The 57,671-nt window shown below is 68.6% G+C and carries 48 protein-coding genes and 1 tRNA gene (1 of these 49 only partly in view); 20 read left to right on the top strand and 29 right to left on the bottom strand.

Going from position 1 to position 57,671, the window contains the following annotated elements:
* The 5 genes from JMJ55_RS21060 to JMJ55_RS21040 all read right to left on the bottom strand — a co-directional run.
* Nucleotides 1–1,621 carry the 5' portion of a hypothetical protein gene (locus tag JMJ55_RS21060; protein WP_202827570.1) on the bottom strand. Its footprint begins 149 nt before the window's first position, so only the first 1,621 of its 1,770 coding nucleotides appear in the window; it begins with the start codon at nt 1,619–1,621; its stop codon lies off the left edge, out of view.
* A complete protein-coding gene (locus JMJ55_RS21055; protein WP_202827569.1) occupies nt 1,618–2,379 on the bottom strand; it encodes a glycosyltransferase family protein in 762 nt (253 codons plus the stop codon). Before JMJ55_RS21055 ends, JMJ55_RS21060 begins: the two co-directional genes overlap by 4 nt.
* Nucleotides 2,380–2,900: 521 nt before the next feature.
* Nucleotides 2,901–4,019 (bottom strand): SPASM domain-containing protein, encoded by a 1,119-nt coding sequence (locus JMJ55_RS21050; RefSeq protein ID WP_202827568.1) that lies wholly within the window; start codon nt 4,017–4,019, stop codon nt 2,901–2,903.
* Nucleotides 4,020–4,124: 105 nt separating this feature from the next.
* Nucleotides 4,125–8,378 (bottom strand): methyltransferase domain-containing protein, encoded by a 4,254-nt coding sequence (locus JMJ55_RS21045; protein WP_202827567.1) that lies wholly within the window; start codon nt 8,376–8,378, stop codon nt 4,125–4,127.
* 819 nt (nt 8,379–9,197) lie between these two features.
* Nucleotides 9,198–9,285, bottom strand: a tRNA-Ser gene (locus tag JMJ55_RS21040).
* Nucleotides 9,286–9,340: 55 nt separating this feature from the next.
* Here JMJ55_RS21040 and JMJ55_RS21035 point away from each other — a divergent pair.
* On the top strand, nt 9,341–10,333 hold the full coding sequence (locus JMJ55_RS21035) for a lipid A deacylase LpxR family protein (RefSeq protein ID WP_202827566.1): 993 nt from the start codon (nt 9,341–9,343) through the stop codon (nt 10,331–10,333).
* A 3-nt stretch (nt 10,334–10,336) separates the two neighbouring features.
* On the opposite strand, the gene JMJ55_RS21030 is transcribed toward JMJ55_RS21035, so the two are convergent.
* From JMJ55_RS21030 to JMJ55_RS21020, 3 genes are read right to left on the bottom strand one after another with little or no spacing between them, the layout of a single operon-like run.
* On the bottom strand, nt 10,337–11,374 hold the full coding sequence (locus JMJ55_RS21030; RefSeq protein ID WP_202827565.1) for a sensor histidine kinase: 1,038 nt from the start codon (nt 11,372–11,374) through the stop codon (nt 10,337–10,339).
* 17 nt (nt 11,375–11,391) lie between these two features.
* A complete protein-coding gene (locus JMJ55_RS21025) occupies nt 11,392–11,826 on the bottom strand; it encodes a response regulator (protein WP_202827564.1) in 435 nt (144 codons plus the stop codon).
* Nucleotides 11,823–13,325 (bottom strand): sensor histidine kinase, encoded by a 1,503-nt coding sequence (locus JMJ55_RS21020; protein ID WP_202827563.1) that lies wholly within the window; start codon nt 13,323–13,325, stop codon nt 11,823–11,825. Before JMJ55_RS21020 ends, JMJ55_RS21025 begins: the two co-directional genes overlap by 4 nt.
* Nucleotides 13,326–13,464: 139 nt before the next feature.
* Here JMJ55_RS21020 and JMJ55_RS21015 point away from each other — a divergent pair, with 139 nt between their 5' ends.
* Nucleotides 13,465–15,861 (top strand): 1-deoxy-D-xylulose-5-phosphate synthase N-terminal domain-containing protein, encoded by a 2,397-nt coding sequence (locus JMJ55_RS21015; protein ID WP_456237082.1) that lies wholly within the window; start codon nt 13,465–13,467, stop codon nt 15,859–15,861.
* Nucleotides 15,862–15,866: 5 nt separating this feature from the next.
* On the opposite strand, the gene JMJ55_RS21010 is transcribed toward JMJ55_RS21015, so the two are convergent.
* Nucleotides 15,867–16,826 (bottom strand): TIGR03557 family F420-dependent LLM class oxidoreductase, encoded by a 960-nt coding sequence (locus JMJ55_RS21010; RefSeq protein WP_202827562.1) that lies wholly within the window; start codon nt 16,824–16,826, stop codon nt 15,867–15,869.
* A gap of 107 nt (nt 16,827–16,933) precedes the next feature.
* On the opposite strand from JMJ55_RS21010, the gene JMJ55_RS21005 reads away from it, so the two are divergent.
* Both JMJ55_RS21005 and JMJ55_RS21000 read left to right on the top strand, forming a co-directional pair.
* Complete coding sequence (locus tag JMJ55_RS21005; protein ID WP_202827561.1) at nt 16,934–18,187, top strand: cation:proton antiporter; 1,254 nt, start codon at nt 16,934–16,936, stop codon at nt 18,185–18,187.
* A 110-nt stretch (nt 18,188–18,297) separates the two neighbouring features.
* Complete coding sequence (locus JMJ55_RS21000) at nt 18,298–19,653, top strand: glycerophosphodiester phosphodiesterase family protein (RefSeq protein WP_202827560.1); 1,356 nt, start codon at nt 18,298–18,300, stop codon at nt 19,651–19,653.
* Nucleotides 19,654–19,695: 42 nt separating this feature from the next.
* On the opposite strand, the gene JMJ55_RS20995 is transcribed toward JMJ55_RS21000, so the two are convergent.
* The 4 genes from JMJ55_RS20995 to JMJ55_RS20980 form a co-directional block, all read right to left on the bottom strand.
* Nucleotides 19,696–21,216, bottom strand: coding sequence for an aldehyde dehydrogenase family protein (locus JMJ55_RS20995; RefSeq protein ID WP_202827559.1), 1,521 nt, complete (start codon nt 21,214–21,216; stop codon nt 19,696–19,698).
* A gap of 78 nt (nt 21,217–21,294) precedes the next feature.
* Nucleotides 21,295–21,537, bottom strand: a complete 243-nt coding sequence (locus tag JMJ55_RS20990) for an acyl carrier protein (protein WP_202827558.1) — start codon at nt 21,535–21,537, stop codon at nt 21,295–21,297.
* A complete protein-coding gene (locus JMJ55_RS20985; protein WP_202827557.1) occupies nt 21,521–23,143 on the bottom strand; it encodes an AMP-binding protein in 1,623 nt (540 codons plus the stop codon). The genes JMJ55_RS20990 and JMJ55_RS20985 overlap by 17 nt, the downstream gene beginning before the upstream one ends.
* Complete coding sequence (locus JMJ55_RS20980) at nt 23,140–24,195, bottom strand: hypothetical protein (protein WP_202827556.1); 1,056 nt, start codon at nt 24,193–24,195, stop codon at nt 23,140–23,142. Before JMJ55_RS20980 ends, JMJ55_RS20985 begins: the two co-directional genes overlap by 4 nt.
* Before the next feature lie 125 nt (nt 24,196–24,320).
* On the opposite strand from JMJ55_RS20980, the gene JMJ55_RS20975 reads away from it, so the two are divergent.
* Both JMJ55_RS20975 and JMJ55_RS20970 read left to right on the top strand, forming a co-directional pair.
* Nucleotides 24,321–25,544 carry a CaiB/BaiF CoA transferase family protein gene (locus JMJ55_RS20975; RefSeq protein WP_202827555.1) on the top strand — a complete coding sequence of 408 codons (1,224 nt, stop codon included), beginning with the start codon at nt 24,321–24,323 and terminating at the stop codon, nt 25,542–25,544.
* 44 nt (nt 25,545–25,588) lie between these two features.
* Nucleotides 25,589–26,578, top strand: coding sequence for a YheT family hydrolase (locus JMJ55_RS20970; protein WP_202827554.1), 990 nt, complete (start codon nt 25,589–25,591; stop codon nt 26,576–26,578).
* Here the strand turns inward: JMJ55_RS20970 and JMJ55_RS20965 are convergent.
* Genes JMJ55_RS20965 through JMJ55_RS20955 form a run of 3 tightly spaced genes read right to left on the bottom strand, consistent with a single transcriptional unit; the run spans nt 26,547 to nt 29,646 of the window.
* The gene (locus JMJ55_RS20965) at nt 26,547–27,338 is read right to left on the bottom strand and encodes an SDR family NAD(P)-dependent oxidoreductase (protein WP_202827553.1); all 792 of its coding nucleotides are present in this window, start codon (nt 27,336–27,338) and stop codon (nt 26,547–26,549) included. The genes JMJ55_RS20970 and JMJ55_RS20965 overlap by 32 nt on opposite strands.
* Nucleotides 27,335–28,357, bottom strand: a complete 1,023-nt coding sequence (hemB, locus tag JMJ55_RS20960) for a porphobilinogen synthase (RefSeq protein ID WP_202827552.1) — start codon at nt 28,355–28,357, stop codon at nt 27,335–27,337. Before hemB ends, JMJ55_RS20965 begins: the two co-directional genes overlap by 4 nt.
* Nucleotides 28,354–29,646, bottom strand: a complete 1,293-nt coding sequence (locus tag JMJ55_RS20955) for an O-acetylhomoserine aminocarboxypropyltransferase/cysteine synthase family protein (RefSeq protein ID WP_202827551.1) — start codon at nt 29,644–29,646, stop codon at nt 28,354–28,356. Before JMJ55_RS20955 ends, hemB begins: the two co-directional genes overlap by 4 nt.
* Before the next feature lie 261 nt (nt 29,647–29,907).
* Between JMJ55_RS20955 and rpiB the strand changes: the two genes are divergently transcribed.
* From rpiB to nrdR, 3 genes are read left to right on the top strand one after another with little or no spacing between them, the layout of a single operon-like run.
* Entirely contained in the window at nt 29,908–30,357 is a 450-nt protein-coding gene (gene rpiB / locus JMJ55_RS20950) for a ribose 5-phosphate isomerase B (protein ID WP_202827550.1), read from the top strand.
* A 4-nt stretch (nt 30,358–30,361) separates the two neighbouring features.
* Nucleotides 30,362–31,663, top strand: coding sequence for a serine hydroxymethyltransferase (gene glyA / locus JMJ55_RS20945; protein WP_202827549.1), 1,302 nt, complete (start codon nt 30,362–30,364; stop codon nt 31,661–31,663).
* Complete coding sequence (gene nrdR / locus JMJ55_RS20940) at nt 31,660–32,112, top strand: transcriptional regulator NrdR (protein WP_202827548.1); 453 nt, start codon at nt 31,660–31,662, stop codon at nt 32,110–32,112. Before glyA ends, nrdR begins: the two co-directional genes overlap by 4 nt.
* Before the next feature lie 45 nt (nt 32,113–32,157).
* On the opposite strand, the gene JMJ55_RS20935 is transcribed toward nrdR, so the two are convergent.
* Nucleotides 32,158–33,558, bottom strand: coding sequence for an MmgE/PrpD family protein (locus tag JMJ55_RS20935; RefSeq protein ID WP_202827547.1), 1,401 nt, complete (start codon nt 33,556–33,558; stop codon nt 32,158–32,160).
* An 87-nt stretch (nt 33,559–33,645) separates the two neighbouring features.
* On the opposite strand from JMJ55_RS20935, the gene JMJ55_RS20930 reads away from it, so the two are divergent.
* From JMJ55_RS20930 to mazG, 9 genes are all read left to right on the top strand, one after another.
* A complete protein-coding gene (locus JMJ55_RS20930; RefSeq protein ID WP_236033885.1) occupies nt 33,646–34,623 on the top strand; it encodes a lytic murein transglycosylase in 978 nt (325 codons plus the stop codon).
* Nucleotides 34,620–35,522, top strand: coding sequence for a septal ring lytic transglycosylase RlpA family protein (locus JMJ55_RS20925; RefSeq protein WP_328702721.1), 903 nt, complete (start codon nt 34,620–34,622; stop codon nt 35,520–35,522). The genes JMJ55_RS20930 and JMJ55_RS20925 overlap by 4 nt, the downstream gene beginning before the upstream one ends.
* 128 nt (nt 35,523–35,650) lie before the next feature.
* Complete coding sequence (locus JMJ55_RS20920; RefSeq protein ID WP_202827546.1) at nt 35,651–36,913, top strand: D-alanyl-D-alanine carboxypeptidase family protein; 1,263 nt, start codon at nt 35,651–35,653, stop codon at nt 36,911–36,913.
* Nucleotides 36,913–37,545 carry a dTMP kinase gene (gene tmk / locus JMJ55_RS20915; RefSeq protein ID WP_202827545.1) on the top strand — a complete coding sequence of 211 codons (633 nt, stop codon included), beginning with the start codon at nt 36,913–36,915 and terminating at the stop codon, nt 37,543–37,545. Before JMJ55_RS20920 ends, tmk begins: the two co-directional genes overlap by 1 nt.
* The gene (locus tag JMJ55_RS20910) at nt 37,542–38,558 is read left to right on the top strand and encodes a DNA polymerase III subunit delta' (RefSeq protein ID WP_202827544.1); all 1,017 of its coding nucleotides are present in this window, start codon (nt 37,542–37,544) and stop codon (nt 38,556–38,558) included. The genes tmk and JMJ55_RS20910 overlap by 4 nt, the downstream gene beginning before the upstream one ends.
* Before the next feature lie 11 nt (nt 38,559–38,569).
* Nucleotides 38,570–40,090 carry a methionine--tRNA ligase gene (metG, locus tag JMJ55_RS20905; RefSeq protein WP_202827543.1) on the top strand — a complete coding sequence of 507 codons (1,521 nt, stop codon included), beginning with the start codon at nt 38,570–38,572 and terminating at the stop codon, nt 40,088–40,090.
* Between the two features lie 3 nt (nt 40,091–40,093).
* On the top strand, nt 40,094–40,870 hold the full coding sequence (locus tag JMJ55_RS20900) for a TatD family hydrolase (protein WP_202827542.1): 777 nt from the start codon (nt 40,094–40,096) through the stop codon (nt 40,868–40,870).
* 7 nt (nt 40,871–40,877) lie between these two features.
* A complete protein-coding gene (locus JMJ55_RS20895) occupies nt 40,878–41,672 on the top strand; it encodes an MBL fold metallo-hydrolase (protein ID WP_202827625.1) in 795 nt (264 codons plus the stop codon).
* A gap of 231 nt (nt 41,673–41,903) precedes the next feature.
* Nucleotides 41,904–42,713, top strand: a complete 810-nt coding sequence (mazG, locus tag JMJ55_RS20890; RefSeq protein WP_202827541.1) for a nucleoside triphosphate pyrophosphohydrolase — start codon at nt 41,904–41,906, stop codon at nt 42,711–42,713.
* Between the two features lie 183 nt (nt 42,714–42,896).
* On the opposite strand, the gene JMJ55_RS20885 is transcribed toward mazG, so the two are convergent.
* From JMJ55_RS20885 to dusB, 11 genes are all read right to left on the bottom strand, one after another.
* A complete protein-coding gene (locus tag JMJ55_RS20885) occupies nt 42,897–43,793 on the bottom strand; it encodes a pirin family protein (RefSeq protein ID WP_202827540.1) in 897 nt (298 codons plus the stop codon).
* 91 nt (nt 43,794–43,884) lie between these two features.
* A complete protein-coding gene (locus tag JMJ55_RS20880) occupies nt 43,885–44,718 on the bottom strand; it encodes an inositol monophosphatase family protein (protein ID WP_407927551.1) in 834 nt (277 codons plus the stop codon).
* Nucleotides 44,715–46,052 carry a GTPase HflX gene (hflX, locus tag JMJ55_RS20875; RefSeq protein ID WP_202827623.1) on the bottom strand — a complete coding sequence of 446 codons (1,338 nt, stop codon included), beginning with the start codon at nt 46,050–46,052 and terminating at the stop codon, nt 44,715–44,717. Before hflX ends, JMJ55_RS20880 begins: the two co-directional genes overlap by 4 nt.
* A 7-nt stretch (nt 46,053–46,059) precedes the next feature.
* The gene (gene hfq / locus JMJ55_RS20870; RefSeq protein WP_202827539.1) at nt 46,060–46,377 is read right to left on the bottom strand and encodes an RNA chaperone Hfq; all 318 of its coding nucleotides are present in this window, start codon (nt 46,375–46,377) and stop codon (nt 46,060–46,062) included.
* Between the two features lie 159 nt (nt 46,378–46,536).
* Nucleotides 46,537–47,202, bottom strand: coding sequence for an HAD family hydrolase (locus tag JMJ55_RS20865; protein ID WP_328702720.1), 666 nt, complete (start codon nt 47,200–47,202; stop codon nt 46,537–46,539).
* A complete protein-coding gene (locus JMJ55_RS20860) occupies nt 47,199–48,071 on the bottom strand; it encodes a D-amino-acid transaminase (RefSeq protein ID WP_202827538.1) in 873 nt (290 codons plus the stop codon). The genes JMJ55_RS20865 and JMJ55_RS20860 overlap by 4 nt, the downstream gene beginning before the upstream one ends.
* Nucleotides 48,072–48,104: 33 nt before the next feature.
* Complete coding sequence (gene ntrX / locus JMJ55_RS20855) at nt 48,105–49,514, bottom strand: nitrogen assimilation response regulator NtrX (RefSeq protein WP_202827537.1); 1,410 nt, start codon at nt 49,512–49,514, stop codon at nt 48,105–48,107.
* Nucleotides 49,504–51,858, bottom strand: coding sequence for a sensor histidine kinase NtrY-like (locus JMJ55_RS20850; RefSeq protein WP_202827536.1), 2,355 nt, complete (start codon nt 51,856–51,858; stop codon nt 49,504–49,506). Before JMJ55_RS20850 ends, ntrX begins: the two co-directional genes overlap by 11 nt.
* A complete protein-coding gene (gene ntrC / locus JMJ55_RS20845; protein WP_202827535.1) occupies nt 51,858–53,297 on the bottom strand; it encodes a nitrogen regulation protein NR(I) in 1,440 nt (479 codons plus the stop codon). Before ntrC ends, JMJ55_RS20850 begins: the two co-directional genes overlap by 1 nt.
* Nucleotides 53,294–54,454, bottom strand: coding sequence for a two-component system sensor histidine kinase NtrB (locus JMJ55_RS20840; protein ID WP_202827534.1), 1,161 nt, complete (start codon nt 54,452–54,454; stop codon nt 53,294–53,296). Before JMJ55_RS20840 ends, ntrC begins: the two co-directional genes overlap by 4 nt.
* Complete coding sequence (gene dusB, locus JMJ55_RS20835; protein WP_202827533.1) at nt 54,451–55,542, bottom strand: tRNA dihydrouridine synthase DusB; 1,092 nt, start codon at nt 55,540–55,542, stop codon at nt 54,451–54,453. Before dusB ends, JMJ55_RS20840 begins: the two co-directional genes overlap by 4 nt.
* A 132-nt stretch (nt 55,543–55,674) precedes the next feature.
* On the opposite strand from dusB, the gene ispF reads away from it, so the two are divergent.
* Nucleotides 55,675–56,178: a 2-C-methyl-D-erythritol 2,4-cyclodiphosphate synthase gene (ispF, locus tag JMJ55_RS20830; protein WP_236033884.1), complete on the top strand. Its 504-nt coding sequence runs from the start codon at nt 55,675–55,677 to the stop codon at nt 56,176–56,178.
* A 55-nt stretch (nt 56,179–56,233) separates the two neighbouring features.
* The gene (locus JMJ55_RS20825; protein WP_202827532.1) at nt 56,234–57,211 is read left to right on the top strand and encodes a Bug family tripartite tricarboxylate transporter substrate binding protein; all 978 of its coding nucleotides are present in this window, start codon (nt 56,234–56,236) and stop codon (nt 57,209–57,211) included.
* On the opposite strand, the gene JMJ55_RS20820 is transcribed toward JMJ55_RS20825, so the two are convergent.
* Entirely contained in the window at nt 57,198–57,644 is a 447-nt protein-coding gene (locus JMJ55_RS20820; RefSeq protein ID WP_202827531.1) for a hypothetical protein, read from the bottom strand. The genes JMJ55_RS20825 and JMJ55_RS20820 overlap by 14 nt on opposite strands.
* Nucleotides 57,645–57,671: the final 27 nt, after the last annotated feature.

The following is a 57,671-nucleotide window of genomic DNA, read 5'->3' as shown; positions in this document are numbered from 1 at the left end:
CTCGACAGCATAGCAGAATCAATCGTTCGCCACGATTGAGATACGCCAGTGGCTCGATCCCCGCTGAAGGCGCCTCATGAGGCGCGGAGATTGGCGGCCGATGCCTCGGCGCTGGAATCGTCATCAAAGCGCCTGCTGGAGCGTGGCATGTGATCGAAGCCACGAGGTTGCTCATGGAGACGTCCCATTTCGTCCTGTCAATCTCGTTTACCGACTGTCCCGAATCGCGCATGGAGATTCCTGCGTAAAGACGGTCCACCACAATTGGCAAAGCGCCGGGACTAAGCAAGGCATGGAGCAGAACTGAGAAGTCTTCATAATATACCACCCAATCATAAGTAGACTCGGGAATGGATTTCAGGACAGCTCGGCTTACAATCATACCGCAGAAGGGGATGTGGTTTACACCACCAAGCGACTTGCCGAAGTCACCGGCAGGAAAATAACGGGCTTCCCTACCGTGGTAAATGGTGCCAATAGCAGATTGTTTCTCTGACACCCACTCATTGAAGTGTTGGGTATCGAGCAGAATGGTCGCGTGTAATGGGACAACGTTCAGGATGAGGCCCAGTCGCTCGGCTTCGTTCGGAAAAACCCAATCATCGTCGTCAACGAACCAAAACCAGTCGGCATCAATGGCGTAAGCTGCATGCCGAACGAGCTTGTTGCGGCTGTCGATGCCGCCGCTCTCGGTTATTGCGACCAACTCGGCGTAGTCCTCAATGAAGTCAGGCCTGTCCTCTGCTTTGTCGGTCAAAACCCGGATCACGAAACGCGTGGGACTGCCCGCCGAGATGACGAAGGCGCTAATCGTCTCTAGCGTCCGGCGCAGCAGGAGTGGCCGCTTGAACTGTGTCCGGACGCAGATTGCTACGGTACGAGCTCCACGCTGCACTACCGAGTTGCGCAAGCTATCCAGATCGAGGTCTATGCGTCCGCTCCCACCGATGTTTCTGTCGGTCAATGCGGCGCCCACTTCTCCATTCACTGTTCCAATGAACCTGTTAACAAGGTTATCAGATAGGTAGCTACGAAATTTATCCGAACTGGCAGCGCTATCAAAAGCTTCCTGTGAGCCGGCACTACCGTGCCAGCATGCCAACTCAGGGGCGACGAGCACGGCGAGACCTGCGCGCGCCGTCTCAATGCAAAGCATGATGTCGTAAAGCTGAAAGCCGTTCCAATCAGGCATAACTACGCCGCTTCGGCGTAAGGAACAAAGATTTAGCAACATAACGTTGCCATCTATGCTCTGCGCAGGCAGGACGTGACCCTGCATATTTGGGCCCCGATGGGGATCAGCTACGTAGCGAAGAACCTCAGTAGGATCCAAGCCAAACCTGAACGACAAAAATCCGGCATTGCCAACCACTCCCCAACTCGGCCAATCTTTGTCTAATTGAGCGACTAGGCCTTTGAGTCTCGGGAGAAAGTCATGCCCTAGTGTCACGTCGTCATGGACTAGGCAGGCGTAAGGTTCATGTTCCTCAGAAATAATCCTGTTGATAACGCGAAAAAAAGAGGTTTGACCGAGCTCAAAGCGCAAACAACCTGTAAGCTGTTGATGACGCTGGCTGAAAGAGGCTGCATATTGGGAAGATCTGGCGACCACGAATATCATTTGGATCTCATCTCGTGAAACTGGTTACAACCTACAATTTTTACCTTCCTGTGAGTTTTGTCGATGTAACGCCCGTCAATCATAAGAGGGTCGATTAGATCGTACTGACGCATCGCCACCGTTATTAGTTGGCGATCGTGCATCTTCCGCAGCATTGACCGCGCCCGCGCCTCACCTTCCTTGCCAAAAAATTTTCGGGAAATGATTAAAAAATTACGAAGAGAATAAAACGATTCGTTTGAAACTAGATCGCGTCGATAAAAGCGGCCACCTGTGAAATGGATCACTGCGGCCGAGGGTTCATAAAGCACTTGGTAGCCGGAAAGCCAAGCCTGCCACGATAAATCGACATCCTCGAGATACAAAAAATATAGTTCGTCCATTCCGCCAATCGATTTATAGAACTCAGATTTAATCAAACAAAAGGCCCCGCTTGCCCACGGCGTTTGTAACGTTAAACTGTCGTATTCTTTGGGGTGTTCGAAGGGCCACTGACGGCCTTCCACCAACGCAATTGTGGCATCGGTAGCGTACCGCGCCAGAAGTGCATCGATGGAACCGGCTTGAGGAATGCAGTCCGGGTTGAGCAGGACGAAACAGTCATGAGGCTCGGTATGCCGGAAGATACGGTTGTGTCCTTCGGCAAAACCAACACCGTGTCCCTCAGAATTAGGGATGCAACGGACAACGACGCCATGCTGTGTTCCATCAGGCAGCAAAGCATCCGAATTGCCGTCATAGTTGAGTAGCGAGAACACGATCGGGCGTCTTGTCGACCGAACCAAAGCAGGAAGGAGGACATGTGTAATATGCTGAAGGTGCTGCGCTCCGTATACGCACTGCACGTGGACTGGATCGCCAGCGGGATTTTTATCAATTTCCATCACGACTTCTTTTTAGAGCGGCAACATGCCCATCGGCGCGGCTAGATTTGGTTCCGAAGCGTAAGCGGAGGATGTCACGATCAGTATTTCTACCCGGTAGGGGGCCAGCCATTCGCTGGGAAAAGCCGAAAGAAGCTTCGGACCTAGGTTAGCCGGTTTTTTTGCGACACGCTGTCGTTGTCCTGCCAGTCTCAATGTAGGAGAAGCCCTGATAGGAGCGACGGCGGAGACGAATATGGCCTGGGGTCGCCGCTGCGCGCCGGACGTCACCAACGAGTTGCGGGCAGTCGACAAGGTGCGCGTCTATCCAACCTTCAACCTCCAATGGGTCAACTTCTCAACCTCTATTATCTAAATTTCTTGTTCCCTCTGGCATTGTATTTCGGGTATCGGCCTCAAAGAGCGGAGGCCACGGTGCGGGATATTTCGCCGGTCTTGAAATCGATGTGTAACTCAGGCGGCTGCTCGGACCGCATGATTGCCTCGACATTCCCGAGCTTCACGATTGGCCGACGGAAGACGTCGTTAGCGAGAATTTTGCGAAAGTCTGCATTGTCAGGATGCTCGCTATCCCAGATTTTTGCGTGCTTATACTCGTCAGCTCCCATTGCTCGTCCCCAATGGTCGATTAGCATAAACTGCACGCTATCCGCGCCGACAGCCTCACCGAGTTCGACGAACTCAGCCATTTCGCGAAAATTGCAAGCTTGCACAACAAACAGCAGATCAAAGGTTGTGAACCCCGTCGAGCTACGCCTCTTACCTGATAGGAAGTGCAGATTACGTTTCAGTCGGTCGAAATCGCCTCCCCGGCGAACGTAGTTATAGGTTTCCTTGCGTGCAGCATCGACCGAGACCTGCACACTCACGACGCGTCCTTCAAGGTGACAGTCGTCCCATGCGCGCTGATCAAGCAGAACAGCGTTCGTACAAAGGCCGATCTTCAGATCCGGGAGTTTCTCATAGGTTAATCGCAGGATGTCGCGGTAATGATTACTAGCGAACGGATCGCCATCGCTGCTCATCACAAGAATTCGGGCATGTTCGAGGAATGGCAGGATGAACTTGTCCCGGATTTGGTTTAACCGCTCCTGTTCCTGCTTCTTGGCGACCATTAGTTCGGTGCGGCACGATGGACAGATCAAATTGCAGGACGCATCGTAGCCAATCTTGACCACCGATGGGCCATGCGCCGCGACGGCTCGCCGATTGTCGATGGCATCCGACAGGATAGACCCTAACCATGTTTGCCGGACCTCAGCCACGGTCGGGAGGCTGCGCGCGATCAAGCTGGGGCATTTCTCGTGGTCGCAGGCGCAGAAACTTCCATCCAAGATTCCGCGGCGGAACTGCTGAGCCTGATAGCTGTTCCAGATCTGCTTTGGAGTTCCAGTATAAATATTGCCGACCGGGATATTACGGTTCCACGCCGGACAGCAGATATATACGCCCCCTCCGGCGTATATTTCGCAATATGTCCATGGATTTTCGCAAAATCGCTGGTCTTCGTCCACGTCGATGCACCTTTTCATGACTAGACCAAGATATTGGCGCAATGCCGGGCCGCTGGCACAACACACCAATAAATCTTGTCTCCGTGCCCGCCTTGTGCCGCAAGGTTACTGCGTTGCGGCTTGCGCTTCTGCTACCGCATCCTGCCGCTCTGCGGGAGTGGTCGTGCGGGACGGCAATGGTCGCGCGTCTCGGGCAGGTTTGACCGCCTCGAAGACGCGGACGACGCAGTCATTGCGCCCGCCGAATACTGGTATGTCATGCTCGTGCAGCACGAGCCCCGCGCCGTCCAACATCGCCGGGAGATCGAGGCCAAAATCGGTGAAGACCAGTGCCCCTTCGGACCGGACCGGATCGCCATGATACTCGGGTGGCAGGAGGTATTCGATGCCGTAGGGGTCAAGCCGAGCCCGCATGACGCTTGTCTGCAGGTCCCGATTCTGTGGGATGGTGAAGATGTGGGACCCGCCAGGGCGAAGGACACGCGCTGTCTCGGCAAAGGCCGCAGCAGGATCCGGTACGTGCTCCATAACGTCCTGGCTGATGACCAGGTCAAAGCTGCCGTCGGCGAAAGTCAGCCGAGTGAGATCCTCGCAGCGTATGCCGCCAGGCCCGATGCTGCCCGTGGCGACCTCGTCAAAATACTCCGAGACCGAGTACCAGGGCTGGCCGCGCAGGGTGTCGGCAATGCCGCCGACAAAGCCGAACTCGTGCACCCGCGCGTCGGGACGGCGGCGGGCCAACTCGGCAAGCGACCCCTCGCCATCGGCCCCGAGGCGGGACAGCAGAAGATGAGCAACCGCCTCCGCCCGCCCGAGCGAGAAGCAGGCGCGACATACGAAGGCCTCGCGGAAGGTGCCGTCGGCAGGCGGCGCCAGTAGTCCGGAGGATCCGCAGACGCTGCAGTGAGGTGTCTGGAACACGGTGCCAATGGCCTTGCGAGCGGCACCACGCGAAAAGCACCGGCGAATCAATGCAGCGCCCGCAGCGGAGAGTGCGGAACAACGGTCGGCGTCCCGGAATAGCTCCACCACGCGTTCCGCGAGCCCCGCTGAATCGTCGCTCACGAGAGCGTCGCTGCCCGGGACTATGCCAATGCCCTCGGCGCCCACCGTTGTCGTCACGACGGGAACACCGCTGCGCAGCGCGTCCACGACCTTGCCTTTGACACCAGCCCCGAACCGCAAGGCAGCAAGCACCAGCCGTGCCCGTTCGAAGAACGGCTCCACTGCCGGGACCTGGCCCGTAACCACGATGCGCGGGCCCGCCAGCGCAAGGACCTCCGGCGGAGGAGCGTAACCGACCAGGACAAGCCGAGCGTCGGGCTGTTCCTTCCATACAAGCGGCATGATGTCGTTGGCGATGAACAGCGCCGCGTCGACATTGGGGATGTGCGGAAAGCCGCCGACGAAGACGATGTCGGATAGATCACGGAAATGATCCGAATCGTAGTGAGTGACTTCCGTCGTCTCGTAGAAATACGGCGGCAGCACGATCACTGGCTTTCCCGGCGCGATACGCCGGATGACCTTCGCTTCGTCCTCGCTGGGCGCCGTGATGCAGTCAACCGCACGCAGGACGGATTGCTCCTGATCCCGAACCCGCGCGATTTCCGCGTTCAAGGCAGCACCCGGACGCAGTTCCGCCTCGCGTTGCAGGCGCAGGTGGTGCAGGTCGTGCGGATAGTAAGCGATCCTTGCCTCCGTCAGCCTCCGGACGGGCCCGATCAGCGCCTCCGCGATCTCGGGCCGGGCGAGCCAGACCTCATCGACATGCGACCCATGTTCCGTCAGCCAGCCCTCGATCGTCTGCGGCGCGCGGATCAATTCGATCCCCTGGCACTCCAGCGTATCCGCAGCAGGACCGGAGGCATTGCCGTCCATCGGGCCGAATATGACACGCCAGCCACCGGTTGCGAGAAGCGACAGGTAACGGCTCATTGTGACATCGCCGGCGTGGCGATCAGGCTGCGGAATGCCGTGATCCACGACGAGCAGGACCGGACCAGCATTCGGCCCGTGGCGCAGCACGAACTCGTTCGAGATGTCCCAAGGTTGCTTCCTCAGGCGATCGGCAAAACGCTCGACGAATATCGCGTGGTGGGCACCAGACAACGCGTCCCGGCGATCGGCGCCGTAGGAGGCACTGCCGAGATGGATCACGCGGCTCTTCGGCTCATAGATCACTTTCAGCCCGCGAGCCTGCGCCCGGAAGGCGAGGTCGAACTCCTCGTAAAAGGCCGGCGCATAGAGCGGATCGAGGCCGCCAAGATCCTCGAAGACACGCTTCGGCACGGCGAAGCATGCACCGGTGACGCAATCGACCGCCCGCCGGTAGGTATAGGATCCGCTGAGCGGATTGCCGCCACGGCCGATGGGATGGCCCCAGCCATTTCCAAGGATGCGCCAGCCGGCATCCTGGACCGTGCCATTGACATTCAGCAACATACTGCCGGCGAGGCCCGCATCGGCTTCGCTCTCGAACACCTCGACAAGGCTGCGAAGCCAGCCCGGCAACACGATCGTGTCGCTATTCAGGAAGCAGAGGATTCGGCCGCGCGCCAGGGCTGCCCCCCGGTTGCAGGTCAGGAGGAAGCCCAGGTTCTCTGCGTTCGAGACCTTGATGAGCCCGCCACTGTTCGGGAGAGCCCAGAGCACCCCCTCTTCCGGACAGTCATCGACCAGGATGACCTCGAAGCTCGGCTCAGTCGCCCGAGTCACGGCGAGCGAGCGCAAGCAGTTCTCGAGGTCGGCTAATCCCTTGTAGACGGGGATGATGACCGAGACTTCGGGGGCGGTGACCGGGGGAAAGCTGATCGCCGCACCGGCATTCAGGGCGCAAAACGCCTCGCGGAGATCACGACCGGAACGCGGGGCTAGTTCGTATGCGACGACAGGATCCACCGCCGGCGGGGAAACACCTTCCGGCGCCGCTAGGGCTGGCGTGACTGTTTCGGCCGACGGCGCACTGGGTAGAGCTCCAACTTCAGCCGCCTGCATGGCACGCCGGCGCAGGAGGTATCGATGGCCGATCTGCAGCGTAGCCGTCCACCAGACGAGCTTTGCGGACCGACGCAGCCAACGTGCCGCGCGCGGATGCCGGTTTCCGAGCGACCGCATCGGAGCCAACGCGCGCCAGCCGGTGCTGTAAATGACTGCATGGTATTGATCTCGGTGCCCCGCTGCTTCATGCAGGGCAGCTGCCCGGGCCTCCTCGACGGCCCGCAGCTGGCTCTGCGCCGATGCCAAGGCCTCCGTCGCCGAGAAGGCCTTCTGCTGTGCGGCGTTGCGCTCCTCGATCAGTTTCGTGACTTCCGCCGCAAGCGGCGTATGACTGGAAGACGTCGTGGCGAAGACAGCCTGCTTGGCCTGCTTAAGTTCTGACGCCACCGCATCCCGTTCGCGCACCGCACCGGCAAGCTTCTCCTCGGCCTCGCTCAGCCGTGCCTGCAACGCCGAAGCTTCTTCCAGTCGTACAGCAGCCTCTGCCCGCGCCGCATCGCGCTCACGGACAAACCCGGCTGCCTGTTGCTCCGTCTCCGGCAGGCGCAGCGTGTTCTGGACAACATCATGCACCCGCCTTCGGTCGAGATAGACGGATGATGCGATCGGCGGCAGCGGGCCGTTGCTGGCAATGGCCACCAAGTAATGCGCCCGCGCAAGTCCGTTGGTGGCTTCGATGACGTCTGGCCCGCGACGCTCATAGCTCCGCCAGTTCGACGCCGAGTTCCCTACCATAACCGATCCTAGCACAGGGCGCTGTGCGAGCACGGTGACGTTGGCAAAATGGGCGGTCAGGAAGGTCCGGAACTCAGGATCCGTCAACTCCAGGACGTGGTAGGGGTTTGGGTCAGAACCAGGTGCGGAGTAGACGCTGCGGTCAGGCGTACTGACGGCGAAAATTCCATTTGGTCGCAGAACACGCGATACTTCGGATACAAATCGCTTGTGGTCTGCCAGATGTTCAAGTGTCTCGAAGGAAACAACGATATCCACGCAAGAATCAGGAAGCGGAAGGGCTAGGGCGTCGCCCGAGAGGAAGCGTAGATTCGTAGCTTGGTAGTTCGCCTGGGCATGAGCGACCGACCCGGCATCGATTTCGACGCCGACCACGCTTTTTGCAACCCCGGCGAGTATTGCCGAGCCATACCCTTCACCGGATGCGACGTCGAGGACGTCGAGGCCGACGCATATGTCGCGCGTGAAGCTATACCGATGATAATGCTCGAACTCGATTTGCCCTTCTGCAGCGCTGGTCATGCGCTCGCCAGTGAATTCGAGCTGCGTGTGCGGTTGAGGTATACGGAAGTTGCCGTCTGACCGCGCAGCAATGCGCAGCGATTGGGGCGAGGAGTGTTCCAAGGGATCTGATCCGTCTACCACGATTGCTGTTGATATCCGAGCGGGACGTACCAGAGAAGGTCAAAAAACCTGCCCGAGTAATCTGCGGGCTGTGCTATGGAACAAGCCGCGTCTATGGCCCGCGTTGCCCCCGGCTGTGACGAATGATCATCGGTCCGGCTTGGACGATTTCGGAAACTCGTAGATTTAGCCAAGGCCAAGTACATGCGGCAAGCTGCCGGTAGCGGCGCTGACCGACCGACTGGAAAAGCTGATAAGGCAGCGACGTTTAGGGGCACGATGCGCGAAATAGGGGTGTGGATTTATGGCCTTGCCGGTTTCCGGCAGCCCTCCGTAATTGCTTACCAAACGCTTCCAACGGCTCATCGAAGCGAAGGTCTCCTGTGCCACTGACCGGCAGGCAGATCGTCGCTGGTTAGGTTATCGTGCGCGTCGGTTCGTATATGTACCGCCAAGCGGCTTTTCCAGCTTCGGTCAGCGCCCAACCGACGACCATGACCAAGGCGTCTTTCCATGTGACTGGTCTGTCCACGTAGGCCGCGACTGTCACGCACAGCAGCGCCCAAACGCCATTCATGTTCTCTCTCCATCCCTGAGTAGGTTGTGGCAACTTGCGGGAAGCGCGGCGAGTACCGCAAGCTAGGAAGTGCGAGCCTTAGCCCTTCGTCACCACTTACGGTGCCCGCACCCGGCGAGAGGCTTCCATCCTAGACTCGGCGCAGTTCGAGGGTGGACATTAATGCCAGCGCGACAGCTTGTGGTCTGATTTGTGGACTGAAAGGGCGCATTCGAGCAAAAGACGCAGAAACCTTCGCGGAATGGCGGATGGGGTGGGATTCGAACCCACGAGCCCTTGCGGGCTGGCGGTTTTCAAGACCGCTGCCATAGACCACTCGGCCACCCATCCTTGCGCATGGTCCGTGAACCGCTAACTTAGCCTGCCTCCTGAGATGGGACAAACGATGCGATCGGTCGCCGCCGCGCTGCCCGCGCTCCTCTTGCTTGCCGGCGCCGCTGCGGCGCAACCCCTGCCGCCGCCCGACCGGCGCGGCACGGTCAGCGTGATCTCCGAGAATGACAGCTATGCCCGGAATACGGACCGTTGGTATACCAACGGCTTCCGCTTCAACTGGACCTCGGCCGAGGACAACCTGCCGGGGCCGCTCGCATCCCTCGACCAGGCGCTGGCCGGGCTGTTCGGGCCGGCGCGCAGCCGCTGGGGCCTCGGCTTCGGGCAGGACATGTTCACGCCGGTGGACAAGCGGCTGAACAATCCGGATCCGCGCGACCGGCCCTATGCCGGCTACCTCTATGGCGAGATCAATCTCGACCGCCGCACCTGGAACACGCTCGACCGCTTCAACCTGCAGATCGGCGTGGTCGGGCCAAGCTCCTTGGCGCGGCCGACCCAGGATGTGGTGCATGCGATCCTCGGCGATCGCCAGGCGCGCGGCTGGCACTACCAGCTGCGCGACGAGCCGGTCTTCAACCTGCATTACGACCGCATCTGGCGCGTGCCGGTGGCGGCGCTGCCGGGCGGCTTCGGCATCGATACCCTGCCGACCGTGACGCTGGCCGCCGGCACGGTGCAGACCTATGCCGGCATCGGCGGGCGCATCCGCATCGGCCAGGGGCTGGACCGGGATTTCGGCGCGCCGCGCATCCGCCCGACCGTCTCCGACGCGCCGGCCCCGGTGGGCGAGGGCTTCGGCTGGTATCTCTTCGCCGGGGCGGGCGGCCGCGCGGTGGCGCGGGATATCTTCCTCGACGGCAATACCTACCGGGACAGCCGCTCGGTCGACCGTCGCACCTTCGTCGGTGATCTGGAACTGGGCGGGGCGGTGTTCTGGCAGAATGTCAGGCTGAGCTACACCCAGGATTTCCGCAGCAAGGAATTCGTCGGCCAGAAGAAGGACTTCGTCTTCGGCGCGCTGTCCCTCTCGATCTCCTTCTGAGGGTCAGGCCAAGCTGAAGCGGATCGAGACGGCGGTGCCGCCCGGGCCGGAGCGCTGGGTGACGGTGCCGCCGACCGCCGAGGCGAGGGAATCGACGATCCGCCGGCCAAGCCCGGTGCCGCCTGTCGGCCGGCCGGTCGTGCCGACTCCCTCATCCTCGACGGAGAGCAGCCCGCCATCCTCCGTCGGCTCCAGCCGCACCCGGATCGGGCCTTCCTGCCCTGCCGGATAGGCGTATTTCAGGGCATTGGTGACGAGTTCCGAGACGATGACGCCGAGCGAGACGGCGCGGTCGGTCGGGACTTCCATCGGCACCGCCTCCAGCGCGATCTCGCGGCCATCGACCGAATGGCCGATCTCCCGGACCAAGCCGGCCAGGTAGTCGTGCAACGCGACGCTCCGCACATCCTCCGAGGTGTAGAGTCGACGATGCACCTGGGCCACCGCGGCGATGCGGTTGCGCATGGCGCCCAGTGCATCCCGCGCCGAGGGGTCCTGCACCGCGCCCTCCTGCAACCGGATGAGCGAGGCGATGAGCTGGAGGCTGTTGGCGACGCGGTGGTTCACCTCCCGCAACAGCAGGGCGCGCTGGCTGGCCAGCTCCTCGGCGCGGTCCAGCGCCTCGCGCACCGCGGCCTCGGCCCGTTCATGCGCCATGCGCAGCGCTGCCCGCTCGATCGCATCCTCGATGGCGGTGCGCAGCAATTCGAGGAAGTCGCCCCCGACATCCTTGATGACATAGTCGGCCGCGCCGGCCCGCAGCGCGGCGATGGCAATGCGGCCCTCATCCGAGCCGGTGACATAGATGACGGGCGGCAGGCGGGGCAGGGCACGCAGCCCTTCCAGCGTATCGAGCCCGTCCTGCCCGGGCATGTAGTGGTCGAGGCAGATGGCGTCGAACCCACCCTCGGTGGCCCGGGCGATGCCTTCGGCACCGTCGGCGGCGGTCGCCACCGCATAGCCATGCCGCTCCAGGCCGCGCTGGACCAGGCGGCGCAGCCCCGGCTCGTCGTCGATATAGAGGATTCGGCGCGCGGTCATCGGTCGGCTTCGGATGGTCAGGGGGTCGGCGGCACCTGGATCACCGCCAGGAAGAGGCCGAGCTGGCGCACGGCCTGGGCGAAGGTCTCATAGTTCACGGGCTTCGTTATATAGACGCTGCAGCCCAGTTCGTAGCAGCGGCGAATCTCCCGCTCGTCATCCGTGGTGGTCAGGACGATCACCGGTGCGGCGCGGAGCTGCGGGTCGGCCTTCAGCCGGGCGAGGATGTCGAAGCCGCTCATATCCGGCAGGTTGAGGTCGAGCAGCACCAGGAAGGGCCGCTGCTCCGGCCGGCCGGCGCCGACCAGATACTCCAGCGCCGAAGTGCCGTCGGTGAAATGCCGCACCTCGTTGAAGACCCCGGCGCGCTGCAGGTTCTTCTCGATCAGACGGGCATGGCCTTCGTCATCCTCGACCATCACGATGGTCACGGCCTGGGCGGCGGCGTTCATGCGGGGGAATCCTCCGAAGCGGGGGCCGAGGCCGGGGCGGTCAGGGCCAGGGTGACGCGGAAGGTGGAGCCGAGGCCGGGCGCCGAGCGGCATTCGACATCCCCGCCGAGTCGTCGGGCCAGGGCCCGGACATGCGCGAGGCCGATTCCCTCCCCCGGCCGGTCCTGCCGGCCGGAGCGGCGGAACAGTTCGAAGATGCGGCCATGGTCGCGCGGGTCGATCCCCCGGCCATTATCCTCAACCTCGATCACCGCATGGGTCGCGGTGCGGCGGCCGCGCACGGCGATGCGGCCGGGGCGGGACGGGTCCAGATATTTCACCGCATTGTCGAGGAGGTTGCCGAAGATTTGCTCGACCGCCAGCCGATCGGTCCGCAGCACCGGCAGGCCCGGCGCCACCTCCAGCCGCGCCCCGGCTGCCTCGAGCTGATGCTGGAGCGCGCCGGCGATGGCGCCGATGACCCCATCGAGCGCCACCTGTTCCGGCTGCAGCATCCGCCGCCCCTCGCGCGACAGGCGGAGGATGGCATTGATCAGCCGGTCCATGCGCTGGGTGGAGGATCGGATGAAGCCCAGCGCCTCCGGGATGTCCTCGGTGACGGCCAGCCTGGCATCGGAAGCGAGCAGCGCCGGCGCCTCCCCCTCCAGCCGCGCGACCAGGGCGGCGAGAGGTTCGATCGAGGCCTGCAGCTCGGCGGTGAAGCCCATGATGTTGACGAGCGGCGAACGGAGGTCGTGCGAGACGATATAGGCGAAGCGCTGCACCTCCTCATTCGCGGCGGCCAGCGCCGCGGTGCGCTCCGCGACCCGGGCCTCGAGCGAGCTGTTGGCCGCGGCGATCGCGGCCTGGGCCGTCTCCAGCACGATGGTGTAGCGCCAGGCGAGGAGGGCGGCGCCGATGGTAACCGCCAGGATCAGCAGGAAGGCGGCGGCGGCGCCGATCAGCAGGAGCCGCCCATTGCGGTTGAGGGCGGCGCTGCGGGCCGCGACCTCCTGAGCGCTCTGCGCCTCGATCCGGGCGACGCTCTGGCGGATGGCATCCATCGCCACCTTGCCGCGATCGGTCCGCACCACGGCCAGCGCGCCCTGGAGGTCGCCGAGTTCGGCGCGGGCGAGGGTCTCGGCCAGCTCATCCATCTTGGCGCCGGCGAGATCATGGAGGCGCCGGATCGCGCCCGTATCGCCGCCGGTCGCCGTCACCATCCGCTCCAGCCGCGGCAACTCGCGCGGCAACCCCTCGATGGCGTCATGATAGGGCTGCAGATAGGCCGAGTTCTGGGTCAGGAGATAGCCGCGCTGGCCCGTCTCCGCATCCTGCAACAGGGAGAGGACGCGGCTGGCGGCCAGCCGCACCTCCTCCGTCGCGCTGACGCCGGTGGCGAAGCTGCGGCTGTTCTCGATGAGCCAGACCAGCCCGGCCCCGGTGGCGAGCAGCGCGGCGAAGCCGATGGTCATCAGCAGCAGCGAGAGCTGCCCGAGCATGGTCTTGGTGATCGGCATGGCGGGCCCGCGCCTCTCCCGCAGGTTGTCTGGACTTACAGTGCCGAAACCGTGCCCGCAATTCCCCGCCCCGGCCTTGCCTGCGGCGGGGTCGCGGGGCCAGATGGGCCTCTGTCCGAGATCGCGGGAGGAAACCCGGGTGAACATCCTGGCGAATAACGCATCCAACCTGGTGCAGGCCGACCGCGAGTCCGAGGGTGCCCGGCTGCGCCTGATGCATGCCATGGAGCGGAAGCTGCTCTGGCTCTCGGCCTGGATGATCCACCATGCGAACCATGTGCGGCCGAACCGGGACGGGCTGAAGGTGGGCGGGCACCAGGCCTCCTGCGCCTCCGTCATCTCGATCATGACGGCGCTCTATTTCGAGATCCTCAAGCCCGAGGACCGGCTGGCGGTGAAGCCGCATGCGGGGCCGGTCTTCCATGCGGTGAACTACCTGTTCGGCCGGCAGGAGCGGGCGAAGCTGGAGACGCTGCGGCAATTCGGCGGCATCCAGCCCTATCCGTCGCGCGTGAAGGACGGGGCGGAGGTGGATTTCTCGACCGGCTCGGTGGGCCTCGGCGTCGCGCTGACCAGCTTCGGCAGCCTGGTGCAGGACTATGTGCAGCTCCATAAGCTGGGGCGGCCGGACGTGCCGGCCGGGCGGCACATCGCCATCGTCGGCGATGCCGAGCTGGATGAGGGCAATATCTACGAGGCCCTGCTGGAGGGCTGGAAGCACGATGTCCGCAATGTCTGGTGGGTGATCGACTACAACCGCCAGAGCCTCGACTCCGTGGTGCAGGACCGCCTCTTCGGCCGGATCGAAGGGCTGTTCCGCGACATGGGCTGGAATGTCGTTACCCTGAAATACGGCCGCAAGCTGGAAGCGGCCTTCGCCCGCGAGGGCGGCGAGGCGCTGCGGCACTGGATCGATGACTGCCCGAACAGCCTCTATTCCGCGCTGACCTTCCAGGGGGGGGCCGCCTGGCGGGCGGCGCTGCTCACCGATCTCGGGCGGGAGCCGGGCATCCGCGCCATCATCGACCCGCTCTCCGACGAGGAGCTGGGCGCGTTGATGACCAATCTCGGCGGCCATGACGTGGCGACGCTGCTGGAGGCCTTTCGCGCCCAGGACGCCGCCGGCGACCAGCCGACCTGCTTCATCGCCTATACCATCAAGGGCATGGGCCTCCCCTTCGCCGGGCATAAGGACAACCATGCCGGGCTGATGACCAAGGAGCAGATGGCCGGCTTCAAGCAGGGCATGGGCATCGCCGACGGCCAGGAATGGGAGCCCTTCGCCGGCCTCGATGTGCCCGAGGCGGAGCTGCGCAGCTTCATCGAGAGCGTGCCCTTCGCCCGGAAGCTGGCCGAGGAGGGGCGGCGCCTTGCCTCGCCGGTGGTGCCGGTGCCGGAGGCCTTCCCGCTGCCGCGGGTGCCGGCCGGGCGGAAGCTCTCGACCCAGGCCGCCTTCGGCGAGGTGCTCGCCGAACTGGGGCGAGGGCAGGGGGCGGCGGCGCCGATCGCCAGCCGGATCGTCACCACCAGCCCGGACGTCACCGTCTCGACCAATCTCGGCGCCTGGGTGAACCGGCGCGGGGTCTTCGACCGGCATCTGAAGAACGATGTCTTCCGCGATGCGAAGCTGGCCTCCGCCCAGCGCTGGGGCATGTCGCCGGAGGGGCAGCATATCGAGCTCGGCATCGCCGAGCAGAACCTGTTCCTGCTGCTCGGGGCGCTCGGCCTGTCGCATTCCCTCTATGGCGCGCGGCTGCTGCCGGTGGGGACTGTCTACGACCCCTTCGTCAATCGCGGCCTCGATGCGCTGATCTATGCCTGCTACCAGGATGCGCGCTTCATGCTGGTAAGCACGCCCTCCGGCCTGACCCTGGCGCCTGAAGGCGGGCAGCACCAGTCGATCAACACGCCGCTGATCGGGATCGCGCAGGACCGGCTGGCCAGCTACGAGCCGGCCTATTCGGATGAGCTCTCCATCCTGATGCGCTGGGGCTTCGAGCATATGCAGAAGCCCGAGGGCAGCGCGGTCTGGCTGCGGCTTTCGACCCGCGGGCTGGAACAGCCGCAGCGGAAACTCGACCCCGCGGCGGTCGTGGCCGGGGCGCATTGGGTGCAGCCCCCGGCGCCGGGGGCGCGCATCGCCATCGCCTATCAGGGGCCGGTGGCGCCCGAGGCGATCGCCGCCTTCGAGGAGTTGCGGACGGAGGAGCCGGGGGCGGGGCTGCTCGCCATCACCAGCCCGGACCGGCTGCATGCGGAATGGCTGGCGGCGCGGCGGAAGGCCCGCAGCGGCTTCGGCCAGCCGAGCTGGATCGAGCAGCTGCTGGCGCCGCTCGCCCCGGATGCGGCGCTGGTGACGGTGCTGGACGGCCATCCGGCGGCGCATGCCTGGATGGGCGCGGTGCGTGGGCAGCGGGTGGTGCCGCTGGGCGTCGACCGGTTCGGGCAGGCCGGGGATATCCCCGACCTCTACCGCGAATACGGGCTGGATGCCGACAGCATCCTCGACGCCTGCGCCCAGGCGCTGCTGGGGTAGGGGGCTCAGCCCCGCTTCAGCGCCGGGGCCAGGCCAGTGCGGAAGAATTCGATGAAGCCGGCTTGGTCCGGGCCGATCTGGCTCAGGATCAGGTGGTCGAAGCCGGCCTTCTGGAATTTCTCCACCGCCTGCAGGAAGGCCTTGGGATCGGAGCCGGCCGGGACCTGGGCGGCCATCATCTCGGGCGCCACATGCTCGGTCGCGGCGGCGAAGGCCTCGGTGCTCGGCAGCTCCGCCATCACCTTCCAGCCGGTCACCGCCCAGCGGGAGTAATGGCGGGCGGTCTTCAGCCCCTCCTCCTGGCTCGGGGCGAAGCAGACCGAGATCTCGGCATAGCAGGGGCCCTGGCCGCCGGCCTTGCGATAGGCCTCGACCAGTTCCGGCTTCGGCTCGGTGGCGATCAGCCCATCGGCCTTATGGGCGGCGAGGCGCGAGGCTTCCGGCCCGCCGGAGGCCAGGATCACCGGCGGCTTGCGCTGCGGCCGGTCGAACAGCCGCGCATGGTCGAGCTGGAGGTAGCGCCCGCGATAGTTGCTCAGCTCGCCGGTCAGCAGGCCCTGGATGATCTCCAGCGCCTCGCCCAGCCGGTCATGCCGCTCGCCGAAGCCGGGCCAGCCCTGGCCGACCACATGCTCGTTCAGCCGCTCCCCGGCGCCGAGGCCGAGGACGAACCGGTCCTCGCTGAGGATCGCCAGCGTCGCCGCGGCCTGGGCGATGATCGCCGGGTGGTAGCGCATGATCGGGCAGGTGACGGCGGTCATCAGCCCGATGCGGCTGGTGGCCTGGGCCATGGCGCCGAGCACGCTCCAGGCGAAGGAGGCATGGCCCTGCTCCTCCACCCAGGGGGAGAAATGGTCGGAGATGGCGGAGAATTCGAAGCCGGCCGCCTCGGCGGCGACGAGGTTGCGGACGAGGGCGCGCGGGTCGTGCTCCTCGGCCATCAGCTTGTAGCCCAGGGTGGTCATGTGGGTCTGCCTCGGCGGGGGGTGAGGGGATGCCGGGGCAACGTGGCGCGCGGGGGAACGGTTGCGGCGACCTGGCGCTAGGCCGCGATTGCCGGAGGTGCCCCCCCTTGCTCTCGCTGCTCGACCTCGCCGCCCTGCTGCTCACTCTCTCGGCCGGGTTCGGCTGGATCAACCACCGTTTCCTGAGGCTGCCGAGCTCGATCGGGTTGCTGGGAATGGGGCTGGTCGCCTCGCTGCTGATGGTGGGGCTCGACCTCGCCTTCCCGCAGGAGCCGCTCCACCGGGAGCTGACGGAGGCGCTCCGGGCGATCGACTTCGAGAAGACGGTGATGGACGGGCTGCTCGCCTTCCTGCTCTTCGCCGGGGCGCTGCATCTCGATATCGGCGCGCTGCGCGGACGGGCGCTGCCGGTCGCGGTGGCGGCGAGCCTCGGCACGGTGGTCTCGACGGGGGTGATCGGCGGCGGGTTGTGGCTGGCCTCGGGGCTTGCCGGGCATCCGCTGCCGCTGGCCTGGGCCCTGGTCTTCGGGGCGCTGATCAGCCCGACCGACCCGGTGGCGGTGATGGGGACGCTGAAGGCCGTCAGCGTGCCGCAGGCGCTGGAGACCGACATGTCCGGCGAGTCGCTGTTCAACGACGGCGTCGGCGTCGTCATCTTTGCGCTGCTCCTGGCGGTGGCGCAGGGCGAGCATGCCGGCCCGGGCGATATCGGCCTGCTCTTCCTGCGCGAGGCGGTGGGGGGTGCCGTGCTCGGGACGCTGACGGGCTTCCTCGCCTATCGCATGACGCGGCGGGTCGACGAGCATGCGCTGGAGGTGATGCTGTCGCTGGCGCTGGCGACCGGGACCTATGCGCTGGCGCAGCGGCTGGAGGCGAGCGGGCCGATCGCGGTGGTGGCGGCGGGGCTGCTGCTCGGCAATCGCGGCGCCAGGCTCGGCATGAGCGAGCGGACGCGGCGCTACGTCTTCGGCTTCTGGGAGGTGCTGGATTACGGGCTGAACGCCGTGCTGTTCCTGCTGATCGGGCTCGAGGTGCTGGTGATGCGCTTCGATGCGGGGTTCCTCGGCATCGCGGCGCTGGCGGTGGTGCTGGCGCTGACCGGGCGGTTCGTCGCGGTGGGAGGGGCGGTTCTGGGGCTGCACAGGCTGGTGGATTTCTCGCCGGGGACCGTCGCGGTGTTGACCTGGGGCGGGCTGCGCGGCGGCATTTCGATCGCGCTGGCGCTGTCGCTGCCGGAGGTGGCGGAGAAGCCGGCCTTGCTGGCGGCGACCTATGCGGTCGCCGTCTTCAGCGTGCTGGTGCAGGGCGGGAGCCTGGGCTGGGTGGCGCGGCGGTGGGTGTCCCCGAGGGCGGCAACCTAAGTTGCATACAGTATAACCCCCGTGTCACTCGGCCGTCATTCTGCCGTTGTCCTTCCCCCCTAGCCTCGCCAGCCAAGGCCGCACCGAGGCAGGCCGCGGAAGGGGAATCAATGAGCGATTTCAACACATTGGACGGCGGGGCACCCGAGGTCGTCGGCCATCGCGGGGCGAGCGGCTACCGGCCGGAGCACACGTTGGAGTCATACAGGCTCGCCATCGAACTGGGCGCGGATGTGGTGGAGCCGGACGTCGTCGTCACCCGCGACGGCGCGCTGATCGCCCGGCACGAGAACGAGCTCGGCGGCACCACCGATGTCGCCGACCGGCCGGAATTCGCCGACCGGGAGACGACGAAGACGATCGACGGGCAGGAGATCACCGGCTGGTTCGCCGAGGATTTCACCCTGGCCGAGATCAAGACGCTCTACGCCCGCGAGCGCATCCCCGAGGTGCGGCCGGACAACACCGCCTTTGACGACCTCTACCGCATCCCGACCCTCGACGAGGTGATCGCGCTGGTGCGGCAGGAGGAGGCGCGGACGGGGCGGGAGATCGGCATCATCCCGGAGACGAAGCACCCGACCTTCTTCGCCCAGGAAGGCACCTATCTCGACGGTACGCTCATTCAGCAGGACACCAGCCAGCTGCTGGTCGATGCGCTGGTGAAGGCCGGGTTCACCGACCCGGAGCGGGTCACCATCCAGTCCTTCGAGCTCGGCAACCTGATCGAGCTGCAGAAGGAGATCATGCCGGAGGCGGGCATCGACCTACCGCTGGTGCAGCTCCTCGGCGGCTCCTACGACCTGGCCTTCAACTTTGATCCCGGCAAGGCCGCGCTCGGCGCCGATGCGACGATCTATGACGAACTCGGGCTCGACCTGTCGATGGAGAGCGCCATCAACGAGGACCTGCTGAGCGCCGAGGCGCTGCAGGCCATGGCGCGCGTCTATGCCGAGGCGATCGGTCCCTACAAGGACACCATCCGTCCGGTCACCGAGCTGGAAACGCCAGTGGATGGCGACGGCGATGGCAAGGCCGAGATCACCCGGCAGCTCACCGGCGAGACCACCTCGCTGGTCGAGGATGCGCATGCGGCGGGGCTGGAGGTGGCGCCCTACACGCTGCGGGCGGAGGAGAGCTTCCTCTCCCTGACGCCGGACGGAAAGGTCGAGACGCTGACGGAGGAGGCGCGGGCGCTGATCGAGATCGGCGTCGATGGCATTTTCACCGACAACCCGGATATCGGCCGCGGCGCGGTGAACCAGGAATTTGAGGCGCGCGGCTGGGACGGCGCCGACTGGGATGCCGTCGCCGCCGAGGCCACGCGGAATTTCGAGCGGACCGGGCAGTGGTACGTCTCGGGCATCGGCTTCGGTGATCCGGACCGCGAAGAGGTAGCGGACTGGAATGCGGTCGCGGCACAGGTCGAAGCGAACTTCGCTGCGACGGGGCAGTGGTTCGTCTGAGCCGGGATCGGCGCGCCCCATTCGCGGGGCGCGCCAGCCGACTCAGCCCATATTCACCATGATGGTCTTCTTGTGGGTGAAGTGCTCCAGCATCGCCTCGAGCGAGGCTTCCTTGCCGAGGCCGCTGCTCTTCACGCCGCCATAGGAGAGGTTAGCCTGGACCACCAGGTTCTGGTTGATCTGCACCAGGCCGGCTTCCAGCCGATGCGCCAGGTCGAGCCCGACCTTCAGGTTGTTGGTCCAGAGCGAGGCGGCGAGGCCGTATTCGCTGTCATTCGCCTCGGCCAGCACCGCTTCCGGCTCGTCGAAGGGGGCGATGACGGTGACCGGGCCGAAGATCTCCTCGCGCACCAGCCGGCTGTCCTTGGTCAGGCCGGTGAAGATGACGGGCTGGATGAAGAGGCCCTTCTTCAGCGCCGGGTCGGTCGGCATGGCGGAGCAGACATGGGCGGTGGCGCCCGGCGTCTTCGTGCCTTCCTCGATGAAGCCGCGGACCTTCTCGAGCTGTCCCTCGGAGACGATGGTGCCGATATCGGTCTTCTCGTCCAGCGGGTCGCCCATGACCATCGTGTTCACCGCATCCGTCATGGCGGCGACGAAGCGGTCGAAGATCGGGCGCTCGACATAGATGCGGCTGGCGGCGGTGCAGCTCTGCCCCTGGCGGGTGAAGCGCATCGAGGTGAGCGCGCCGCTGACGGTCTTGTCGAAGTCGCAATCGGCGAAGACGATCATCGGCGACTTGCCGCCGAGTTCCAGCGTCACCGGGATCAGCTTCTCGGCCGCGGCGCGGGCGACGATCTTGCCGGTCTCGACGCTGCCGGTGAAGGTGAGCTTCTTCACCAGCGGATGCTCGACCAGCGGCGCGCCGCATTCCGGGCCCATGCCGGAGAGCATGTTGAAGACGCCGGGCGGCAGGATGCGGTTCATCAGCTCGCAGATGCGGAGCACCGCGAGCGGCGCTTCCTCGGCGCTTTTCACCACCACCGCGTTGCCCGCCACCAGCGCCGGCGCGACCTTCAGCGCCATCAGCAGCATCGGCACGTTCCAGGGAATGATGGCGCCGACGACGCCCAGCGGCTCCCGCACCGTCACGCTGAGGACATTGGGCGCGAAGGGCACGCTCTCGCCCTTCAGCTCGCTGCCCAAGCCGCCGAAGAATTCGAAGATATCGGCGACGACGCCGGCCTCGACCCGGCTTTCGGTCCGGAGTGCCTTGCCGGTCTCGAGCGCAATGAGGCGCGAGAGCTCCTCCTGATGCTCCTTCAGCAGGGCGGCGCACTGGTAGACCAGGGCTCCACGCTTGCGGGCCGGCAGCTTCGCCCAGTCCTTCTGCGCGCGGGCGGCATTCTGCACGGCGGCATCGACATCGGCGGCATCGCCCTCGGCGGCTTCGGCCACCTGGATGCCGGTCGCGGGGTTCACCACCGGGAAGCGGCGGCCGCTGCGGGCGGGGACGTATTCGCCGCCGATGAGATGGACGCCAGACAGCGCCTTGGCCAGCGCGAAGGGATCGAGCAGCGGGGCGGTGGGGGCGGCGGTATGGCCGGGGGAGTGGGTGTCCATGGCGTTCCTACCCGTGAGACTGCCGGGGGTTATCGCGCCAGGGGCGGGCCATGTCGAGGGAGGCGCTCGGGGCCCCGGCTAGGCTCCTTGCTGGGCGGCCTGGATCGCGGCGAGCAGGGCGGCGATATCCGGCAGCTCCGCCGTCGCCTCGGGCGAAAGATCGACCCCGAAGCGGTCGTTCACTTCGAGGATCAGCATCATATGGTGCATGGAATCCCAGCCCGGCACGTCGCGCGCGCCCATCTCGGGACGGAATTGCACGTTCCAGGCGTTCAGGGCGCTGGCGAGGACCTCGTAGAGCTCCTCAAGACTGGCGGCCATGTGGGTCTCCCTTGGCGCGCAGCGCGGCATAGCGGGCGGCGTTGCTCTCGCGGCTGATCTTGCCGCTGGTGGTTTTCACCAGCCAACCGGGTTCCACCACCTGCACCGCGCCGCAGGCGATCCCGAGCGCGTCCAGCACGGCGCCGTTGATGGCGGCGACCAGGCTGGCGGCATCGGCGCCTTCCTCCCGCTCGGCCACCACCACCAGCCGTTCGGTGCCGAGGTCGGGGTCGTCCTGGCCAAAGGCAACGGCGCGGCCGGGCTTGAGGCCGGGCAGGTCCTGCAAGGCGGCTTCCACGTCATGGGCATGGATGTTCTTGCCGGCGACGATGATGAGGTCCTTGATCCGGCCGGTCACGAAGACCTCGCCATCCTCGACCAGGCCGAGATCGCCGGTGCGGTACCAGCCCTCCGCCAGCGCTGCCGCCGTTGCCTCCGGGTTGCGGTTGTAGCCGGTGAAGAGGAAGGGGGCGCGGATGCAAAGCTCGCCGATCTCGCCCGGCGGCAGCGGTCCGGCCTCGCCGCGCGCCTCGACCTCGCAGCCCGCGAGCGGCGGGCCATTGGAGAGCAGGGTACGGCCATCCGGCAGGGTGAGGCGGCGGACTGGAGCGCCGGGCGCGGCCTGGGCGACGGCGAAGACGGTCTCCGCCATGGCGTAGCAGGTGCGGAGCGACTCCTCGCGGACGCCGGCGTGGGCGAAGCGGGCGAGGAAGGCGGCGAAGGCATCCGGCCGGCAGGGCTCGGAGCAATTGGTCCAGGCCTCGACGGAGGAGAGATCCAGCCCCTCGACGCGTCGCACGGTGCGGGCCAGCAGGTGGAAGGCGAAATTGGGCAGCCAGACATGGCTGGCGCCGATGCGCGTCACGCCCTCGAAGAGCAGGGCAGGGCGGCCGACCCAGGCGAAGGGATCCATCGCCGCGATGCGGCCGCCGAGCCATAGCGGCAGCAGCAGCCCGGTGATCAGGCCCATATCGTGATAGAGCGGCAGCCAGGAGGCGATGGCGGGCGGCGCCCGCAGGCCGAGCCGCTCCGCATAGGCATCGAGCTGCAAGGCGATGGCGCGATAGCTGAGCGCGACGCCCTTCTTCAGCCCCGTCGTGCCGGAACTGTGCTGCAGCAGCGCGATGGCATCGGCATCCGGCAGGCTGGCCGGCAGCACGGCAGGGAGGGCATCCGCCTCGGCACAGCGGAGCAGGGGCGGGGTGGCCTCGCCCAGCATGGCGGCGATCGGGGCGTGCAGCGCCTCCTCGGCCAGGATCGCGGCGGGGGCGGTCTGGGCCAGCAAGGTCCGGTGCTGCCGCCAGTAGAGCGCGGGATCCTGCTTCGGCGTCGGCGGCGGCAGGAAGCTCGGCATGGCGCCGGCCAGCATGCCGCCGAGGAAGCCGGCACAGAGGTCCTGGCCATGCCGCAGCATCAGGAAGACCAGCCCGCCCGGCTTCACGCCACGCGCCCGGTAGAGCGCCGCGAATTGCAGCGCCCGGTCGAACAGCGCGGCGAAGGGATACTCCTCCCAGCCGGCAGGCCCGTGCAGCAGGGCGAAGGGAGCATCCGGCTCCTCCCGCCGGCGACGGAGCAGCGGGTCGAGGAAGGGGTTGCCGCCGCTCACGTCGCCTGTGCCAGTTCCAGCACGGCGGCGCGCACCATCTCCGCCATCGGCCGTTCATAGGCGAGGCCGGGGGCGGTGTTATAGGCCTCGGGCGTGTGCCAGACATAATCGGCGCCCGGCTTCCGCACCTTCAGCACCCGCAGCCGCGCGGAGTCGGGTGCGGGAGCCTCCGTGTAGCCGATGACGGCGATGCGGAAATCGAGTTGCGGGAAGGCCTCTGCCAGCCGCGCCTCGATCCGGGCGAGGTCGGTCGGCGGGTAGCGTTCCATGACGAAGAGCGCGCGCAGTCCAGCTGCGGCGGCGAGCAGCCGCTCGGCCCGGGCGGCGTAGAGGGCGGCGAGGCGGGCGAAGCCGTCCCCGGCATAGGCCGGTCCCGTCTCATGCCCGAGCAGCATGCCATAGGCGGGCAGATGCGGCGTATCGCCGCCCGAGGGCGAGCGGATGCTGCCATAGGCGGTGGGGTCGCCGAACCGTGCGAAGCGGTCGGCGATGGCCTGGGACACGCCGCGTTCCGGGGCGATGGCGGCGGTGTACGGCCCTTCCACCGCCAGCTCGGCAAAGCCCCAGCGCATGAGCAGGTTGTAGGGCAGGCATTCCATCCCGACCGGGATGCAGGGCACCGCGAGGCCCGAGACCTCCGCCCGGATGGCAAGCGCCCGATCGAGCCGCTGGCGGGCGATGCCGAGCTCGCCATGGAAGGCGGGCGGCAGGGCGGCCTCGGGCCGCGCCTCGGCAAGGCGAAGCGCCTGTTCCGCCAGCGCGATCCGGCCGGCGGTCTCGGCCGGGAACATCAGGTAGCGCAGGAAGTCGAAAGGCGGCGCCGGCGCAGCCTCCAGCCCGGCAGCGAGGCGGTCGAGCATCGCCCGCGACCGGGTCCAGTCGCCAAGGCGGCGCCAGGTCTCGGCGGCATGGAACAGCGCGTCGCGCAGGCCCTGGCCGCTCTCGCTCTCCAGCAACCGGTCGAGCAGGGCGAGGCGCGCATCCCAGTCCTGCGGCGCGCAGCCGCCGAATTGCGCCCAGAGATCCGCCGCCATGCCTGAAACCCGTGCCACCCCCGATGCGCTCCGCCCCAAGGGCGGCGACGGCCGGACCCTACAGGAGCCGCCGCCAAGTGGACAGTATCCGGCCCCTGCATTAACCAGGAATGACCACGGAAGCGTCGAGGACGGAGAATTCCATGAGCGAGGCGAGCCAGACCCCGGCCGCGAACGGTCCCCTGCAGGGCCTGCGCGTGCTGGACCTGACCCGGGTGCTGGCCGGTCCGACCTGCACTCAGATGCTGGGCGATCTCGGCGCCGAGGTGTTCAAGATCGAGCGGCCGGAAGCGGGCGACGACACCCGCGGCTTCGCCCCGCCCTTCGTCCCGAATACGCGCGAGAGCGCCTATTTCGTCGGGGTGAACCGCAACAAGAAGTCGATCACCCTCGATATCGGCAAGCCGGAAGGCCAAGCGGTCATCCACCGGCTGCTCGAGCATTGCGACATCCTGGTCGAGAATTTCAAGGTCGGCGCGCTGGCGAAATACGGCCTTGGCTGGGAACAGCTGAAGGCGAAGTATCCGCGGCTGATCTACTGCTCGATCACCGGCTTCGGCCAGACCGGCCCCTATGCGCCACGCCCCGGCTATGACGCGCTGATCCAGGCGATGGGCGGCGTCATGTCGCTCACCGGCGAGCCGAAGGGGACGCCGCAGAAGGTGGGCGTGCCGGTCGCCGACCTCTTTGCCGGGCTCTATGGCTGCATCGGCATCCTCGCGGCGGTGAACCACCGCAATGCCACCGGCCAGGGTCAGCAGATCGATATCGGCATGCTGGATACGCATGTCGCCTGGCTGGCCAATCAGGGCATGAATTACCTGGCGACCGGCGAGAACCCGCCGCGGCTCGGCAACCAGCATCCGAACATCTCGCCCTATCAGGAATTCCCGACCAAGGACGGCTACATCATCCTGGCGGTCGGCAACGACCCGACCTTCGAGCGCTTCTGCAAGGCTTTCGGCCAGGAACAGCTGCTGAGCGACCCGCGCTTCGCCACCAACCCGAAGCGGGTCGAGAACCGCGATCTGGTGACGCAGACGCTGACGCCAGTGATGCAGTCGAAGACCACCACGGAATGGATCGACCTGCTGGAGGCGCAGAAGATCGGCTGCGGCCCGATCAACACGCTGAAGGAGGTCTTCGCCGACCCGCATGTGCAGGCACGCAACATGGTGCTGAACCTGCCGCATGCCTCGGGCGAGACGGTGCAGGTGATCGCTAATCCGGTGAAGCTCTCGGCGACGCCGCCCAGCTATCGCAGCCCGCCGCCGCTGCTCGGCCAGCATACCGGCGAAGTGCTGGGCGGGATGCTCGGCATGAGCGAGGCGGAGATCGCGGCGCTGCGCGAGCGCGGCATCCTGTGATGTAACGCCGGGAGCGGCCGGGGCCTTTCGGCGTTGGCTGCGGCATGATGCCGCCGCTCAAGCCCTTCCGGCCCCGACCGCCCTGGTTCGGCGGCACCTTGCAGACCCTTCGGGCGCTGCGCTGGCCGCTGCCACCGACCCTGCCGCCCGGCCATCGGCTCTGGCTGCCGATGCCGGACGGGGATGCGCTGGCCGCCATGCTGCACCTGCCGGAACAGGGGGCGCCGCGGCCGCTTGCCCTGCTGGTGCATGGCATCGCCGGCAGCGAGGACGACCCCTACCTGCGCGAAGCCGCCGCCGGCCTGCTGCGGCGCGGCTTCCCCGTGCTGCGGCTGAACCTGCGCGGCAGTGCCCGCAGCCTGCCCCGCAGCACCAGCCACTACCATCTCGGCCGGTCCGAGGATCTGGCCGAGGCGCTGGCGGTGCTGCCCGAGGTGCTGACGGGGCAGGGGGTGGTGATGGCCGCCTGGTCACTCGGCGGCGCGCTGGTGCTGGAGCTCCTGGCGCGGGACCCGCCCGAGGCACCGCGCCTGCTCGGCGCCGCCGCCATCAGCCCGCCGCTGGAGCCGGAGCAGGCGCATGCGGCGATCGACGCCAATCCCGTGCTCGGCCGCGCCCTGCTGGCGCTGTATCGGCGGGAGGTGCTGGCGGTGCCGGCCCGCGACCTGCCGGAGGAGCTGCGGCAGGCGGCGCGGCGGGCAGGCTCCCTGACGGAATTCGAGACGGAGGTGACGGCGCCGCGCTTCGGCTACCCCTCCTATGCCGTGTTCTGCGAGATGAACCGGCCGGCTGCCGCCCTCCCGCGCATCCGGGTGCCGACGCTGCTGCTGATGGCGGAGGACGACCCGCTGGTGCCGATCGGCGCCATGGCGGGCATCGACTGGCAAGCCTGTCCGGCCGTGCTGCCGCTCGCCATCGCCGGCGGCGGGCATTGCGGCTTCTATGATCGGGGCAACGAGGAGAGCCTGGCCGTGCGCACCCTCGCCGCCTTTTTCGAGGGCGTCAGTAGCCCGGACGGGGCGTCAGTTCCATGATCGCCTGGTCGAGCCCGCCATCGACCAGCACCTCGCCGCCCGTGACATAGCTGGCGCGCGGGCTGGCGAGGTAGATCACCGCATCGGCGATGTCCTGCGGTGCGCCGATGCGGCGGAGCGGCAGGATGGCCTCGCGCCGCTCCTTCACGCCGGGTGCCTGGTAGAAGCTTTCCGACATCGGGGTGCGGATCAGGCCGGGGCTGACGATGTTGCTGCGGATGCCGTCCGGCCCCCATTCCAGCGCCAGCTGGCGGGACAGCATGGCGACCGCCGCCTTGCTCGGGCTGTAGCCGCCGCTGCGCGGCTGCGGGTTGCTGGCCGCGATGGAGGCGATATGCACCAGCGCCCCGCCGCGCCCCAGCATCTGCGGCCGGAAGGCCTGGGCGCAGAGCAGGTAGCCGGTGAGGTTCACCGCCAGCAGCGTGTTCCACTCCTCGAGCGGCAGGGTGGCGAGCGGGCCGGAGCGGAGGATGCCGGCATTGTTCACCAGGATATCGGCCGGGCCGAGCTTGTCGGCCGAGGCGCGGGCGGCATCCGCGATGCTCGCCTCCGACCCCGTATCGCAGGGAATGGCGGCGACCCGGCCGCCGGCGGCGCTGAGCTGGCCTTCCAGTGCCAGCAGCCCGTCCCGGTCGCGGTCGAGCAGGGCGACGGCGGCGCCCGCCTCGATGAAGGAGGCGGCGATGGCGCGGCCCATGCCGCCCGCCGCGCCGGTGACGACCGCGATGCGGTCGGCGAGGCCGAGCCAGTCCGCGTTCATGACCGGGCCCTCAGGAGGCGCGCCGCCTCCAGCGCGAAATAGGTCAGCACGCCATTGGCCCCGGCGCGCTTGAATCCAAGCAGGCTCTCCAGCATGGCGCGTTCGTGCTCCAGCCAGCCATTGCGGACGGCGGCCATGATCATGGCGTATTCGCCGCTGACCTGATAGGCGAAGGTCGGGACGCCGAAGCGGTCCTTCACCCGGCGGATGATGTCGAGATAGGGCATGCCCGGCTTCACCATGACCATGTCGGCGCCTTCGGCGAGGTCGAGCGCCACCTCGCGCAGCGCCTCGTCCGAATTGGCCGGGTCCATCTGATAGGTCTTCTTGTCGCCCCGCAGGGCCTTGCCGCTGCCGACCGCATCGCGGAAGGGGCCATAGAAGGCGGAGGCGTATTTCGCCGCATAGGACATGATGCGGGTATCGATCAGCCCGGCCTCGTCCAGCCCGGCGCGGATGGCGGCAACGCGGCCATCCATCATGTCGGAGGGGGCGATGACATCGATCCCGGCCTCGGCCTGGTTCACCGCCTGGCGGACCAGGACGGCGACGCTCTCGTCGTTATGGACATAGTCGCCGGCCCGGGTCTCGCGGATCACCCCATCATGGCCATGATCGGTATAAGGGTCGAGCGCCACATCGCCGACCAGGCCGAGTTCGGGGAATTCCCGCTTCAGCAGCCGGGCGGCGCGGCACATCAGGTTCTGGGGGTTCAGCGCCTCGGTGCCCTCGGCATCCTTCAGCTCCGGCGGCGTCATCGGGAAGAGGGCGATCGCCGGGATGCCAAGGGCGGCCGCCTGCTCGACATGGCCGGCGAGGCGGTCGAGCGTGACCCGCACCACGCCGGGCATGGAGGCGACATCGGTGGTCTGGCCGCTGCCCTCGCGCACGAAGATCGGCCAGATCAGGTCATCGACCGTGAGGGTGTTCTCGGCGTTCAGCCGGCGCGTCCAGGCATCGCGCCGGTTGCGCCGCATGCGGGTGCCAGGGAAGGCCCCGGTCGGGGTGCCGATGCTCATGCCGCCTCCAGCGCCTGGGCCAGGTCGGCGATGATGTCCTCCACATGCTCGATGCCGATGGAAAGGCGCACATAGCCGGGGGTCACGCCGGTCGCCAGCTGCTCCTCGGCGGAAAGCTGGCTATGAGTGGTGGTCGCCGGATGGATCGCCAGCGACCGCGCATCGCCGATATTGGCGACGTGGTAGAGCATCTTCAGGCTGTCGATGAAGCGCGCGCCGGCCTCGGCGCCGCCCTGCATCTCGAAGCCCATCAGGCTGCCATAGCCGCCATGCAGCGCCGCATCGGCCCGGCGCTTCGCCTCGCCGGTCTGGACGCTGGGATGGATCACCTTCGTGACCTTGGGGTGGGAGGAGAGATAGGCCGCGACCTTCAGCGCGTTGGCGCAATGGCGTTCCATCCGCAGCGGCAGCGTCTCCAGCCCTTGGAGGAACATGAAGGCGTTGAAGGGGGACATGGCGGCGCCCAGGTCGCGCAGCAGGCAGGTGCGCATCCGGAGGATATAGGCGATGGGGCCGAGCGGCTTGGCCGCCTGGCTCCAGACCGCGCCGTGATAGCTGGGGTCCGGCTGGTTCAGCGTCGGGAAGCGGTCGCCCCCGGCCTCCCAGTCGAAATTGCCGCCATCGACGACGATGCCGCCGATACTGGTGCCATGGCCGCCGATGAACTTCGTCGTCGAATGCATGACGATGGCGGCGCCGAGGGCGAGCGGCTTGCAGATGATGGGCGCCGCGGTGTTGTCCATGATGAGCGGCACGCCGAGCTTCCGGCCGATGGCCGCCACCTCCGCGATTGGGAAGACCTGCAGCTTCGGGTTCGGCAGCACCTCGGCATAGTAGCAGCGGGTGCGCGCATCGGTGGCGCGGGCGAAGCCTTCCGGGTCGGAGGGATCGACGAAGCGGACCTCGACGCCGAACTGCTTCAGCGTATTGGCGAAGAGATTCCAGGTGCCGCCATAGAGATCGGTCGAGGAGACGATGTTGTCCCCGGCCGAGCAGAGATTCATCACCGTGAAGCTGGTGGCCGCCTGGCCCGACCCGACCGCGAGCGCGGCCGCCCCGCCCTCCAGCGCCGCGATCCGCGTCTCGAGCGCGTCGCAGGTCGGGTTCATGATGCGGGTATAGATATTGCCCAGCTCGGCCAGGCCGAAGAGCCGGGCGGCATGGCCCGTATCCTGGAACTGGAAGCTGGTGGTCTGGTGGATCGGCACGGCGACCGAGCCGGTGGTGGGATCGGCCCGGTAGCTGCCGCCATGCAGCGCCAGGGTCTCGGGATTGGTGCTGTGGACCATGGGGTGCTCCTCCGCGGGGCGTTTCCCGAGTCGTGCCATTTCCGGCGGCATCGCGGAAGGGGGAGCACGCTCGCCTTCGGGCGGCCGGCCTAGGCTCCTGGCTGATGGGCCGGGCGCTCGGGCGCACCCCCGGCCTGTCCGGCCTGCCGCATGGCGGCCCCGCGCATTCCCAGGTTTCCATTCCGGGCCGGCATTGCCATCTCCCGGTGGCCCCTGGGGTTTGCCATCGCCCGACACTCTTTCTAGTGGTAGGTCTGCGTCATGAATTCCGCTCCGCTCACCATCGCCATCGGCGGCGACCATGCCGGCCTGCCGCTCAAGACCGTGCTGCAGCAGGCCCTGGCCGAGGCCGGGCACCGGCTGGTCGATGTCGGCACCAATTCCACCGAGAGCGTCGACTACCCGGATTTCGCCCATGCGGTCGCCGGCGCCGTCGAGGCCGGGGAGGCGCGGTTCGGCGTGCTGGTCTGCGGCTCCGGCATCGGGGTGCAGATCGCGGCCAACCGCCATGCCGGCATCCGGGCGGCGGTGCTGCACTCGACCACCGAGGCGCGGCTGACCCGCGCCCATAACGATGCGAACATCGCCTGCTTCGGCGCCCGCCTGATCGGGCCGGACATGGCGCTGGATGCGCTCTGGACCTTCCTCGCCACGGAATTCGAGGGCGGGCGCCATTCCCGGCGCCTCACCAAGCTTGCACCGAACGGGTGACGCCATGAACGAGACCACTGCTTATCGCATCCCGGAGCGGTTCTTCAGCGCCCCGGTCGCCGAAGCCGATCCGGAACTCGCCGCCGCCATCGGCCAGGAACTCGGCCGGCAGCAGGACGGCATCGAGCTCATCGCCTCGGAGAACATCGTCTCCCAGGCGGTGCTCGAGGCCCAGGGCTCGGTGCTGACCAACAAATACGCCGAGGGCTATCCGGGCCGGCGCTATTACGGCGGCTGCGAATTCGTCGATGTGGCGGAGACGCTGGCGATCGAGCGGGCCAAGCAGCTCTTCGACTGCGGCTTCGCCAATGTGCAGCCGCATAGCGGCGCGCAGGCGAACCAGGCGGTGTTCCTCGCGCTGCTGCAGCCGGGCGATGCCTTCATGGGGCTCGACCTCGCCGCCGGCGGGCACCTGACCCATGGCTCGGCCGCCAACCTCTCCGGCAAGTGGTTCAGGCCGGTGCCCTACACGGTCCGCCAGGAGGACCAGCGGATCGACATGGCGGAGGTCCGGCGGATTGCGCTCGAGAACAAGCCGAAGCTGATCATCGCCGGCGGCAGCGCCTATGCGCGGGTCTGGGACTTCAAGGCCTTTCGCGAGATCGCGGATGAGGTCGGCGCCTGGTTCATGGTGGACATGGCGCATTTCGCCGGGCTGGTGGCCGGCGGGGCGCACCCGTCCCCATTCCCGCACGCCCATATCGCCACCACCACGACCCACAAGACCCTTCGTGGGCCCCGCGGCGGCATGATCCTCACCAATGACGAGGCGCTCGCCAAGAAGTTCAACTCGGCGGTGTTCCCGGGCCTCCAGGGCGGGCCGCTGATGCATGTGATCGCCGCCAAGGCGGTTGCCTTCGGCGAGGCGCTGAAGCCGGAATTCCGCAGCTATGCCCGGGCGGTCGTCGCCAATGCGGCGGCGCTGGCCGAGGAACTGAAGACCCAGGGCCTCGACCTCGTCACCGGCGGGACCGACAACCACCTGTTGCTGGTGGATCTGCGGCCCAAGAGGCTCACCGGCAAGGCGGCGGAGGGAGCGCTGAACCGGGCGCACCTGACCTGCAACAAGAACGCCATCCCCTTCGACCCGGAGAAGCCGATGGTGACCTCGGGCGTCCGCCTCGGCACGCCGGCCGGCACCACGCGCGGCTTCGGCGAGGCGGAGTTCCGCGAGGTCGGGCGGCTGATCGGCGAGGTGCTGGACGGGCTGGCCCGGGCCAATGACGCGGCGGCCAATTCGGCGGTGGAGGAGAGCGTGAAGGCGCGGGTTCTCAGCCTCTGCCAGCGCTTCCCGATCTACAGATGAGATGCCCCTATTGCGGCAGTGACGACACCCAGGTGAAGGACAGCCGCCCGGCGGAGGATGCGGCGGCCATCCGCCGCCGGCGCTCCTGCCCGGCCTGCGGCAGCCGCTTCACCACCTTCGAGCGGGTGCAGCTCCGCGAGCTGACAGTGCTCAAGACCGATGGGCGCCGGGCACCCTTCGACCGGGAGAAGCTGGCGCGCTCCATCCGGGTCGCGCTGCGCAAGCGCCCGGTCGATGAGGACCGGGTGGAGCGCATCGTCAACGGCATCCAGCGGCGGCTGGAGATGGAGGCCGAGACCGAGGTGACCTCGCGCCAGATCGGCGAGATCGTCATGGAGACGCTGAAGGAGGTGGACCAGGTCGCCTATGTCCGCTTCGCCAGCGTCTACCGCAATTTCGGCGAAGCGCGGGACTTCCGTGCCTTCCTCGGCGAGCTGGACGGGAAGTAGGGGGAGGGGCCGAGGCCCGCTCCCCAGACCTGCCCCCTGGCCGGGTTATTCCCCCGCCAACCGCGCCGCCATCATCGGTGCGCCCAGCCGCAGCATCCCATTCACATCCGCCGCGCGGTCGAGGCCGATCACGGCATCGGCGAGCTGAATCGCCCGGTCGCGCCCGAGCACGGCATCGACCAGCCCGTGGAACTTCGCCCGCAGCTCCGACTCGGTGAGGAAATTCTCCGGCTCGCCCTTGGCGATCTTCACCAGCCGGACATGCTCCTGCCCGCGGGCCTTCAGGGTCAGCTTGCCGGACATGTAGTCCGGGAAGAGGGCCTGGATCTCCGGATCCTCGACGCAATCGACCTTGGGGAGGACGCTGCGGACCGCCGGGTCCTGCAGATGGGCGTAGCTGTCCCAGCCCATATGGCCATGGACCAGGCCGCAGGCGACGACGAAGGGGCCGCTGAACTGCCCGTCCACCACGTTCTGCGGGTTCTGCTTGTAGGCGAGCGGCGCGCCGACCAGCAGCATGCCCTTGTTGGGCAGGCCCATGGTGACGGCCTCGATCTCCTCGGCCTTCAGGCCGAGCTCCTTGTGGAACTCGATGGCAGCGTCCACGCAGGCATGGCCGTAGCGGCAGGAGGGATAGGGCTTCACCGCCGTGTTCATCAGCTCGAACTGACGGCCGAGGCCCTGGAGGGCGCGTTCGGGCGTCGGGTTCGGCGCATAGGCGCGGAGGAAGCCGGCCTTGCCCTCGAAGGCCTCGGACGCGCCGCGGAAACCCTCGCGCGCCAGGGTCGCAGCGGCGAGGCCGTTCATTGCCGACCAGCCCACCTGGAAGCGCTTGGTCCAGGCGCCATTGGCGAGGAACTGGAGGCTGCCGGCGGCTTGGGAGAGGGCGATGCCGAAGGCATCCTGCATCCCCTTGGCATCCAGGCCGAAGACCCGTGCCGCGGCCGCCGCCGCGCCGAAGGCGCCGCAGGTGGCGGTCGGGTGGTAGCCGCGGTCGTAATGGTCGCCGCCCGGCAGGGCGAGGGCGAGGCGGCAGGTCACCTCATAGCCGGCGACGATGGCGGAGAGCACGGTGCGGCCATCGGCGCCGACCATCTCGGCCGCGGCCAGCGCCGCCGGGATCACCGGCGCGCCCGGGTGCAGCGTCCCGGCCGCATGGGTGTCGTCGAAATCGAGGCTGTGGGCCAGCGCGCCGTTCAGCATCGCCGCGCCGGCCGGGGTGTAGCGGGCGCTGTCGCCGAGCACGGCGGAGCCGCCGGCGGCAAGGCCGAGCGAGCGCGCCATGGCGAGCAGCGCCGGGGTGCTTTCCGCATCGTGCCGGCCGCGGATGATGTTGCCGACCAAGTCGAGGACGAGGAAGCGCGTGCGCTCCTGCACCTCAGGCGGCAGGGTGGCGAAATCGAGCGAGGCGCAATAGGCGGCGATGGTCTCGGTGACGGCGGCCATGACGTTCTTCCCTCTGATCGCCGGTGATCCTAGCACCCTGCGGCGCGCATCCAAGTGCACGTGATGGTTGCGGGGAGGGGGGGCGGCATGGCACCTGTCCCGCCCATGGTATCGCGCCGCACGCTGCTTCCGCTGTCCCTCCTCCTTGCCGTCCCGGCCCAGGCCGCCACCGCAGGTTTCGATGCCTTCCTCGATGGGGTGCGCGTGGATGCGCGCCGCGCCGGCGTCTCGCCCGGCACCATCCAGCGGGCCTTCACCGGCCTCCGCCCCAATGACCGGGTGCTGGAGCTCGACCGGCGCCAGCCGGAGGGGTCGCTGAGCTGGGAGGAATACCGCGACCGCATCGTCTCCCAGACGCGGACCGAGAATGGCCGGCGCCATTACAATGAGAGCCGGTCCCTGCTCTCGGCCATCGGCACCCGCTACCGGGTCGATCCCCGCGTGATCGTGGCGATCTGGGGGATGGAGACGAATTTCGGCAGCAATACCGGCGGCTTCGGCGTGATCGAGGCGCTGGCGACGCTGGCCTGGGATGGCCGCCGGGCCAGCTATTTCCGCACCGAGCTCATCGCGGCGCTGAAGGTGCTCGATGGCGGCCACATCGCGCCGGCTCGGATGAAGGGGAGCTGGGCCGGGGCGATGGGCCAGCCGCAATTCATGCCCTCCAATTTCGAGCGGCTGGCGGTCGATTTCGATGGCGACGGGCGGCGCGACATCTGGGACAGCCGGGCGGATGCGCTGGCCTCCATCGCCCATTACCTCGCCCGCAATGGCTGGCGCGACGAGGAGCCCTGGGGCCAGGCGGTGCAGGCGCCGCCCGGCTTCGATGGCGAGCGGGCGGAGACCGAGTCCCGCCGGCCGCTGCGGGAATGGTCGCGCATGGGCTTCCGCCGGGCCGATGGCGGGCCGCTCCCACCCTCCGAGATCGAGACCAGCCTGGTGCTGCCGCGCAACGGCACCAGCCAGGTCTTCCTCTGCCACCAGAATTTCCGGGTGATCCGGCGCTACAATTCGCCGGTGAACTACGCCCTGGCCGTCGGGCTGCTCTCGGACCGTTTCGGGTGAAGGCAGTCGCCGCGCTGGCCCTCGCGCTGCTCGCCACCGGCTGCGAGCGGAACCCGACGCCGGCCGCCTCCGCCGGGCGCTACATGCTCGGCCAGCCCTATGCCATGGGCGGCGTCTGGTCCTATCCGCGCGAGGATTTCGCGCTGGATGAGGCGGGCATCGCCGCCGTGCTCCCGCGCGGAATGGCCGGGCGGCGCACCGCCAATGGCGAGACCTACGACCCGGACCGGCTGCTGGGCGCGCATCGCACCCTGCAATTGCCGGCCATCCTCTCGGTCTGGAACCTGGAGAATGGGCGGGAGATCCGCATCCGGGTGAATGACCGCGGTCCCGCCCAGCCGGGGCGTATTCTCGGTCTGTCGCCGCGGGCGGCGCAGCTGCTCGGCATCGGGCCGGCCGGGGCGGCACAGGTGCGGATCCGGGTCGAGACGGCGCAAAGCCGGGCCCTGGCCGGCAGCCTGCCGGATGCGGAGACCCCACGCCTGGCGCTGGCCACCGCGCCGCGCGCGGCGGTCGAGCGTGAGGCACTGCCGCCGCTGCCCGGCGCGCGGGAGGCAGCGGGGCGCGGTGCCGCCCCGGCGCGGCCGGCCGCGGTCGCGGTGGCCGAGGCGGCGCCGGAACTGCCGCCGGACCCGCTGCCCGAAACTGTCGTAACCCGCTACGCCGCCCGTGGCCGGCTGGTGGTGGAGGCCGGCACCTTCTTCCGCCGCGACCTCGCCGCCCGGCAGGCGGCACGGCTCGCCGGCCTCGCGCCGCGGGTGGAGCCTTTCGGGGGCGGGCGGCAGCCGCAATACCGTGTCGTCATGGGCCCCTATCCCGATCTCGCCGCCGCCGACCGGATCGTGGCGGGGGTGCTGGCGGCCGGGTTGCCGGAGGCGCGGCTGCTGGTCGAACAGTGACGGCCCCGTCGCAAGACTGGCCGGCAAGACACGAAACCGCCTCGATTTTACCTGACCGCACACAAACCCTTGAGCAGTCCCGCCGCCCCGGCGTATGCGATGCGGACCGCAGCGGAGTCCGCCGACCCATGCCTTCTCGTCCCGATGCCCCGAAGCCCGGCACGCCGCGCCTCGCCTCGCGCCGCGCCCTGATCCTGCCGGCCGCCGCGGCGCTGACCGGGGCGAGCCTTCCGGCCCTGGCGCAGCCGCGCAATGCCCAGCCGCGGCCTGGCGCCGCGCCCCGCTCGCCGGCCGGGCCGGCGCCGACCCCGGCCTCCACCCCGCTCGGCCCCTTCGACACCATCGCCCGCCAGGCCCTCATCATCGATGCCGACACCGATGCGGTGCTGCTCGAGAAGAATGCCGATGAGCGGATGCCGCCTTCCTCCATGTCAAAGCTGATGACCATGTACATGGTCTTCGCCATGCTGAAGGAAGGCCGCCTCAAGCTCGACCAGGAACTGCCGGTCAGCGAGCGCGCCTGGCGGATGCAGGGCAGCAAGATGTTCGTCCAGATCGGCGGCACCGTGCCGGTCGAGGCGCTGATCCGCGGCGTCATCGTGCAGTCGGGCAACGACGCCTGCATCGTGCTGGCCGAGGGCATCGCCGGGTCCGAGCAGCAATTCGCCGAGATGATGAACGCCAAGGGGAAGCAGATCGGGCTGACCGACAGCACCTTCCGCAACGCCACCGGCTGGCCCGACCCGGAGCACCGGATGACCTGCCGCGACCTGGCGCGGGTCGCCCGGCGGATTATCAACGACTTCCCGGAATACTATAAATATTACAACGAGCGCAGCTTCACCTGGAACAACATCACCCAGGAGAACCGCAACCCGACGCTCGCCCGCGTTCCCGGCGCCGATGGCCTCAAGACCGGCCATACCGAGGAGGCCGGCTATGGCCTGACGGCCAGCGCCAAGCGGGGCGACCGGCGGCTGATCCTGATCTTCAACGGCCTGCCCACCATGCGGGCGCGCGGCGAGGAGAGCGAACGGCTGCTGGAATGGGGCTTCCGCGAGTTCGAGAATGTCGTGCTGTTCCGCGCCGCGGACGTGATCGAGGAGGTGCCGGTGCATCTCGGCGACCGCAAGACGGTGCCGCTGGTCGGCGGCAAGGATGTGGTGGTGACCCTGCCGCGGCAGTGGCGCCAGCGGCTGCAGGCCAAGGTCCGCTATGACGCGCCGATTTCCGCGCCGGTGCTGAAGGGGCAGGAGCTCGGCAAGCTGGAGGTCTCGGGCCAGGGGGTGCCGAACCTCTCCCTGCCGCTGCTGGCCGGCGCCGATATCGACCGGCTCGGGCTGATCCCGCGCATCCCGGCGGTGATCGGCCGCTGGTTCGCCGGCAGCTGATGGCGCGCGGCCGCTTCATCACGCTGGAGGGCGGGGAGGGGGCGGGCAAGTCCACCCAGGCCCGCCGGCTGGAAGCGGCCCTGGTGGCGGAGGGCATCCCCGTGCTCCGCACGCGGGAGCCGGGCGGGGCGCCAGGGGCGGAGGCGATCCGCACGGTGCTGCTGGGCCAAGGGGGCTGGGATGGGTCCTGGGACGGCATCGCCGAATGCATGCTGCATTTCGCCGCGCGGCGGGAGCATGTGGAGCGGACCATCCGCCCGGCGCTCGCCGCCGGCACCTGGGTGGTCTCCGACCGCTTCGCCGATTCGACCCTCGCCTACCAATGCTTCGGCCAGGGCGTGCCGCGCGCGGCCTTCGACGCGCTGGCGGCAGTTGCGCTGGAAGGGCTGCGGCCCGACCTTACGCTGGTGCTGGAAATCGACCCCGAGGCGGGCCTCGCCCGCGCCGCCGCCCGCGGCGACACCAATCGCTATGAGGCGATGGATGCCGCCTTCCATGCCCGGGTCCGCGCCGGCTTCCGTGCCATTGCCCAGGCGGAGCCCGGCCGCTGCCTGCTGCTGGATGCGACCGGCACGCCGGAAGGCGTGGCGGCCGAGATCCTCAAGGTCGTCCGCGCCCGCCTGCTGCCGTGACCCCGCCCGAACCCCGCGCCAACCCGGACCTGGTCGGCCATGACGATGCGGCCCGGACCCTGGAGGAAGCCGCGCATTCCGGCCGGCTCCACCATGCCTGGCTGATCGCTGGCCCGCGCGGAGTCGGGAAGGCGACGCTCGCCTATCGCTTCGCCCGGTGGCTGCTGGCCGGGATGCCGCGGAGCCCGGCAGGGACAGTGCCGCTCTTCCTCCCCGACTCGGATCCGGTCTTCCGCCGCGTCGCCGCCGGCGCCCATGCCGATCTCTTCACCATGGCGCCCAACACGGGCGAGCGCGGGAAGAAGGAGGTGCTGCGGGCCGAGGATGCCCGCGCCGCGCTGCGCTTCATGGCCATGACCGCCGCCGAGGGCGGCTGGCGCGCCGTGGTGGTCGAGGAGTTGGAGCGCACCGAGCGCGAGGTCGTGCCGAACATCCTGCTCAAGACCCTGGAGGAGCCACCGCCGCGCACCGTGCAGCTGGTGGTGACCAATGCGCCCGACCGGCTGCTGCCGACCATCCGCAGCCGCTGCCGCCGGCTCGACCTGGCGCCGCTGCCGGCGCCGGCGCTGGAGGGGCTGCTCGGGCGCTGGCTGCCGGAGATGCCGGGGCCGGAGCGTGCCGGCCTCGCCGCCATCGCCGATGGCTGTCCCGGCCGGGCGCTGTTGCTGGCGGAAGGCGAGGGGCTCGCCCTCCAGGGGTTGGTGGAGGAGGTGCTGGCCGGCCTGCCCCAGCTCGACCCGCGCCGGGTGCAGGAGATCGCGGACCGGGTGACGGCGCGGCGGGACGCGGCCGCGCTCACGACCTTCTTCGACCTGCTGCGGCGGGCCATGGCGGCCGGGCTGCGCGGCGCGGCGCGGGAGGGCAGGGCGCTGCGCTGGGCCGAGGGCCGCTCGCTTGCCGAGTGGTCCACCCTGTGGGAGAAGCTGGGCCGCCTCGCGGACGAGACGGAGCGGTTGAACCTCGACCGCAAGCAGGCCGTCCTGAGCAGCCTCGGGATGCTCGCGGTCCGCTGAAAGATACAGCCATGTCCACGAAATACTTCACCACCCCGATCTATTACGTGAACGACCGGCCCCATATCGGCCATGCCTATACCTCCCTGGCGACCGATGTGATGGCGCGCTGGGCGCGCCTCTCGGGGCACGAGGTCTTCTTCCTGACCGGCACCGACGAGCACGGGCAGAAGGTCGAGAAGGCCGCGCAGGATGCGGGGATGGACCCGCAGGCCTTCACCGACAGGGTGAGCCAGCATTTCCGCGACCTGGCCGCGACCATGGGCTTCTCCAACGATGACTTCATCCGCACGACGGAGCCGCGGCACAAGGCCGCCTGCCAGGCGCTGTGGGAGGAGCTGGTCCGGCGCGACGAGATCTATCTCGGCCATTACGAGGGCTGGTACGCGGTGCGGGACGAGGCCTTCTACGGCCCGGACGAGATCGAGGAGCGGGATGGCAAGCGCTTCGCCCCGACCGGCGCGCCGGTCGAGTGGGTGCGGGAGCCGAGCTATTTCTTCCGCCTGTCGAAATGGGGCCCCTGGCTGCTCGACTTCTACCGGGAGAACCCGGATTTCATCGCCCCGGCCTCGCGCCGCAACGAGGTGATGCGCTTCGTCGAGGGCGGGCTGCAGGACCTCTCGATCAGCCGGACCAGCTTTACCTGGGGCGTCCCCGTGCCGGGCGATGCGGCGCATGTGATGTATGTCTGGCTGGATGCGCTGACCAACTACATCACCGCCGCCGGCTATCCGGACACCGCGGCGGAGCGCTGGCGCTTCTGGCCGGCCGATGTCCACTTCGTCGGCAAGGATATCGTCCGCTTCCACGCCATCTACTGGCCGGCCTTCCTGCAGGCGGCGGGGCTCACGCCGCCGCGGCGGGTCTTCGCCCATGGCTGGTGGACCAATGAGGGGCAGAAGATCTCGAAGAGCCTGGGCAATGTCATCGACCCGGTCCGGCTGGTTGAGGAATACGGGCTCGACCCGGTGCGCTACTTCCTGCTGCGGGAGGTGCCCTTCGGCAATGACGGCGACTTCTCCCGCGCGGCGCTGATCGGGCGGCTCAATGGCGAGCTGGCGGATACGCTGGGCAATCTGGCGAACCGGACCCTTTCCCTCATCCAGCGGAATTGCGGCGGCGTCCTGCCGGAAGCGGCCGGGGCGGGGCCGGGGGATGAGGAACTGCTCGCCGGCCTCGCCAGCCTGCCGGAGCGGGTGGATGGGCTGATCGGCCGGCAGGAATTCCATCTGGCGCTGGAGGCGATCCTGGCCGAGGCGCGGGCGGCCAATGGCTACATCACCCTCCAGGCGCCCTGGGCGCTGAAGAAGACCGACCCCGTGCGCATGGCGGTGGTGCTGCGGCATCTGCACAGCGCGCTCCGGGTCTTCGCCACCGTGCTCCAGCCCTTCATGCCGGGGACCATGGCGGCGATGCTCGACCAGCTCGGGGTGCCGGCGGAGGGCAGGGGGCTCGATGCCCTGGCACGGCCCTTGCCTGATGGTACGCCACTGCCGGCGCCCGCGCCGCTCTTCCGCAAGGTCGAAGCCTGAACGATGCTCGTCGATAGTCATTGCCATCTCGACTATTTCACCGAGGCCGAGATCGAGGGGATCGTCGCCCGGGCCCGCGAGGCCGGGGTTGGGATGCAGGTCACCATCGGCGTGCGGACCGGCCAGGCCGCGGCGGTGAAGGCGCTGGCCGAGCGCTTCCCGGATGTCTGGGGCACGGTCGGCGTTCATCCGCACAATGCCGGTGAGCCGGAAGGCCTGCCGACAGTCGAGGAGATCGTGGCGCTGGCCGACCATCCGCGCATCATCGGCATCGGCGAGAGCGGGCTCGATTATTTCTATGACAAGTCGCCGCGCGACCTGCAGCAGGAAGGGTTCCGGCGGCATATCCGGGCGGCGCGGCTGGCCGGCCTGCCGCTCGCCATCCATGCCCGGCAGGCGGATGAGGACATCATCGGCATCCTGCGCGAGGAGCGCGAGGCGGGCGGCCCCTTCGACTTCCTGCTGCACTGCTTCTCCTCCGGGCCCGAGCTGGCACGGCAGGCAGTGGCGATGGGCGGCTACATCTCCTTTTCCGGCATCCTGACTTTTCCAAAGTCACCGGAGATTCGCGCCATCGCCGCGGAGCTGCCGGCGGAGCGGCTGCTGGTTGAGACCGACAGCCCTTATCTCGCCCCCGTGCCGCTGCGCGGGAAGCGCTGCGAGCCGGCCTATGTGGCGCATACGGCCCGCGTCCTGGCCGAGGTCCGCGGCCTCACCAGCGCCGAGGTCGAGGCGCTGACCACGGCGAATTTCCGCCGCCTGTTCCAGCGGGTGGCCTAGGCCCGTGCTGCGGGTGACGATCCTCGGCTGCGGCGGCTCCGGCGGGGTGCCGCTGCTGGGCGGCGCGGGCGAGGGGGGCGAATGGGGCGACTGCGACCCGGCCGAACCGCGCAACCGCCGCACCCGGACCTCGGCCCTGGTCGAGGGGCCGGACGGTCAGCGTCTGCTGATCGATGCCGGGCCGGACCTGCGGCAGCAGCTTCTGGCCGTCGGGGCCGGGCGGCTGGATGCGATCCTCTTCACCCATGCCCATGCCGACCACTGCCTCGGCATCGACGACCTGCGGCAGGTCAACCGGATCATGGGCCGGGCGCTCGACGCCTATGCCACCAGGACGACCCTCCAGAAGCTGGATGATCGTTTCGATTACGCCTTCATCGGCCCGACTCCGCCGTTCTTCTATCGGCCGGCGCTGGAAGGCCGCCGCGTGGCCTATGGCGACCGGTTCGAGGCGGCCGGGCTGCCGGTGGAGGTCTTCCGCCAGGACCATGGGGTGATGGATACCCTCGGGCTCCGCATCGGCCGCTTCGGCTATTCGACCGATGTGGTGATGCTGCCGGAGGAGAGCATGCCGGCGCTGGAGGGGCTGGATACCTGGGTGGTCGGCTGCTTCCAGCGCGGGCCGCACAAGGTGCATGCCAACCTGGCTCAGGTGCTGGAATGGGTGGAGCGGCTGAAGCCGCGCCGGACCGTGCTGACGCATATGGGCACCGGGATGGACTACGCGGCGCTGAAGCGCGAACTGCCGCCAGGGATCGAGCCGGCGCATGACGGCATGGTCCTGGAAGTGCCGCTGGACTGAGGCTGCGCCGCCACAGCGTCACTGCCGAAACACGGTCAATCCGCCGAACACGCCGCCCACAGGCTTAGCCACAGCCTTATCCCCAGGTCTTTTCTTTCCATAATATATCTTATGCGGCAAGTGTATTTGGGGATAAGGCCTGGGAGCGACTTGGCCTTGCCGTCCTGCCCCGCACCATTGCATGGCCTCGGGCCTTCTGCGACGGGAACCGAAACCCCGCAGGAGCCGCCGATGCCCGACCGTCCGACCCCCGATGCCGCGCTCACCCGGCTGCTCGCCATCATGGCCCGCCTCCGGGCCCCCGATGGCTGCCCCTGGGATCAGGTGCAGGATTTCGGGACCATCGCACCCTATACGATCGAGGAAGCCTATGAGGTCGCGGACGCCATCCGCCGCGGCCCGGACTTCCCGGCGCTGCTGGATGAACTGGGCGACCTGTTGTTCCAGGTCGTCTACCACGCCCAGATGGCCTCGGAACTGGGCCATTTCGGCTTCGCCGAGGTGGCGGAGGCGATCAGCGCCAAGATGATCCGCCGCCATCCGCATGTCTTCGGCGAGGCCGCCGCCCGCGACGCCAGCACCCAGACCGCCGCCTGGGAGGTCCAGAAGGCCGCCGAGCGGGAGGCGCGGGCGGAGAATGGGACGCTGGCCGGACTCCCGCTGGGCCTCCCTGCCCTCACCCGCGCCGCCAAGCTGACCCGCCGCGCCGCCCGGATCGGCTTCGACTGGCCGGACGCCGCGGCCGTGCTCGACAAGCTCGAGGAGGAAGCGGCAGAGCTGCGGGCCGAGCTGCCCGGCGCAGAGCCGGCGCGGCTGGCGGATGAGGTCGGAGACCTGCTCTTCGTTCTCGCCAATCTGGCGCGGAAGCTGGATCTCGACCCGGAGGAATGCCTGCGGGCGGCCAATGCCAAGTTCGAACGGCGTTTCGGCGGGGTCGAGGCACGCCTCGCGGCCCGCGGAGTGGCCCCGGCCGACGCTTCGCTGGAGGCGATGGAAGCCGAGTGGCAGGCGGTAAAAACCGAGGAAAAACAGGGCTTGTAAACGGCTTCACATGCGCCGGAGGCACTCTGCGCCGGCGCTGTGAAAGTTTTTCACCTGCGCTCGTCAGTTATTTACAAGCGCGATGTAAAGACCTTTCACGACCGCCGAAGCGGCCGTTCAGGCAGCGCAGAATCTTTCGTGAACACAATCGGAACCCCAGCGCCTGGCGCCGGGAGGGCAGCCTCAGCCGCGGACGCGCACCCGCTCCGGCAGCGGGATGAACTCCACCGCATCGCTCGGGACCTTGGGGAAGCGCTCGGCCTGCCAATCCGCCTTCGCCTGCTCGATCCGGTCGCGCGAGGAGGAGACGAAATTCCAGAAGACGTAGCGCGGCCCGTCCATGGCAGCCCCGCCCAGCAGCAGCAGGCGGGCGCCCTTCGGCCCCGCCCGTAGCGCCAGCCCCGAGCGCGGGTGGAAGACCAGCATCCGCCCCGCCTCATGGGTGTCGTCGCCGATGCTCACCGAGCCCTCGACCACATAGGCGGCGCGTTCCTCATGCTGGTCGGGCATCGGCACCACTGCCCCCGGCGCCAGCACCGCATCGGCGTAGAAGAGCGGCGAGGAGGTGGCGACCGGCGAGCGCAGCCCCCAGCCCTCCCCGGCGATCAGGCGAAGGCGGAGCCCGCCTTCCTCGGCCAGCGGCAGGCTCGCGGCCGCATGGTGGGCGAAGTCCGGGCTGGTCTCCTCGGCGGATTTCGGCAGGGCGACCCAGGACTGGATGCCGGCCAGGCTGCGGCGCTGCTGCCGGCTCTCGGCGCTGCTCCGCTCGGAGTGCACGATCCCCTGCCCGGCTGTCATCCAGTTCACGTCGCCCGGCAGGATCGGCTGGTCGGTGCCCAGGCTGTCCCGGTGCTGGATCGAGCCCTCGAACAGATAGGTGACGGTCGAGAGGCCGATATGCGGATGTGGCCGGACATCGAGGCCTGTGCCCTGGAGGAATTCGCCGGGGCCCATCTGGTCGAAGAAAATGAAGGGCCCCACCATCTGCCTCTCGGTGGCGGGCAGGGCACGGCGGACCTCGAAGCCGCCGACGTCATGGGCGCGGGGCAGGATCACCAGGGCGGGCGTGGTCTCGGACATGGCATGGCTCCTTCGTCTGGGGCGGAGCCTAGGCCATGTCGGGCAGGAGGGATGATAGGCGTTGGTGATGACGCCCATCAGCAGGACCGGACTATTCGGCCAGCAGGGCCTCCCGCAGCGCCTTCCAGCTCTCCCGGTCCGGCGCGACGATGAGGCCGCCGCTGGTGGTCAGCGGACCATAGGGGCTGCCGTCGAAGCGGGCGGAGTGGCCGCCGGCCTCCCGGTGGAGCAGCCAGCCCGGCGCATGGTCCCAGGGCATCAGCCGATTATAGACCAGGGCATGGACATGCCCGCCGGCAGCCATCCGGTATTCATGCGCGGCGCAGCGCAGGCCGATGCTGGCGGCGAGGCGCGGCAGGCGGGACGGCACTCGGCTCCGCAGCGGCTCGGCCATATAGCCCCAGGAGACGGAGGCCACCATGCGGGCGACCGGAACGGCGGCGGCGACGCGCAACTCGCTCCGGTGGCCGTCCGGCGCCTCGATCCAGGCGCCCTCCCCGCGCAGCGCCATCGCCGTATCGTCGCCGAGCGGATCGTGGATCCAGCTGGCGATGATCTCGCCATGCCGGATCGCGGCCGCCATGCAGCCGAACAGCGGCAGGCCGGCGGCGAAATTGGCTGTCCCATCCACCGGATCGACCACGAAGGCGAGCTCCGCCCCGGCGAGCCGGCCGAGCAGCTCCGGATCGGCCGCCGTCGCCTCCTCGCCCACCACGGTGCAGCCGGGGAACTGCTCGCGGAGGCCGGCGGTGATGACGCGCTCCGCCGCCTCATCCGCATCGGTCACCAGGTCCAGCGGCCCGCTCTTGCTGCGGACGGCGCCGGCGGCGAGGCGACGGAACCGCGGCAGGATCTCCGCCCGGGTCGCCTGCCGCAGCAGCGCCGCGACCTCACCCATCCGCCTTGCGTCGAGCGGCGGCGTCACGGGGCGGGCTGCTCGAAGCGGGCGCGGTCGGTGGGCGAGAGGCGCACAGTCACCTGGACATCCTCCTCGGTATCGGCCCGCTCGATCACCTCGCCATGGCGGTAGAGCCAGGCGAGCCGGGCGCCGTCGGCCGAGGGGATGGCGTAACGCACTGTCTCCATATTGGCCGAGAGCCGCTCGTCCAGCGCCTCCAGCAGGGCGGGCAGCCCCTCCCCGGTCAGGGCGGAGACGGCGATCGCCGAGTCGGCGGAGCCGCCCGGGACCTCGCCGACGCCACCGAGCAGGTCGGCCTTGTTCAGCACCTCCAGCACCCGGTTCTGCCAGCCCTCATCCAGCGGGGCATTGGCGCCGGCGGCCATCTCCTGGAGAACATGCAGCACATCGGCCCGCTGCGCCGCGGTGTCCGGATGGGCGACGTCGCGCACATGCAGGATGATATCGGCCGCCGCCACCTCCTCGAGCGTCGCCCGGAAGGCCTCGACCAGCTGGGTCGGCAGTTCGGAGATGAAGCCGACGGTATCGGACAGGATGGCCCGCCGGCCAGAGGGCAGGCGGATGCCGCGCATGGTCGGGTCGAGCGTGGCGAAGAGCTGGTCCTGGGCATAGACGCCGGCGCCGGTGAGCGCATTGAACAGCGTGCTCTTGCCGGCATTGGTGTAGCCCACCAGCGCGATGACCGGATAGGGCACCTTCTCCCGCTGGCGCCGGTGCAGGCCTCGGGTGCGGCGGACCTGTTCCAGCTCCTTCTTCAGCTTGACGATGCGGTCGGTGATCAACCGCCGGTCGATCTCGATCTGGGATTCGCCCGGGCCGCCGAGGAAGCCGAAGCCGCCGCGCTGGCGCTCCAGATGGGTCCAGGACCGCACGAGGCGGGTGCGCTGGTACTCCAGATGGGCAAGCTCCACCTGCAGCGAGCCCTCCTTGGTCCGGGCGCGCTCGCCGAAGATCTCGAGAATGAGGCCGGTGCGGTCGATGACCTTGCAGCGCCATTCCCTCTCGAGGTTGCGTTGCTGCACCGGGGTCAACGCGGCATCGACCACGACCAGCGCCACGCGCTGCTCGTCGATCTGCTGCCGCGCATCCGCGACCTGGCCCTCGCCCATATAGGTGCTGGGGCGGCGCTCGCGCAGCGGGTAGATCGCCTGGTGGACGATGGTCACGCCGATGCTGGCGGCGAGGCCCACGGCCTCCGCCAGACGCGCTTCGGCGGCCCGCGGCGCCGCATCCGGCACGGGACCGATGCTGCGGGGATGCCGCTCGAAGGGAAGGATGACAGCGGCCCGGGTCGGGCCGGTATCGGAGCCATCGCCCCGGTCATTGGCCGGGGGCGGCAGGCCTTGTTCAGTCTCCGCCGACAGGATTGACCTCACGGTTCATGGTCAGGGTGGTGCCCTCGCGGGACACCGTCGCCCCCTCACGCGCAGCCGCCGTCGCATCGAAGAGCTGGATGGGCGCGCCCGGCATCACGGTGCTGATCGCGTGCTTGTAGACCAGTTGGGTATGACCGTCCCGACGCAGCAGAACGGAGAAATTATCGAACCAGGTGATAATTCCCTGAAGTTTGACGCCGTTCACGAGAAATATCGTAACCGGAGTCTTGCTCTTGCGAACGTGGTTCAGGAAAACATCCTGCACGTTCTGGGACTTCTCGGCTGCCACGGCACGGTCCTTCTTGTTTTTGGCGGCCGCGCAACGCGGCGCGCCCGAGGCGGATTTGCTCCGCCGGAGGCTGCACCATCCCTTGTTGACAGCCGGTTTGCAAGGCGCCGGCCGTCTCATATTGCAGCGCAGCAAACATGGCTGCCATCGGCTACGGCATCAGCTGCCGCGGCCGCTCCGTAAATGGGCGATCAGGGCCGCCGCATCAAGGAAGGCCAGCGCCGGGGCCGCCGCTTCCGGCCCACCGTCATGCGCCGCATCGCCGAGCAGGACCGGCACGCAGCCGGCCCGCCGCGCCGCCTCCATATCAAGGGCGGTGTCGCCGACATACCAGACCGAGGCCGCCGGCAGGCCGAGCGCGGGCAGCGCCAGGCGGAAGGGCGCCGGGTCGGGCTTGTCCACCGCCGCATCGCCGGCGCCGAGCAGGATGCGGAACTGCGCCGCCCAGCCGAGATGCGCCGCTTCCGCCCGCAGCAACGGTCCCTGCTTGTTGCTGATGACCCCCTGCGGCAGGCCGAGCGCGGCGACGGCCTCGACCGCCTCCCCCGCCCCCGGCATCGGCGTCAGCACCGCGAGGTGGCGGGCGCGGACCTCGGCATAGAAGATGTCGCGGGCCGTCTCCCACTCCGCGCCGAACATTTCGGGGAAGGTCTCGCGCAGAGAGCGCCGGACGCGGCCCCTCACCTCCTCCAGCGTCCATTGCGGCAGGCCGAAGCGGGCGAAGGCGGCATTCAGCCCGGCGGCGATGGCGAGCCAGCCATCGACCAGGGTGTTGTCCCAGTCCCACAATATTCCCTTGGGAATACCCCGAGGCGCGGCGCTCACGCCGCATTCCTCAGATCGCCCTTCATATGCCGGGCGAAGAGGTCGAAGAGCTGCCGCACCACCGGCCCGACCTTGCCATCCCCGACCGGCTTGCCGTCCAGCGCCAGGATCGGCTTCACGAAGGAGGTCGCCGAGGTCAGGAAGGCCTCCCGCGCGTTGCGGGCTTCCTCCAGGCTGAACTCCCGCTCCTCGAAGCGGAGGCCGGCCGCCTGCATCTCCGCCATCAATGCGCCGCGGGTGCAGCCGGGCAGGATGACATGGTCGAGCTGGCGGGTGCGGATCGTGCCCTCGGCATCGACGATCCAGAAATTGGTGGCGGCGCCTTCGGTCACCATCCCCGTGGCTTCGTCATAGAGGATGGCCTCGATCGCCCCCTGCTCCCGCGCCGCCTGGCGGGCCAGGCAATTGGGCAGGAGATTGATGGACTTGATGTCGCGCCGCGCCCAGCGGAGGTCGGGCATGGTGATGGCCCGGGCGCCCCAGCGATCGACGCTGTTCGGATAGGGCGGGATGCGCTTCACGGTGACGACCAGGGCCGGCGGCACCTCGGGGTTGGGGAAGGCATGGTCGCGCCGGGCCACGCCCCGCGTCACCTGCATATAGAGCAGCCCCTCCGTCACCCGGTTGCGGCGGGCGACCTCGGCCAGCACATGGCGCAGCGCTAGGCGGGACATCGGCATGGGCAGGCGAATCTCACGGAGCGACCGTTCCAGCCGGGCCAGGTGCCGCTCCTCGTCGATGAAGCGGCCGCCATGGAGGTGGACGACCTCATAGATGCCGTCGCCGAATTGGTAGCCGCGATCCTCGATATTCACCCCGGCCTGCCGCTGCTCGATATAGCGGCCGTTGACGTAAGCGATGCGCGACATGGCGGGTCCCGGTCAGTCCAGGACCCGAGAATGTCACAGGGCAGGCCCGGCCGGCACCCGGTCCTCGGCATGGACGCCGAGGAATTTCAGCTTGCGGTGCAGGGCGCTGCGCTCCATCCCGACGAAATTGGCGGTGCGGCTGATATTGCCGCCGAAGCGGAGCAGCTGGGCTTCCAGATACTGCTTCTCGAACAGCTCCCGGGCCTCCCGCAGCGGCAGGGTCATGATCTCCGAGCTGCGGTCGAGCTTCAGCATGGCCGGCGCCGCCGAGCCCACCTCGGGCGGCAGCATATCGGCGCGGATCGGCTCGCGCGCCTCGCCCGGGGCCATGATGAGCAGCCAGTCGATCAGGTTCCGCAATTGCCGCACATTGCCCGGCCAGTCATAGGCCTGGAGCGCGGCCATGGCGTCCTCGGCCAGCTCCCGCGGCGCCATGCCGGAGGTCTCGCCGGAGCGGGCCATGAAATGCCGGGCCAGCGCCGGGACATCCTCCCGCCGCTCGCGCAGCGCCGGGATGCGGAGCGGCACCACCGCCAGCCGGTAGTACAGGTCCTCGCGGAAGCGCCCCGCCGCGATCTCGGATTGGAGGTCGCGGTTGGTGGTGGCGATGACGCGGACATCCACCTTCACCCGGGTGGCACCGCCGATCCGCTCGAAACCCTGCTCCTGCAGGGCGCGGACGATCTTGCCCTGGGTCTCGAGCGGCATATCCGCCACCTCGTCCAGCAGCAGGGTGCCGCCATGGGCGCGTTCCAGCACGCCGGCGCGGCGCGGCTGGGCGACGGTATCGGGCCCGGCCTCCACGCCGAAAAGCTCCTCCTCGAACCGGGCCGGGTTCAGCGTGGCGCAATTCAGCGCCACGAAGGGCCCGTCGGCGCGGCGGGACCGGGCATGGATCATCCGCGCCGCCACCTCCTTCCCCGCCCCGGCCGGGCCGGTGATGAGGACCCGGCTGCCGGTCGGCGCCACCCGCTCGATCGCGGCGCGAAGCTGGGCGATGCCGGCCGAGGTGCCGACCAGCTCCGTCTCCGGCCCGGCGCGCAGGCGCAGCTCGGAATTCTCCCGCCGCAACCGGGCGGCTTCCAGGGCGCGGGCCACCACCAGCAACAGCCGGTCGGAGTTGAAGGGCTTCTCGATGAAGTCGTAGGCGCCCTGCTGGATGGCGCGGACCGCGGTCTCGATGGTGCCGTGGCCCGAGATCATCACCACCGGGATCTGCGGCTCCTCCCGATGCAGGGCGGCCAGGATCCCTAAGCCGTCGAGCTTCGAGTTCTGCAGCCAGATGTCGAGCACGACCATGGACGGGCGGCGCTGCTTGAAGGCCGCCAGCGCCTGGTCGGAATTCGCCGCCTGCCGCGTCTCATAACCCTCATCCGAGAGGATGCCCTCGATCTGCGCCCGGATGTCAGGCTCGTCGTCCACGATCAGGATTTCATGCGCCATGCGCGCGCCTCATGCTGCCATCCGGCCAGGGGTCAGACGTCTCGGTCTCCGTGCCGGCCATGCGGTCGGCCGCACGGTCCCCCGAACGGTCGCCCCCGGCGCGCCACGGCAGGGTGAGGACTGCCCGGGCACCCCCTCGCCCCGACATTTCCTCACGGGGCCTGTCCTCCAGCCCCAGCCTGCCTCCGTGGTCCTCCATGATCTTCTTCACGATGGCAAGGCCAAGTCCGGTTCCTTTCGGCTTGTGAGTGACATAGGGCTCGGCAAGCCGGTCGCGCTCATCCCCCTGCGGCAGGCCGATTCCATCATCCTCGATGGCAATCGCAACAGCCTCCGCTTCAGGCTCGATACGCACGATGATGTGTCCCAGGACTCCCTCCGGTGGCGCCTCTCCCGCCTCCGCCTCGGCCTGGGCCCGCATGGCGATGGCGTCGGCCGCATTCATCAGCAGATTGGTCAGCGCCTGGCCGAGCAGCCGCCGGTCGCAGGGCACAAGAGGCAGGGCGGGCGGCAGTTCCACCGCATAGGCGATGGTCGGATGCGCGTCCCGCTGCAGCACCAGCGCGTCGCGCAGCACCTGGCCGAGATCCTCCGGCCGGATCACCGGCTGGGGCATCCGGGCGAAGGCGGAGAATTCGTCCACCATCCGGCCGATATCGCCGACCTGCCGGACGATCGTATCGGTGCAGGCGACGAAGGTGTCCGGGTCGTTGGTGATCTGCTTCAGGTAGCGGCGCTTCAGCCGCTCCGCCGAGAGCTGGATCGGCGTCAGCGGGTTCTTGATCTCATGTGCGATACGCCGGGCCACATCCGCCCAGGCGGCCTTGCGCTGGGCCGAAAGCAGGGCGGTGATGTCGTCGAAGGTCAGGACGAAGCCGGCGATCTCCCCGGCGCCGCCGGCCTGCCGCTCCTCGCCCAGTTGGGCGAGGAGGGTGCGACGGTTGCTCGGCGGGCCGATGCGGATTTCGGCGGTGCGGGTGCGGTCGGCGCCGGCGGCCAGCAGGGGCGCGAATTCCGGCACCACCTCGGCCAGCGGCTGGCCGATGGCGGCATCAAGGTCGATCCCGAGCAATTCGCTCGCCCGGCGGTTGGGCAGGTTGATCCGCCCATCCGTCTCCAGCCCCACGACGCCGGCCGAGACGCCGGCCAGCACCGTCTCGGTGAAGCGCCGCCGCTCATCGATCTGGCGATAGGCCTGGAGCAGTTCCGAGCGCTGCGCCGCGAGCTGGTTGGTCATGCGGTTGAAGGCGCGGGCGAGGCTGGCGATCTCCTCATCCGCCGCCACCTCCTCGACCCGGGTGGCGAGGTCGCCGCCGCGGACCCGCTCGGCGGCGACGATCAGCCGTCCGATCGGCCGGGCGAGCTGGTTGGCCAGCACGAGGCCGATCAGCACCGCCGCCAGCAGCACCAGCAGGGCGGCGATCGCGAAGATCATGACGAAGGTGATCTGGAGGCCGGAGCGGTTGTTGTCGAGCTCGACATATTCCGCCACCGCCTTCTCGACCGAATGCTGGTGCATCAGCACGGTGGTATCGAGGGGCCGGCCGATCAGCAGCATCCAGCCCTGGCCGAAATCCAGCGCGACCACGGCGCGCACCCGGTCCTCGGCCGGCAGCACCGCGACATCGCCGAGCCGGGCCTGGGCGATCGCCTCCTCGGGCGGCGGGTCGAGGACGAAGCTGGTGGTGAAGCCGGCATGGGCGATCACCTGCTGGGTAGCCGGGTCGAAGACCACCGCCTCGGTCAGGTTCCGGAGGGCGGTATGGGTCGCCAGGACACGCGCGAAGGCGAGGCCGTTATCGGGCAGCAGGACACGGGCGCGGGAGAGGTCGGCCGCCATGGCCAGCGCATCGCCGCGGATGGTGTTCCGGTGCTCCTCCAGATAGCCGCGGCTGGCCTGGAGGCTGGCCTCCAGCGTCCCGCGGATGCGCTCGCTGAACCAGGTCTCGATGCCGAGGTTGAAGAACAGCGCGGCGAAGACCGCGACCAGCATGGAGGGCACCACCGCCACCACGCCAAACAGCAGCACCAGCCGCACATGCAGGCGGGACCCGGCCGAGCCGCGCCGCCGCTCCGCCCAGACCCGCACCAGCCGCCCGGCCAGCGAGGCGAGCAGCAGCAGCAGCACCGCCAGGTTGACCAGGATGAGGCCGACCACGACCCCCGGCTTGGTCGGCCCGAAGGGGCTGCCATCCGAGAGGACGGAGAAGGTGGCGATGCCGAGCACCAGCGCCCCGACCGCGAGGCCGAGGGTCATCCCGCGCCCGAGCAGCACATCGGCGATGCGCCGCGCCAGGCCACGCCGCGCCGGCTGGCCCGCGCCGCCGGCCGGACCGGCACGCATCAGCCGAGCCCGCGCACCACGGGCAGGTCGAGCTCGCGGATCTTCTTGCGCAGCGTGTTGCGATTCAGCCCCAGCATGGCGGCGGCCTTGATCTGGTTGCCCCTGGTGGCGCCGAGCACCAGGCGGAGCAGCGGCCGCTCCACCTCGGCCAGGACCCGGTCATAGAGGTCGCGCACCGGCAGCCCGTCCTTATGCGCGGCGACGAAGGCCTTGAGGTGCCGCTCCACCGCCTGTTCCAGCGTCTCCGGCCCACGGGCCCCGGCCTCGGCCGGGGGCTCGGCCTCGGAGAGCTCGGAGACCACGGCCTCGGCGTCGATTGTCTCCTGCGGGTAGAGCGCGGCGAGGCGGCGCATCAGGTTCTCGAGCTCGCGCGCATTGCCGGGCCAGGAATGGCCCTTCAGCCGCTCCACCGCCTCGGTGCTGAGCTGCTTCTGCGGCAGGCCGGAGGAGCGGGCGCGGTCGAGGAAGTGGCGGGCGAGCAGCGGGATATCCTCCAGCCGCTCGCGCAGTGGCGGCAGGCGGATGGGGACGACGTTCAGACGGTAGAAGAGGTCCTCGCGGAACAGGCCTTGGCGGATGGACTGGCGCAGGTCGCGATGGGTCGCGGCGACGATGCGGACATTGGCCTTGATCGGGTTGCGGCCGCCGACGGTGGTGAACTCACCTTCCTGGAGGACGCGCAGCAGGCGGGTCTGCGCCTCGGGCGGCATGTCGCCGATCTCGTCGAGGAAGAGGGTGCCGCCTGCCGCCTGCTCGAACCGGCCGATGCCGCGGTTGAGCGCGCCGGTGAAGGCGCCGCGCTCATGGCCGAAGAGTTCGCTCTCGATCAGCTCGCGCGGGATGGCGGCCATGTTGATGGCGACGAAGGGTCCGCCCCGCCTGCGGCCGTAATCGTGCAGGGCGCGGGCCACCAGCTCCTTGCCGGTGCCCGACTCGCCGGTGATCATCACGGTCAGGTCGGTGGTCGTAAGCCGGGCGACGGTGCGGTAGATCTCCTGCATCGCCTGGCTGCGGCCGACGAGCGGCAGGCGCTCCTCTGTCTCCGCCGCTTCCTCCGCCGCCGGGGCCTGAGGGGCAGCCAGCGCCCGCTCCACCACCGCCAGCAGCTCCTTCAAGTCGAAGGGCTTGGGGAGATATTCGAAGGCACCGCGCTGGGCGGCCTTCAGGGCGGTCATGAAGGTGGACTGCGCCGACATGACGACGACGCGGAGGTCAGGGCGGACCCGCTTGATGCGGGGGACGAGGTCGAGCCCGTTCTCATCCGGCATGACCACATCGGTGATGACCAGGTCGCCCTCCCCATCCTCGACCCAGCGCCAGAGAGTGGAGGCGGAGGAGGTGGCGCGCACCTGATACCCCGAGCGCCCGAGCGCCTGGCTGAGCACGGTGCGGATCGCCCGGTCGTCATCGGCGATCAGGATGGTGCGGTTATCGGTCATGCACGGTCCATTCGCTTGCCGTCGCCGCGCATCCCCGCGGGCGGCATGGCCAGGGAGAGACGGAAGACGGTCCGGCCAGGCCGGCTGTCGCATTCGATGAGGCCGCCCTGATCGGCGACCAGCTTCGCCACCAGGGCGAGGCCGAGGCCCTGCCCGCCCCGCTTGGTCGTGACGAAGGGCTCGAACAGGGTGGCGCGCACCGGCTCCGGGATGCCGGGGCCGTTGTCGCGGACGCTGACCTGCAGGGGCAGGTGGACGCGTTCCCGGCTGCCGGGGACGGCGATCCGGACGCCATGGTGGTAAGCAGTCGCCAGAATGATCTCTCCGCCAAGTGGATCAACGGCTTCAGCGGCGTTCTTCACCAGGTTCAGCAGGATCTGCACGAGCTGGTCGCGATTGCCCCAGACCGGCGGGAGGGATGGATCGTAGTCTTCCGTGATCCGGAGATGCGAGGCGAAGCCGGTCTGGGCGACCCGGCGCACATGGTCCAGCACCTGATGGATATTGACCGGGGCCAGCTCCACCGGCCGGTCGGAGAACATGTCCATCCGGTCCACCAGGGTGCGGATGCGGTCGGCCTCGTCCTGGATCAGCTGGCAGAGCTCCCGGTCGGGCTCGGCCGCGCCCTGTTCGAGGAGCTGGGCGGCACCGCGGATGCCGGAAAGCGGGTTCTTCACCTCATGCGCCAGCATCTCCGCCATGGCGGAGGTGCCGCGGGCGGCCCCGAGGAAATTGAGCTGCCGGTTCATCATCTGCGCCGTCGAACCATCGAGCAGCGTCAGCACCACCGCGCCCGGCATTTCCGGCAGCGGAGCGCCATGGGCGGCGACGCCGCGCCGGTTCAGCCGCGGGCTGTCGAGCAGCAGGTCATGGTCCGAGACCGGCGCCTCATGCTGGCGGACCTGGGCCAGCAGGGCGAAAAGCCGGCTGTCAGGCGGCAGCAGATCGCCGAGGCGCAGCACGGCGAGCGAGGCGGAGGAGAGCTGGAAGAACAGCTCCGCCGCCGGATTGGCGTAGCGGAACCGGTCCTCGGCATCCAGCACCACGGCCGGCAGCGGCAGGGCGGCGAGGATGGTGCCGAAATCCGGCAGCGGCGCGGGCCGGCTGGGGGCGGGCCGGGCCCGCGGCGGGGTCCTGGCAATCACAGCTCCGCTCATGCCGCCAGCCGATCCTGCCCGAGGGCATGGAAGCGGGCCCGCGCCGCCTCCAGACCGAGATCGAGCAGCGGGCGGTAGTAGCGCTCGATCAGCGCCACCACCTCGGCCGGGGATTCCACCCGATTGACTTCCGACCGGAACTCAGCCGAGCCCGGCAAACCCTTGGAATACCAGGCGATATGCTTCCGTGCGAGGCGCAGCCCGGTCTGGGTGCCGTGATGCGACAGCATCTCCGCGTAATGTTCCTGCAGGATGGCGTGCTGCTCGGCGAGGCTGGGCTCGGCCGGCGGCTCGCCGGTCTGGAGGAACTGGGCGACCTGGAGCGGGAACCAGGGCCGGCCATAGCAGCCGCGACCGATCATCACTCCATCGGCGCCGGACTGCCGCAGCGCCTCGGCCGCATGTTCCGGGCTCAGGATGTCGCCATTGACCAGGACGGGGATCGCCACCGCCTCCTTCACCCAGCGGACGAAGGCCCAGTCGGCAGTGCCGGTATAGAGCTGCTGGCGGGTGCGGCCATGGATGGTGACCAGCCGGATGCCACAGGACTCGGCGATCCGGGCGAGGTTCGGCGCATTCAGGGAGTTGTGGTCCCAGCCCATCCGCATCTTCAGCGTGACCGGGACCGGCACGGCGCGGACCACGGCTTCGAGGATGGCAGCGGCACGGATCTCGTCCCGCATCAGGGCGCTGCCGGCCTGCTGGCCAAGCGCCACCTTCTTCACCGGGCAGCCGAAATTGATGTCGATGATGGCGGCGCCGCGATCCACCGCGAGGCGCGCCGCCTCGGCCATCACCGCCGGGTCGCAGCCGGCGAGCTGCACGGCGGAGGGGGCGCCGAAGCCATCCACCTCGGCCATTTTCAGGCTCTGCCGATTCTCCCGCACCATGGCCTGGGAGGCGATCATCTCGCTCACCACCATGCCGGTGCCGAGCTTGCGGGCCAGGCGGCGGAAGGGCAGATCGGTGACGCCGGACATCGGCGCCAGATAGACCGGGACCTCGATCTGGACCGGCCCGACCATGATCGGCGGCAAACCGCCTGGATCGGCGGCAACTGGCCCTGGCTGGGCCTGGGCGGCGGGCATGTCGATGCTCATGATTTGGGCAAACTAGGCGAAACGCCGCCGCGCGGCAACGTCATGCGCGCAGATCGTCCCAATTTTGTACGGCCGTCCCGGTGAATTCACCGGATTAGGATTCCGGGCTAGGCTTCCGCCATGAGCATCGCCCTCCCTGCCCTGTTGCCGCGCATCGGCACCGGCTTCGACGTCCACCGCATCCAGGCCGGCCGCCCGATGGTGATCTGCGGCGTCACCATCCCTTGCGAATTCGGCCTGGAAGGCCATTCCGATGCCGATGTCGGCATCCACGCCCTCTGCGACGCCATCTATGGCGCGCTGGCCGAGGGCGATATCGGGCGCTGGTTCCCGCCCTCGGAAATGCAGTGGAAGGATGCCGATAGCGCGCAATTCCTCCGCCATGCCACTGGCCGGGTGGCGGCGCGGGGCGGGGTGATCTGCAATGTGGACGTGACCATCCTCTGTGAGCGGCCGCGGATCGGTCCCCACCGGGAGGCGATGGAGGCGCGGCTGGCGGAGCTGCTCGGCCTGCCAGCCGGCCGGGCCAGCGTGAAGGCGACGACGACCGAGCGACTGGGCTTCACCGGCCGCGGCGAGGGTATCGCGGCGCAGGCGGCGGCGATGCTGCTGGTGCCCAAATGAGGAAGCGGACTCGGTTCGCTGGGTGACGCGGCACGGTCATTGCTGCGGCGGCGCCATGAAGCGCCGCACCCTGCTCGCCACCGCCCTCCTCCCCGGCCTCGCCACCGCCCTCCTCCCCGGCCTCGCCCGTGCCCAGGCCCCGGCTTGGCCGGACCGTCCGGTCCGCATCATCATCCCTTTCCCCGCCGGCGGCCCGACCGATGTGGCGGTCCGGCTGCTGGCCGAAGCGCTGGGGCGGCAGCTGCCGCAACGGGTGCTGGTGGAGAACCGGCCGGGGGCCGGATCCCTGCTCGGGACGGAGGTGGTGGCGAAGGGGCCGCGCGACGGCTCCGTCTTCCTCACCGCGACCGTCGCCCATGCGGTGAACCCGGCTCTCTATGCAAGGCTGCCCTACGATCCCGAGCGGGATTTCCGCGGCGTCGGGCTCATCGGCACGGTGCCCCTGCTGGTGGTGGTGCCACAGTCCAGCCCGGTCAAGGACTTGCCGGACCTACTTGTCATGCTGCGGGAACGGCCGGGCGGCCATGACTATGGCAGCGCGGGCAATGGCTCGGCCCAGCATATCGGGGCGGAGCTGCTGAAATCGATGGCGGGCGTCCAGGCGAACCACATCCCCTATCGCGGCAACCCGACCGCGCTGACCGACCTCGCCGCCGGACGGCTGGCCTTCGTCATCGAGAGCATGGCGACGACCCTGCCGCAGGTGCGGGGCGGCACGCTCCGGGCGCTGGCGGTGACGGCACCGGCCCGGGTGAAGCTGGCGCCGGAGGTGCCGGCGGTGGCGGAAACCCTGCCCGGCTATTCCGCCTGGACCTGGAACGCGATCCTCGCCCCCTCCGGCGTGCCGGAGGAGGCGGTGACGGGGATGAGCGCCGCGATGAATGCAGTGCTGCCGGGCCTCGTGCCGCGGCTGGAGGGGCTGGGGCTCGACCCGAAGCCGGGCCTGAGCCCGGCCGAGGTGGATGGCTTCATTGCCGCCGAGTCGGCGAAATGGCAGGGGCTGATGCGGGCGGCCGGGATCAGGGCGGACTGACCCGCTCGGCCGCCTCCTCGGCGACCTGGCGGAGCTCGACCACGGTGGCGGAGACCGCCTCCGCTGCCTCGGCCGCCAGTTCCGGCCGCGTCTCCACAGCCGCGGCGGCGCTGAAATCCACGGCGCAGACGATATGCGCCAGGTTCACCGTCGCCTCCGCCGCGCCCGTGACCGGCGCGCCGAGGAAATGCTTCGACCGCCAGGCGAGGTCCGCCGCAGCCGGCACCCCGGCATGGTCGAGCATCAGATCGAGCAGGATCGTCCCCGCCTCGGAGATATGGGCCGCGCGGAGGGAGGCGACGCGGAGCACATCGCCCGTCGTCAGCAGCAGGCCGAAATGCCCCTCCTGCGCCCCCATCATGCGCCCGGCGAACCAGGCAGGCAGCAAGGCCGCTACGGCCTCGGGGTCGTCGAGGCGGGTCCAGCTCGGCATGGGATGTCCTTCGGTGGGGTTCGCCCC

It is taken from the genome of Belnapia mucosa (assembly GCF_016775475.1).
GTDB lineage: Bacteria > Pseudomonadota > Alphaproteobacteria > Acetobacterales > Acetobacteraceae > Belnapia > Belnapia mucosa.
The sequence above is the reverse complement of the archived record's forward strand: the minus strand, read 5'-3'. Positions and strand labels throughout refer to the sequence as shown.

Excerpts from the sequence above, each read along its gene's own strand:
- JMJ55_RS21035 (WP_202827566.1), top strand. The coding sequence starts at position 9,341 with ATGCGATCGGTCGCCGCCGCGCTGCCCGCGCTCCTCTTGCTTGCCGGC.
- JMJ55_RS21030 (WP_202827565.1), bottom strand. The coding sequence starts at position 11,374 with ATGACCGCGCGCCGAATCCTCTATATCGACGACGAGCCGGGGCTGCGC.
- JMJ55_RS21025 (WP_202827564.1), bottom strand. The coding sequence starts at position 11,826 with ATGAACGCCGCCGCCCAGGCCGTGACCATCGTGATGGTCGAGGATGAC.
- JMJ55_RS21020 (WP_202827563.1), bottom strand. The coding sequence starts at position 13,325 with ATGCCGATCACCAAGACCATGCTCGGGCAGCTCTCGCTGCTGCTGATG.
- JMJ55_RS21010 (WP_202827562.1), bottom strand. The coding sequence starts at position 16,826 with ATGACCACCCTGGGCTACAAGCTGATGGCCGAGGAGCACGACCCGCGC.
- JMJ55_RS21000 (WP_202827560.1), top strand. The coding sequence starts at position 18,298 with ATGAGCGATTTCAACACATTGGACGGCGGGGCACCCGAGGTCGTCGGC.
- JMJ55_RS20995 (WP_202827559.1), bottom strand. The coding sequence starts at position 21,216 with ATGGACACCCACTCCCCCGGCCATACCGCCGCCCCCACCGCCCCGCTG.
- JMJ55_RS20990 (WP_202827558.1), bottom strand. The coding sequence starts at position 21,537 with ATGGCCGCCAGTCTTGAGGAGCTCTACGAGGTCCTCGCCAGCGCCCTG.
- JMJ55_RS20975 (WP_202827555.1), top strand. The coding sequence starts at position 24,321 with ATGAGCGAGGCGAGCCAGACCCCGGCCGCGAACGGTCCCCTGCAGGGC.
- JMJ55_RS20970 (WP_202827554.1), top strand. The coding sequence starts at position 25,589 with ATGATGCCGCCGCTCAAGCCCTTCCGGCCCCGACCGCCCTGGTTCGGC.
- JMJ55_RS20965 (WP_202827553.1), bottom strand. The coding sequence starts at position 27,338 with ATGAACGCGGACTGGCTCGGCCTCGCCGACCGCATCGCGGTCGTCACC.
- hemB (WP_202827552.1), bottom strand. The coding sequence starts at position 28,357 with ATGAGCATCGGCACCCCGACCGGGGCCTTCCCTGGCACCCGCATGCGG.
- JMJ55_RS20955 (WP_202827551.1), bottom strand. The coding sequence starts at position 29,646 with ATGGTCCACAGCACCAATCCCGAGACCCTGGCGCTGCATGGCGGCAGC.
- rpiB (WP_202827550.1), top strand. The coding sequence starts at position 29,908 with ATGAATTCCGCTCCGCTCACCATCGCCATCGGCGGCGACCATGCCGGC.
- glyA (WP_202827549.1), top strand. The coding sequence starts at position 30,362 with ATGAACGAGACCACTGCTTATCGCATCCCGGAGCGGTTCTTCAGCGCC.
- nrdR (WP_202827548.1), top strand. The coding sequence starts at position 31,660 with ATGAGATGCCCCTATTGCGGCAGTGACGACACCCAGGTGAAGGACAGC.
- JMJ55_RS20935 (WP_202827547.1), bottom strand. The coding sequence starts at position 33,558 with ATGGCCGCCGTCACCGAGACCATCGCCGCCTATTGCGCCTCGCTCGAT.
- JMJ55_RS20930 (WP_236033885.1), top strand. The coding sequence starts at position 33,646 with ATGGCACCTGTCCCGCCCATGGTATCGCGCCGCACGCTGCTTCCGCTG.
- JMJ55_RS20920 (WP_202827546.1), top strand. The coding sequence starts at position 35,651 with ATGCCTTCTCGTCCCGATGCCCCGAAGCCCGGCACGCCGCGCCTCGCC.
- tmk (WP_202827545.1), top strand. The coding sequence starts at position 36,913 with ATGGCGCGCGGCCGCTTCATCACGCTGGAGGGCGGGGAGGGGGCGGGC.
- metG (WP_202827543.1), top strand. The coding sequence starts at position 38,570 with ATGTCCACGAAATACTTCACCACCCCGATCTATTACGTGAACGACCGG.
- JMJ55_RS20900 (WP_202827542.1), top strand. The coding sequence starts at position 40,094 with ATGCTCGTCGATAGTCATTGCCATCTCGACTATTTCACCGAGGCCGAG.
- mazG (WP_202827541.1), top strand. The coding sequence starts at position 41,904 with ATGCCCGACCGTCCGACCCCCGATGCCGCGCTCACCCGGCTGCTCGCC.
- JMJ55_RS20885 (WP_202827540.1), bottom strand. The coding sequence starts at position 43,793 with ATGTCCGAGACCACGCCCGCCCTGGTGATCCTGCCCCGCGCCCATGAC.
- JMJ55_RS20860 (WP_202827538.1), bottom strand. The coding sequence starts at position 48,071 with ATGTCGCGCATCGCTTACGTCAACGGCCGCTATATCGAGCAGCGGCAG.
- ntrX (WP_202827537.1), bottom strand. The coding sequence starts at position 49,514 with ATGGCGCATGAAATCCTGATCGTGGACGACGAGCCTGACATCCGGGCG.
- JMJ55_RS20850 (WP_202827536.1), bottom strand. The coding sequence starts at position 51,858 with ATGCGTGCCGGTCCGGCCGGCGGCGCGGGCCAGCCGGCGCGGCGTGGC.
- ntrC (WP_202827535.1), bottom strand. The coding sequence starts at position 53,297 with ATGACCGATAACCGCACCATCCTGATCGCCGATGACGACCGGGCGATC.
- JMJ55_RS20840 (WP_202827534.1), bottom strand. The coding sequence starts at position 54,454 with ATGAGCGGAGCTGTGATTGCCAGGACCCCGCCGCGGGCCCGGCCCGCC.
- dusB (WP_202827533.1), bottom strand. The coding sequence starts at position 55,542 with ATGCCCGCCGCCCAGGCCCAGCCAGGGCCAGTTGCCGCCGATCCAGGC.
- ispF (WP_236033884.1), top strand. The coding sequence starts at position 55,675 with ATGAGCATCGCCCTCCCTGCCCTGTTGCCGCGCATCGGCACCGGCTTC.
- JMJ55_RS20825 (WP_202827532.1), top strand. The coding sequence starts at position 56,234 with ATGAAGCGCCGCACCCTGCTCGCCACCGCCCTCCTCCCCGGCCTCGCC.
- JMJ55_RS20820 (WP_202827531.1), bottom strand. The coding sequence starts at position 57,644 with ATGCCGAGCTGGACCCGCCTCGACGACCCCGAGGCCGTAGCGGCCTTG.